45 protein-coding genes, 2 pseudogenes and 1 riboswitch (1 of these 48 running past the window's edge) are annotated in these 57,671 nt (G+C 41.0%); of the genes and pseudogenes, 23 read left to right on the forward strand and 24 right to left on the reverse strand.

The window, feature by feature from the left end; translation table 11 throughout:
* The 3 genes from O3658_RS06160 to ruvB all read right to left on the reverse strand — a co-directional run.
* The coding region (locus tag O3658_RS06160) for an accessory Sec-dependent serine-rich glycoprotein adhesin (RefSeq protein WP_371560076.1) at positions 1-5,659 on the reverse strand (5,659 nt) is incomplete at its 3' end.
* Positions 5,660-6,339: 680 nt separating this feature from the next.
* Positions 6,340-6,912, reverse strand: coding sequence for a nucleotidyltransferase family protein (locus tag O3658_RS06165; RefSeq protein WP_371560077.1), 573 nt, complete (start codon positions 6,910-6,912; stop codon positions 6,340-6,342).
* The gene (ruvB, locus tag O3658_RS06170) at positions 6,893-7,891 is read right to left on the reverse strand and encodes a Holliday junction branch migration DNA helicase RuvB (RefSeq protein ID WP_371560078.1); all 999 of its coding nucleotides are present in this window, start codon (positions 7,889-7,891) and stop codon (positions 6,893-6,895) included. The genes O3658_RS06165 and ruvB overlap by 20 nt, the downstream gene beginning before the upstream one ends.
* Before the next feature lie 126 nt (positions 7,892-8,017).
* Between ruvB and O3658_RS06175 the strand changes: the two are divergent.
* Positions 8,018-8,083, forward strand: a pseudogene (locus tag O3658_RS06175) (type I toxin-antitoxin system Fst family toxin); the annotation flags it as partial.
* Between the two features lie 1,348 nt (positions 8,084-9,431).
* On the opposite strand, the gene O3658_RS06180 reads toward O3658_RS06175, so the two are convergent.
* From O3658_RS06180 to leuS, 3 genes are all read right to left on the reverse strand, one after another.
* Positions 9,432-9,848 carry a GNAT family N-acetyltransferase gene (locus O3658_RS06180; protein ID WP_371560080.1) on the reverse strand — a complete coding sequence of 139 codons (417 nt, stop codon included), beginning with the start codon at positions 9,846-9,848 and terminating at the stop codon, positions 9,432-9,434.
* An 11-nt stretch (positions 9,849-9,859) separates the two neighbouring features.
* Entirely contained in the window at positions 9,860-10,552 is a 693-nt protein-coding gene (locus tag O3658_RS06185) for a GNAT family N-acetyltransferase (protein WP_371560082.1), read from the reverse strand.
* Between the two features lie 280 nt (positions 10,553-10,832).
* A complete protein-coding gene (gene leuS / locus O3658_RS06190) occupies positions 10,833-13,334 on the reverse strand; it encodes a leucine--tRNA ligase (protein WP_371560084.1) in 2,502 nt (833 codons plus the stop codon).
* A 149-nt stretch (positions 13,335-13,483) separates the two neighbouring features.
* Here leuS and O3658_RS06195 point away from each other — a divergent pair, with 149 nt between their 5' ends.
* The 13 genes from O3658_RS06195 (at position 13,484) to O3658_RS06255 (ending at position 28,776) form a co-directional block, all read left to right on the forward strand.
* Complete coding sequence (locus O3658_RS06195) at positions 13,484-15,133, forward strand: sensor histidine kinase (RefSeq protein WP_371560086.1); 1,650 nt, start codon at positions 13,484-13,486, stop codon at positions 15,131-15,133.
* Positions 15,126-15,896 (forward strand): response regulator, encoded by a 771-nt coding sequence (locus O3658_RS06200; protein WP_153225280.1) that lies wholly within the window; start codon positions 15,126-15,128, stop codon positions 15,894-15,896. Before O3658_RS06195 ends, O3658_RS06200 begins: the two co-directional genes overlap by 8 nt.
* 113 nt (positions 15,897-16,009) lie before the next feature.
* Positions 16,010-17,056, forward strand: coding sequence for an ABC transporter substrate-binding protein (locus O3658_RS06205; protein WP_301392152.1), 1,047 nt, complete (start codon positions 16,010-16,012; stop codon positions 17,054-17,056).
* 12 nt (positions 17,057-17,068) lie between these two features.
* Positions 17,069-18,160 (forward strand): ABC transporter ATP-binding protein, encoded by a 1,092-nt coding sequence (locus tag O3658_RS06210; RefSeq protein ID WP_371560089.1) that lies wholly within the window; start codon positions 17,069-17,071, stop codon positions 18,158-18,160.
* Complete coding sequence (locus tag O3658_RS06215; RefSeq protein ID WP_049528395.1) at positions 18,150-19,808, forward strand: iron ABC transporter permease; 1,659 nt, start codon at positions 18,150-18,152, stop codon at positions 19,806-19,808. Before O3658_RS06210 ends, O3658_RS06215 begins: the two co-directional genes overlap by 11 nt.
* A 190-nt stretch (positions 19,809-19,998) precedes the next feature.
* Positions 19,999-21,015, forward strand: a complete 1,017-nt coding sequence (locus O3658_RS06220) for an NAD(P)H-dependent glycerol-3-phosphate dehydrogenase (protein WP_371560091.1) — start codon at positions 19,999-20,001, stop codon at positions 21,013-21,015.
* Between the two features lie 21 nt (positions 21,016-21,036).
* Positions 21,037-21,936 (forward strand): UTP--glucose-1-phosphate uridylyltransferase GalU, encoded by a 900-nt coding sequence (gene galU / locus O3658_RS06225; RefSeq protein ID WP_371560093.1) that lies wholly within the window; start codon positions 21,037-21,039, stop codon positions 21,934-21,936.
* 147 nt (positions 21,937-22,083) lie between these two features.
* Positions 22,084-24,594 carry a penicillin-binding protein PBP1B gene (gene pbp1b / locus O3658_RS06230; protein WP_371560095.1) on the forward strand — a complete coding sequence of 837 codons (2,511 nt, stop codon included), beginning with the start codon at positions 22,084-22,086 and terminating at the stop codon, positions 24,592-24,594.
* 94 nt (positions 24,595-24,688) lie between these two features.
* Positions 24,689-25,600, forward strand: coding sequence for a DMT family transporter (locus O3658_RS06235; protein ID WP_371560097.1), 912 nt, complete (start codon positions 24,689-24,691; stop codon positions 25,598-25,600).
* An 84-nt stretch (positions 25,601-25,684) separates the two neighbouring features.
* The gene (gene dapD, locus O3658_RS06240; RefSeq protein ID WP_371560099.1) at positions 25,685-26,383 is read left to right on the forward strand and encodes a 2,3,4,5-tetrahydropyridine-2,6-dicarboxylate N-acetyltransferase; all 699 of its coding nucleotides are present in this window, start codon (positions 25,685-25,687) and stop codon (positions 26,381-26,383) included.
* A gap of 61 nt (positions 26,384-26,444) precedes the next feature.
* Positions 26,445-27,575, forward strand: coding sequence for an N-acetyldiaminopimelate deacetylase (locus O3658_RS06245; RefSeq protein ID WP_371560101.1), 1,131 nt, complete (start codon positions 26,445-26,447; stop codon positions 27,573-27,575).
* A 3-nt stretch (positions 27,576-27,578) separates the two neighbouring features.
* The gene (locus O3658_RS06250) at positions 27,579-28,118 is read left to right on the forward strand and encodes a 5-formyltetrahydrofolate cyclo-ligase (protein ID WP_371560103.1); all 540 of its coding nucleotides are present in this window, start codon (positions 27,579-27,581) and stop codon (positions 28,116-28,118) included.
* Positions 28,102-28,776, forward strand: coding sequence for a rhomboid family intramembrane serine protease (locus O3658_RS06255; RefSeq protein ID WP_371560105.1), 675 nt, complete (start codon positions 28,102-28,104; stop codon positions 28,774-28,776). Before O3658_RS06250 ends, O3658_RS06255 begins: the two co-directional genes overlap by 17 nt.
* Before the next feature lie 83 nt (positions 28,777-28,859).
* Here the strand turns inward: O3658_RS06255 and O3658_RS06260 are convergent, their stop codons facing one another.
* The 5 genes from O3658_RS06260 to O3658_RS06280 all read right to left on the reverse strand — a co-directional run bounded on the left by O3658_RS06260 (position 28,860) and on the right by O3658_RS06280 (position 35,206).
* The gene (locus O3658_RS06260) at positions 28,860-30,239 is read right to left on the reverse strand and encodes a glycoside hydrolase family 1 protein (RefSeq protein WP_371560107.1); all 1,380 of its coding nucleotides are present in this window, start codon (positions 30,237-30,239) and stop codon (positions 28,860-28,862) included.
* A gap of 252 nt (positions 30,240-30,491) precedes the next feature.
* A complete protein-coding gene (locus O3658_RS06265) occupies positions 30,492-32,345 on the reverse strand; it encodes a proline--tRNA ligase (protein WP_371560109.1) in 1,854 nt (617 codons plus the stop codon).
* 18 nt (positions 32,346-32,363) lie between these two features.
* Positions 32,364-33,620: an RIP metalloprotease RseP gene (rseP, locus tag O3658_RS06270; protein WP_371560110.1), complete on the reverse strand. Its 1,257-nt coding sequence runs from the start codon at positions 33,618-33,620 to the stop codon at positions 32,364-32,366.
* A 21-nt stretch (positions 33,621-33,641) separates the two neighbouring features.
* On the reverse strand, positions 33,642-34,445 hold the full coding sequence (locus O3658_RS06275) for a phosphatidate cytidylyltransferase (RefSeq protein WP_371560112.1): 804 nt from the start codon (positions 34,443-34,445) through the stop codon (positions 33,642-33,644).
* An 8-nt stretch (positions 34,446-34,453) separates the two neighbouring features.
* Positions 34,454-35,206, reverse strand: a complete 753-nt coding sequence (locus O3658_RS06280) for an isoprenyl transferase (protein ID WP_371560114.1) — start codon at positions 35,204-35,206, stop codon at positions 34,454-34,456.
* A 215-nt stretch (positions 35,207-35,421) separates the two neighbouring features.
* On the opposite strand from O3658_RS06280, the gene O3658_RS06285 reads away from it, so the two are divergent.
* The 7 genes from O3658_RS06285 to O3658_RS06315 all read left to right on the forward strand — a co-directional run bounded on the left by O3658_RS06285 (position 35,422) and on the right by O3658_RS06315 (position 43,519).
* Positions 35,422-35,817: a helix-hairpin-helix domain-containing protein gene (locus O3658_RS06285; protein ID WP_049509840.1), complete on the forward strand. Its 396-nt coding sequence runs from the start codon at positions 35,422-35,424 to the stop codon at positions 35,815-35,817.
* A gap of 337 nt (positions 35,818-36,154) precedes the next feature.
* The gene (locus tag O3658_RS06290) at positions 36,155-36,742 is read left to right on the forward strand and encodes a flavin reductase family protein (RefSeq protein WP_371560116.1); all 588 of its coding nucleotides are present in this window, start codon (positions 36,155-36,157) and stop codon (positions 36,740-36,742) included.
* On the forward strand, positions 36,720-37,283 hold the full coding sequence (locus tag O3658_RS06295) for a GNAT family N-acetyltransferase (protein WP_371560118.1): 564 nt from the start codon (positions 36,720-36,722) through the stop codon (positions 37,281-37,283). The genes O3658_RS06290 and O3658_RS06295 overlap by 23 nt, the downstream gene beginning before the upstream one ends.
* On the forward strand, positions 37,280-38,191 hold the full coding sequence (locus tag O3658_RS06300; protein ID WP_371560120.1) for a hypothetical protein: 912 nt from the start codon (positions 37,280-37,282) through the stop codon (positions 38,189-38,191). Before O3658_RS06295 ends, O3658_RS06300 begins: the two co-directional genes overlap by 4 nt.
* Positions 38,192-38,470: 279 nt before the next feature.
* Positions 38,471-39,712: a hypothetical protein gene (locus tag O3658_RS06305; protein ID WP_371560122.1), complete on the forward strand. Its 1,242-nt coding sequence runs from the start codon at positions 38,471-38,473 to the stop codon at positions 39,710-39,712.
* Between the two features lie 31 nt (positions 39,713-39,743).
* Entirely contained in the window at positions 39,744-40,745 is a 1,002-nt protein-coding gene (locus O3658_RS06310) for a virulence RhuM family protein (RefSeq protein ID WP_371560124.1), read from the forward strand.
* A 122-nt stretch (positions 40,746-40,867) separates the two neighbouring features.
* On the forward strand, positions 40,868-43,519 hold the full coding sequence (locus O3658_RS06315; protein ID WP_371560126.1) for a valine--tRNA ligase: 2,652 nt from the start codon (positions 40,868-40,870) through the stop codon (positions 43,517-43,519).
* 19 nt (positions 43,520-43,538) lie between these two features.
* Here the strand turns inward: O3658_RS06315 and O3658_RS06320 are convergent.
* The 3 genes and pseudogenes from O3658_RS06320 to O3658_RS06330 all read right to left on the reverse strand — a co-directional run bounded on the left by O3658_RS06320 (position 43,539) and on the right by O3658_RS06330 (position 45,575).
* A pseudogene (locus O3658_RS06320) lies at positions 43,539-43,958 on the reverse strand (group II intron maturase-specific domain-containing protein).
* A gap of 25 nt (positions 43,959-43,983) precedes the next feature.
* A complete protein-coding gene (locus tag O3658_RS06325; protein WP_371560128.1) occupies positions 43,984-44,670 on the reverse strand; it encodes a YoaK family protein in 687 nt (228 codons plus the stop codon).
* A gap of 212 nt (positions 44,671-44,882) precedes the next feature.
* Positions 44,883-45,575, reverse strand: coding sequence for a hypothetical protein (locus O3658_RS06330; protein WP_045762773.1), 693 nt, complete (start codon positions 45,573-45,575; stop codon positions 44,883-44,885).
* 282 nt (positions 45,576-45,857) lie between these two features.
* Here O3658_RS06330 and O3658_RS06335 point away from each other — a divergent pair, with 282 nt between their 5' ends.
* Complete coding sequence (locus O3658_RS06335) at positions 45,858-46,088, forward strand: hypothetical protein (protein ID WP_371560130.1); 231 nt, start codon at positions 45,858-45,860, stop codon at positions 46,086-46,088.
* A 209-nt stretch (positions 46,089-46,297) separates the two neighbouring features.
* On the opposite strand, the gene O3658_RS06340 is transcribed toward O3658_RS06335, so the two are convergent.
* The 10 genes from O3658_RS06340 to cls all read right to left on the reverse strand — a co-directional run bounded on the left by O3658_RS06340 (position 46,298) and on the right by cls (position 56,782).
* Positions 46,298-47,071: an NUDIX domain-containing protein gene (locus O3658_RS06340; protein ID WP_371560132.1), complete on the reverse strand. Its 774-nt coding sequence runs from the start codon at positions 47,069-47,071 to the stop codon at positions 46,298-46,300.
* A 1-nt stretch (position 47,072) separates the two neighbouring features.
* On the reverse strand, positions 47,073-47,849 hold the full coding sequence (gene pnuC, locus O3658_RS06345) for a nicotinamide riboside transporter PnuC (protein WP_371560134.1): 777 nt from the start codon (positions 47,847-47,849) through the stop codon (positions 47,073-47,075).
* Positions 47,850-47,858: 9 nt separating this feature from the next.
* Positions 47,859-48,917 carry an AAA family ATPase gene (locus tag O3658_RS06350; RefSeq protein WP_371560136.1) on the reverse strand — a complete coding sequence of 353 codons (1,059 nt, stop codon included), beginning with the start codon at positions 48,915-48,917 and terminating at the stop codon, positions 47,859-47,861.
* 247 nt (positions 48,918-49,164) lie between these two features.
* Positions 49,165-51,597 (reverse strand): ATP-dependent Clp protease ATP-binding subunit, encoded by a 2,433-nt coding sequence (locus tag O3658_RS06355; protein WP_371560138.1) that lies wholly within the window; start codon positions 51,595-51,597, stop codon positions 49,165-49,167.
* Positions 51,598-51,603: 6 nt separating this feature from the next.
* Positions 51,604-52,062 (reverse strand): CtsR family transcriptional regulator, encoded by a 459-nt coding sequence (locus tag O3658_RS06360; RefSeq protein WP_001237459.1) that lies wholly within the window; start codon positions 52,060-52,062, stop codon positions 51,604-51,606.
* A gap of 115 nt (positions 52,063-52,177) precedes the next feature.
* Positions 52,178-52,906, reverse strand: a complete 729-nt coding sequence (locus O3658_RS06365) for an ABC transporter ATP-binding protein (RefSeq protein ID WP_371560140.1) — start codon at positions 52,904-52,906, stop codon at positions 52,178-52,180.
* Positions 52,906-53,913, reverse strand: coding sequence for an ABC transporter substrate-binding protein (locus O3658_RS06370; protein ID WP_371560142.1), 1,008 nt, complete (start codon positions 53,911-53,913; stop codon positions 52,906-52,908). The genes O3658_RS06365 and O3658_RS06370 overlap by 1 nt, the downstream gene beginning before the upstream one ends.
* A 37-nt stretch (positions 53,914-53,950) precedes the next feature.
* Entirely contained in the window at positions 53,951-54,709 is a 759-nt protein-coding gene (locus O3658_RS06375; protein WP_371560144.1) for an ABC transporter permease, read from the reverse strand.
* Positions 54,672-54,962, reverse strand: a complete 291-nt coding sequence (locus O3658_RS06380; protein ID WP_371560146.1) for an MTH1187 family thiamine-binding protein — start codon at positions 54,960-54,962, stop codon at positions 54,672-54,674. The genes O3658_RS06375 and O3658_RS06380 overlap by 38 nt, the downstream gene beginning before the upstream one ends.
* Before the next feature lie 77 nt (positions 54,963-55,039).
* Positions 55,040-55,142, reverse strand: a riboswitch (TPP riboswitch).
* A 107-nt stretch (positions 55,143-55,249) separates the two neighbouring features.
* Positions 55,250-56,782, reverse strand: coding sequence for a cardiolipin synthase (cls, locus tag O3658_RS06385; RefSeq protein ID WP_371560148.1), 1,533 nt, complete (start codon positions 56,780-56,782; stop codon positions 55,250-55,252).
* A 522-nt stretch (positions 56,783-57,304) separates the two neighbouring features.
* Here cls and O3658_RS06390 point away from each other — a divergent pair.
* Positions 57,305-57,671, forward strand: part of the annotated coding region (locus tag O3658_RS06390) for a transposase (protein WP_371560150.1) (this coding region is incomplete at its 3' end). Its footprint extends 481 nt past the window's final position; 367 of its 848 annotated nt are in view.

The raw sequence follows: 57,671 nt of genomic DNA on the forward strand, positions 1-57,671 counted from the left end.
TCGCACTTGTCGATGCTGACTGGCTAGCTGATGTGCTTGCTGATTGGCTCGCACTGGTCGATGCTGACTGGCTAGCTGACGTGCTTGCTGATTGACTTGCGCTTGTTGATGCTGACTGGCTAGCCGACGTGCTTGCTGACTGACTTGCGCTTGTTGATGCTGACTGGCTAGCTGACGTGCTGGCTGATTGACTGGCGCTGGTTGATGCTGACTGGCTAGCTGACGTGCTTGCTGATTGACTGGCGCTTGTTGAAGCTGACTGGCTAGCCGACGTGCTGGCTGATTGGCTCGCACTGGTCGATGCTGACTGGCTAGCTGATGTGCTTGCTGATTGACTCGCACTTGTTGAAGCACTTTGGCTTGCAGACGTGCTGGCTGATTGGCTCGCACTGGTCGATGCTGACTGGCTAGCTGATGTGCTTGCTGATTGACTTGCGCTTGTTGAAGCTGACTCAGATGCACTGGTCATTGCACTTACTGATGCACTGGTTGAAGCAGACACTGACGCACTGGTTGACGCTGATGCTGACTTATGATCCGAATCTGACAAATCAGGAGTTACTGTGTTTTTTGTTCCGTCTTTGTAGGTAATCGTTACAGTTCCATTGCTATCAATATCGTACGATTTAATACGGAAATCTGTTGCAGGGTTAGACGTCTTCACTGCATTAAGAATCTTATCAAGGTCTTTTCGAGTCAAGGAAGTTAGATTAGAAACCTGGACAGCATCTTTTGGTTTAACACCTGGGAATTTTTCGTTCAGTTTCCCTTGTGCTACTACAGTCGTTACTCTACCCGTATTATCTGATAAGTCTGTAGCATTAGTTCCACGAGTCCATTTGTTTCCATCTTTATACTGTACATTTTCTCCATAAGTAGCAGTGTACTCTAGCACTTTTGGAGTTGTCGCCGAAGCTTCAGTGGTAATATCCTTAATTCCTAGTGCATCATCATCTGAAGAATAGCCATCTTGGAAAATACGACTGATATCAGAAGTTCCATCGTTTAATTTCAGAGTTTTAATCTTACCACTATTATCTTTAGCAGTTAAAACAACTTTAATCTTGTCGCCTGCGAAGACTTCGTAACCGCTGACTCCTGGACGAACATTATTCTTAATCGATTGTTTTTCCCATAGGCCAGTTTTATCGTTCTTAATATAAAGTTCAAAAGTTACTTCAGGTGCTACAGTTTCCTTGGTAATCGTCTTCGTCGTTGTAGCTGAAGTCAAGGTTTCAGTTCCACCACCCGGTAGACTGACTGTCTTCTCTTGCTTAACAGTTACATCACCTGTTGGAAGAAGACCGTTATTGCCATCATAAGCATCCTGCAACTCTGTCGGCTCAAATGTGACACTTGTTTCATTGTCCTTAGCAGTCTTGGTGAATGTATGACCAGCTAATGTTAATGTTACAAGAGCTCCAGGTGTGACATTGGTCACAACAATTGAACGATTTGGCAAGCCGCCAGTTTCATTGGTAGAATTAACTGAGATAACTGGCGCTTGTGGGTTTACCTTAATAGTCACGTCTACTGTTCTACTATTTCCAGGAGCTCCACTATAGGAACCTTGCGGAAGAGTGACTGTAACTTTTTTCGTATAAACCCCAGGGTTTGCCAGCATAGCATCATCAGGAGCCTGGACCCAACTAAAGGTTGTTCCTGTTGGGAAGGATACACTTTCGTTCGAATTTTTAAGTGCCTCTCCTGGATTTTTAATAATCTCTGCTAATGGAGCCTTATTCCCCACAGTTGTAACATACTCCTGTTTAGCTACAGGATCAACAACTGTATAATCAAAGCTTATCTGACTTGTCAAGGCAGGATTGCTTGTTGAAACATCTCCAAAACGTCCTTTTGGATAAGTGGCAATTAGCGTATAGGTTGTATGGTGACTGACAGGTTCCAGATTCACAACCTCTTTAGTCGTATACCATACTTCACCAAAAGTCGGGGTCCCAACATCAGTTGTTTGTTCAGCCCCTGTGTTATTTAACTTATATTTATAAGACCATTTGGTTCCTGTTGGAAGTTCATTAACATTGGTATACAAATCAGTATGTCTACCCATATTATTAGCCCAATTTCCTCCAGAAACTCTACTTAGATTATCACCTGTCGTTCCTTTAAAGGCATAAAATTGACCTGTCACACCATTGTAAGTCTTGGTTTCAACTTTCGGATAAACAGTATAGTTAACTGTTACATCATCAGTAGAGCCATCAGAATAAGTAACCCGTGCAACTGCACTTTTTGTCCCAGCAGATGTGTTGTCAATGCGACTAACCCATGAAACAGTCGTTCCTTGAGGGAGCTGTCCTCCGCCATCAAGCTGGACAAAGTTCGTAGCATCGTTTAAATCCGTTGCCGTTTCACCAGTATAGGTATAAATAGTCGATGCCTTCGCTACAGCAGTATATTTATCAGTCTGGCTTTTGATTACAAATTTGACATAACCATTGTCGGTTATACCGTTTTTTGCATGGTTACTATCAGAGGTGTTTTGGTCATCTGTTGCCATTAAATAGCGTTCAAATGATGCTAACGGTACATTTTTTGCTAGAGTGCCTGTAAGGGTAATCTTTGCATCCGCCTGATCTGTCAAATTTGTGATTGGAGTTGAACGATTGAGACCGGTATATCCTGCATAGTTTGTACCATTAGCATTGTCAGCTGTACCTTGCATTTCAAACTTCAATGAAGAAATCTTGCCAGAATCATCAGTTGCTCTAAAGGTTACATTAACTTCTTCCCCACGGTATAGATAGATTTCCTTAGTTGTAGCATTATCATAATGAATCTCCAGTTTTGGTCGTTCATTGACTGTAACATCTCGAGAAATAGTATTGCTTGTTAAATCCTTATAAATAATCTTTGCAGTTCCATCGCTTGCAACTTCAATGTCTTTGATGCGGTGAACTGTCTTATCATTCTTAGCGTAGATGGCATTCTTGACATCTGTCTTTTCGTTATCTGTTAAACTGTTTTTATTTACTACAGGTGTAAAGTCAGGATTTGTTACTTTAAGACGGTCTTTCAGTTGTCCTTGGGTGATACGAACATTGCCAGTACCATTCACTCTGTTGAAGTTGCCTACTTGGTCAGTTGCAACTGCATTCCGTTGCCAAGTATGTCCTGAGTTCCACTCCAGATTATCATTCATATGAGCGTCGACTGTGATAGTCGCAGGACTTTCTGGCGTAGCTGTGATATTTCCTGTCAAGAGCCCTACAGTTCCTGTACCATAGTTAGAACCTTCAAAGTAGTTTTCTCTCAACCCTGGTTGGTTCCCATCTGCTCTAGGTACAATCTTGAACTCTCTTAATTTACCACTATTATCAGTCGCAGTAAATTTAACGGTGAAATCATCACCTGCATAGACAATATGTTCCATCCCACGACTAGAGTCGGGACTTTGAGTAGCTGTAATCTGCTGACCACCACGTGTCACGGTTACAGCAGGTACAGGCACCTCAGTTTCCGCTCTTACGTTAGCTCGAACGACATCCACAGTGTTATCACGATAAGTAATAGTGATTTCACCCGTATTAGACACCGTTATTTCGTGATTACCTTCAGAATTTTTCTTGTAATCAGAACTGTTGAGGATAGTGGCATTTTTACTATTGTTCCTAAAGTTTTCAAGAATTTGAGCTCTCTCAGTCTCGCTCAAAGATGACGGATTGTTAACCGTAACAGTATCACCACTCACAGGATTTTGTCGCTCATTGAACCCTCTGATATTGAGAGTCATACGTGCCGTAGTTGATTGATTGTCAGTATCTGTTACAATATATTCAAGAATGTGCGCGCCAGTAGCAAACGGCTTCCATGTTCCATTGTCTCGACCAATCGTACCTCCCATATTTACCGTATAAAGCTTTGGATGATAGAGAAGCGCACCCCATTGATTATACACACCAAAATCACCAAGGACTCCCCGTTTACTCTTTGGATAATTAGGAGCACTTAAACCTGTGATGATTGTATTATTAGGTCCTTCAGCTAATGTTTTCAACCCCTTGTCATCACGCATCGACAAGTTGATTGTGGAAATAGAATCGTCATTATAATAGGTGACATCTGCAGGGAAACTAATGGTAGGTGGTTTAGATGCTGCACGGTTATAACCTGCTTCACCAGTCGTAACGGTTGAGCTCATTGAGCCACTATAATTCCCAGAAGTGTCAGCACTTGTGAACGGTTGACTACTTGTCGCCACTCGAGCATTCAAAGTAGCTGCGTTAGAACGATTGTTTACCGTCGCATACACCAATATTGTCGCTTCAAGGTTTCTATTCAAATCATGGCGCTTGTTGAATACATACTCATTACCAGAACCACCACGTTTTTCCATTGGTTGTCCATTGAAAAGAACATGAGTGATGGTTGTGTTTCTATCCACCTGCGCGATCAGACCTGCGTAATTAAGCGGACTCTGCGAATGCATTTTGATTGTCCAGACAACCTCACGATTAGAACTTGAATAACTACCTTGACCAAGTTGAGCTGTGGTGTGATTGTTTACTGCAATCGGAGAAAGGCCTCGGAGATTTTCTCCCGTTGCCATTGGTTTCCCATTACGGCTATCACGTTGGCCAGAGGTTGCACGTGAAACCGCATTGGCGATAGAGTTGCGAGCTGAAGTAGCTGTCTTGACAACTGTTCCTAGGTCAGCATTTGGATCCTTGAGAGCAGACTCAATCTCAGCAATAGCAGATTTCACCTTAAGAATGGCTGAGCTTGTATCTGGAAGGTCCACGGCTTTAGCTAGGTATTCTCCCATTTCTGCTGAAAGTGCTGCCAGTTTCTTACGGTCTTCTGCTTGCTTTTTAGCGCTCACTTCTGCAGTCGTTGTCGCAGCAAGAGTCGCTGTTGTGGTTGCTGTCAGACTCGCATTTTGACTTGTGAAGTTTTCTGCAGTTGAAAGAGAACTAGAAAGATCAGGATTGACCTCAACATTGCTAGCGTCTACTGTAGTTCTTGATACTCTGTCGTTACTGATAGTGTTTTCGCTAGAAACCCTTTGTGAACCTTCTACATGCGAAACCTCAGAGCGAGAACTGCTTGCAACAGTTGAAGCACTATCTGATGTTGAGGCAGAATCGTTCAATGAAGATGAGATACTAGCTGAAGTTGAAGATGAAACACTGGCACTAGTGCTAGCTGATGTTGAGGCACTTACGGACTCGGATGCACTTGTTGAGGCCGAAATAGAGGCACTTGTAGAAGCAGAGATTGAGACACTCTCACTAACAGAGGTAGATGTTGAAACAGAAGTTTGTTGCTCATCATCTTTATTGACCGTTCCCAAAACAACCTGATCAGAATTCACTAGATTGTCAGTACCATCCACGACTTTCTCTACAGCCAGCTGTTCATTGGCATGGACTTGCGTATGAGTGGCAACTCCACCACCAACAACGGCCCCCGCGGCAACTATCCCCTTGAGGACATCTATCCCAGTTAAAGAAGTTGAGACACGATCTTCCACAACTTCAGTTGTCACCTGAGCAGTATCAACACCACCACGAAGAACCTTGAACAAACCAAAAAGAGAGGTAGATGCTCGAAGCCAGTGTTTCCCTGACTTGATCAATTTATACCTCGTTACTCGGTCTGTTTCTCTATATCGTCCTTCCTGACGTCTAAAAAACATGATTTTTCTCCTTGAGTTCATTTTTTATAAAAAACTAAATACCAAAACATCCTTAAGATACACAGCCACGTTACATGGATATTTTCTCTTTTTTCACCCTGACAAGCAATGGTGTAGTCTTAAAAAATTTTTGATATAGAGCTCAATCTATAACACTTTATTATAGCACACTATAGGCTTCTTTGTCCAAAGATTAAGTTGAAAATAGATTAACACAAACGCCTTGAACTTTTTGTAGATTTTCCCTGATTGTAAGATTCTTTTTTGTCCAATAATCATCTGTTTACCTTTAAAAAATCAAATATTATTGTTAAAAATCAGTAGGATGAAATAAAATATAGTGGATTAAAATAAGATATGAACAGAGAAATTAGGAAAGCCAAACTAATTTCTAGAAATATCTTTAGCAGTTGTACTGTACTGTTCTAGATTCAATCTACTATATAAACAAATTAACCAGAAAGAAAAGTCAGATCAATTTCTAGCAATGTTTAAAAATCCGTAGCGTACTATTCTAGGTTCAATCTACTATATGTCGAATCATTGATCCATCAAAAAAAGCCGCCTGATTGGGCGACTTAATTTTTTATAGGGAGATTATTATGAAAAAGTTTTAGGAGTATAAGTTAAGGTCTTTTTAACTTATGAGATAAGTATACAACTCCTAACTTAAAGTTTCCTTAAGTATTTTTAACTGTAAGATTTTTCCATTTTTCTCGCCAGTTTTTCTTAGATAAACGCTTTTGATAGAGCTTCATTCGGTCTTGATTTTCTAAAAAATGAGGAGTCGGACGAACTTGAAAGTTCAAAATATCCTCCAAACCATAAGGGGTAAAGAGCTCTAAAGCTGCGTCAGCTTGCAAGCGAAGTCCTACTGCCGTACAACGCTCTGGATACTTACTCATGGCATCGCAGGAATTTCTATACGGAGGCGTATGGGGACTATGCTGATGCATATAGACCTGATTTTTCAGCTCCCACTGATACCGAGGAAAGTCCTCCCTCAACTTGTTCTCTATAACCAGCGTTTCTTCGTAACTCACATCTGGGTCAAAGAAAATCACATCCACATCCGTTTCACGATCAAAAGCTGGCTTATCTGACAAGAGATTCCAGATAAAATTTCGGACCGAACCAGCTGCTAACCAGGAATCTTTCAACTCCAAGTCACGGATAATAGTCAGAATAGCCATCATATCAGAATTTTCTCTAAAATAGTCTAAGATTTCAGTCTTATTTTTCAATGTATTCATACCCCAAATGTTCATAAGCCTTAGCTGTCGCCACCCGTCCAGAACGAGTTCGCATGATAAAGCCTTTCTGGATAAGGTAGGGCTCGTACATGTCTTCTACCGTCTCACGCTCTTCGGCGATATTTACAGAAAGAGTTCCTAGACCGACAGGACCTCCACCGTACATCTCAATCATGGTGCGGAGAATTTTCTGGTCCACATAGTCCAAGCCTTCATGGTCTACATCCAGCATGGTCAAAGCCTTATCCGTAATCACATCATCGATAACCCCATTCCCCATAATCTGGGCAAAATCTCGCACGCGCTTGAGGAGACGATTGGCGATACGAGGAGTCCCACGACTACGGAGGGCCAACTCAGAAGCTGCCTCGTGAGTAATTTCCATCTCAAAAATATCTGCCGTCCGCTCGACAATCTCTGTCAAGTCATCATGGGCATAATACTCCATGTGGCCAGTAATTCCAAAACGTGCACGAAGTGGATTTGAAAGCATCCCTGCTCGTGTCGTCGCACCAATCAAGGTAAAAGGTGGCAATTCCAGATGGACACTGCGACTACCTTCCCCCGCACCAATCATGATGTCGATGTAGAAGTCTTCCATAGCACTGTAAAGCACCTCTTCCACCGACATGGGCAAGCGATGAATCTCATCAATAAAAAGAACATCTCCTGGCTCCAAATCATTCAAAATCGCAACTAAATCACCGGCTTTTTCGATAACAGGACCAGACGTTTGCTTGAGATTGACTCCCAGTTCATTGGCAATGACAAAAGCCATGGTTGTTTTCCCGAGACCTGGAGGGCCAAACAAAAGAACATGGTCCAGCGCCTCATCACGCATTTTTGCAGCTTCAATAAAGATTTGAAGCTGATCCTTGACCTTGTCCTGACCGATATATTCACGTAAATATTGGGGACGGAGGGTACGCTCCACCAACTCCTCATCACCCATGATTTCATTATCTAAAATTCTACTCATGTTCCTATTATAGCAAAAATCCAGCCTACAAACAAAAAAGCCACCTGATTTGGTAGCTCCCGAGTTTAGACATAATATTCTACCGCACTGCTACACCGCCTACGAAAGAAGGTGAAATAGCCCATGATGGAACTAATCATTAAAACTATCATCGGACCAATTGTGGTCGGTGTCGTTCTTCGCTTATACTCAATGAAAATCAAAGAGCAAACTAGGAAGCTAGCCACAGGTTGCTCAAAGCACAGCTTTGAGGTTGCAGATGGAAGCTGACGTGGTTTGAAGAGATTTTCGAAGAGTATTAGTCGATAAATGGTTAAACAAGAACAAATAGTGTCAAAAAAGACCCCAAGCTTATTTGGTCGTGAGCTTGGGGTCTTTTCTAGCCTATGATATAGACACAATACTTAATTCCCTTTTATTATCCCATAGTTCACAAAATTTGTCAAAGTTTTACTCCCTTGTCCAATAAGACTTTCAACATTAAGAGAACCTTAGGAATTATCAAAGAAAACAAAAGATTACATCACTATCAATGAACATGGGCGCTCATCAACTCAAATTAGTCAAACCAACATTTTAATCCATTAAATGAAACGACAGACTTACACATAATGTACCACTTCTTCACATTATTTCACGAGTTCCAACCGAGCAGTTTGGGAAGGTACTAGGCCATACAAAAATCTATATGACAGATCGTTATAACCAAGTTGAGGACGAACTTGCTGAAGCGACAACAGACCTATTTCTTAGTCATATTCGCTAAAAAATCCCCGCTAAAATCTCAAAAAGTCCCCGCCAATTCCCCGACCAAAATCCGAAAAATACCGAAAAATATCGAAAAATGATTTTTAGAATAGTCCCAAAAAGCCTGAAATAGAGCCAAAAAACTCCACCTGATTTGGTGGAGTTAAGGGAGATTATTATGAAAAAGAAAAGTTTAGGATTTCTATTAAATAAAGTTAGGAGGTCTTTATTTAATAGTTACATGATACAAGAAAAGTCTTAAAGTTAACTTAAGATTTTCTAGTTTTTACTTTTGTTCAAAAATAATAAATACTAAGTAAAAATTGCTAAAAGCAAACAAGAAAAAAACCACCAAATTGGGTGACTTTATTAGGAGATTATGATGAAAAAAAGTTTTAGGATTTCTATTAAATAAAGTTAGGAGGTCTTTATTTAATAGCTAAATGATACAAGACAAGACTTAAAGTTAGCTTAAGAATTTCTAGTTTTTACTTTTGTTCAAAAATAATAAATACTAATTAAAAATTGCTAAAAGTAAACAAGAAAAAGCCACCGAATTGGGTGACTTCATTAGGGAGATTATGATGAAAAAAAGTTTAGGATTTCTATTAAATAAAGGTTACTCAATGAAAATCGAAATCAGACTAGGCAGAGTGACGCAAGCATAACTAAAGTTAGGTAAGTCGACTCTAACGAAGTATGGTGAGATTTTCGAAGAGTATTAGGAGGTCTTTATTTAATGATTACATGATACACAAGCAGACTTAAAATTAGCTTAAGTGAAAGAATTATTTTAATTTTTTCGATTCACCCAAATCATGCCCGTACACTGGAAACTAGATAAGGTTTCAAAACCTAAGAAACGATAAAAGGCTAGCGTTTTTTCAGACTCATCTGTCGCTAGTTGGATTTGGTAGGTATCTTTATAATCGGATAAAGCCTGCTTCATCAAGGTGCTGCCAATTCCTTGACGCTGATAAGTAGGCAAGACGATCAAATCCTGGACAAAAACCGAAGAAAAACCGTCTCCAATCAAGCGAACTAGACCAACGATTTTCTCACCATCACGCGCTAGATAAATGGACAGTGAATGAGTCAAAGCCTGGGCTAACATTTGAGGCTGATTGGTATAATTTGTCCAACCAACTGCCTGGTAGAGATGCAAAACGTCATCAAGTGAAACAGATGTTTCTTTTGTAATCTTAATCATAGCAAACCTTTCTAACATTCCCGCAAAGATTTAATTTGATACCCATTTTCATCAAAATTATCCGGACGCAACCACGCTTCAAAACGAGATTTAACCTTTGGCCAGTCCTTATCAATCATAGACATCCAATCCGTATCTCGAGTCCTTCCCTTGTAGATAACCGCTTGACGGAAAGTGCCTTCGTAGATAAAACCCAAACGTTCTGCTGCTTTTCTAGAAGGTAGATTTAGTGCATCACATTTCCACTCATAACGGCGATAGTTAAGCTCTTCAAAGACATAACGAGCAAGCAAATAGTGGGCTTCTGTTCCCATTCTTGTCTGTTTGAGAGCCGGCGAAAAGGTCACCGCGCCAACTTCAATCACGCGATTGGCTTGGTCAATACGCATGAGAGAAAAAGTCCCCAGCGCCTTTCCAGTAACTTTATCGATAATCACATAATAGAAGCGATCCTTGCGCTCCATCATCTGCTTTAAAGCGATGATTAATTCTTCAAGATTTTCTACTGGTGGTTGAAAGAGATAGGTCCACATGTCACGAGGGCTATCTGGACCATAAACAGCTAACAAATCTTTCGCGTGCTTTTCCACTGAAAGAGCTTCTAGAATCGTATACTGTCCTTCTATCCGTACAAGTGACGGTAAAACTCCAGGTGTATCGTCTACAGGTTCACCGATCATCTGACCATATTCATTTACTGGCATAGCTTTCTCCTTATCTTACTCTTATAAGTTTAAAGATGTGAATAGTATATCACATCTCACAGGTAATCTACAAAAAATCCTCCAGAACTTAGCTCTGAAGGATTTTTAAATTTATTTCGTTACGATATTTACGAGTTTAGTTGGCTCAAACAGTTTGGGGAACTGTTTGAGGTTGCAAATAAGCAAATAAATTGGTTATTTTACAACAATGTTAACCAATTTAGTTGGCTTCAATAGTCCAGTGGACTATTGAAGGTGGCAGATAGGGCTAATAAACTCGTTATTTTACAACGATATTAACGAGTTTATTAGGGACACTAATCACTTTCACGATTTCCTTGCCGACAATTTCTGCCTTAACTTTTTCGTCAGCTAGAGCGATTTCTTGCAATTCTTCACGTGAAAGGTCCTTCGCAACCATAAGTTTAGCACGGACTTTTCCTTTGATTTGAACGACGATTTCGACTTCGTCTTCAACCAATTTGCTTTCGTCCCATGTTGGCCAAGCCACATAAGAGATAGACTCACCTGTTGCTGCGACTGTTTGCCAGAGTTCTTCTGCCAAGTGAGGTGCAAATGGGGCAATCAATTGAATAAAGCCTTTGGCATAGTCCACATAGAGTTTGTCTTCCTTGTTAGCAGCGTTGACAAAGACCATGAGCTGGGCAATGGCTGTGTTGAATTTCATAGACTCGATTTGCTCTGTAACAGATTTAACGGTTTCGTTGTAAACCTTGTCAAGAGCGCCATTGTTTTCCGCAACGATTTCTTTACTTGTAATCAAACGGTAAACACGGTCAAGGAATTTACGGCTTCCTTCCAGACCTTCTTCAGACCAAGCGATGGAAGCATCAAGTGGTCCCATGAACATTTCATAGACACGAAGGGTATCCGCACCGTATTGTTCCACCACATCGTCTGGGTTGACAACGTTCTTGAGGGATTTGGACATCTTAGCTGGTGCTTGCTCCAACTCTTCCCCTGTTTCCACATGGAAGAATGAACCGTCACGTTTTTCAACCTTGTCAGTTGCCACAAGTGCGCCACGGTGGTCACGGTAGCTTGTTCCCAAGATCATTCCTTGGTTAAAGAGTTTTTGGAATGGCTCTTTAGTCGGTACAACACCAAGGTCATAGAGGAATTTGTGCCAGAAACGAGCGTAAAGCAAGTGAAGCACGGCGTGTTCTGCACCACCCACATAGATATCTACTGGCAACCATTGTTTGAGAAGGTCCTCATCGGCTAATTTCTCAGTGTTGTGTGGATCGATATAGCGGAGGTAGTACCAGCTTGAACCAGCCCATTGTGGCATGGTGTTTGTTTCACGACGACCCTTGACACCATCTTCACGAGTCACTTCAAGCCAGTCTGTCAAGTTGGCCAATGGGCTTTCACCAGTACCTGAAGGGCGGATGTCCTTGGTTACTGGCAAGACAAGTGGGAGTTCACTTTCTGGAACAGCTGTTGAAGTACCATCTTCCCAATGAATGATTGGGATTGGTTCACCCCAGTAACGTTGACGGCTAAAGAGCCAGTCACGAAGACGGTAGGTAACCTTTTCTTGACCAAAGCCTTTTTCTTCCAACCAAGCCACAATTTTAGCAATGGCGTCTTCTTTATTCAATCCATCTAGGAAGTCAGAATTAACATGAAGGCCATCTTCTGTGTAGGCAGCCTCTTCAACGTTTCCACCTTCCAAGACTTCTACGATTGGTAGGTCAAATTGTTTGGCAAATTCCCAGTCACGTTGGTCGTGGGCAGGTACAGCCATAACAGCACCTGTTCCGTAGCTAGCAAGGACATAGTCAGCAATCCAGATTGGAATTTCCTTGCCATTGACAGGATTGATGGCATAAGCTCCAGTCCAAACTCCTGTTTTTTCCTTGGCAAGGTCAGTACGAGCCAAGTCAGACTTGAGGCTAGCTTGGTGTTTGTAGTCAGCTACAGCCCCAGCTTGTTCAGGACTTGTGATAGCGTCTACCAAGTCATGCTCAGGAGCCAAAACAGTGAAGGTCGCACCAAAAAGGGTATCTGGACGTGTCGTAAAGACGGTGAATTCCTTGTCTGTTCCTTTCACCTTGAAAGTGACATTGGCACCAGTTGATTTCCCAATCCAGTTGCGTTGCATGTCCTTGATAGACTCTGGCCAGTCAAGGTCATCCAAGTCGTTGAGCAAGCGTTCTGCATAGGCAGTGATTTTAAGCATCCATTGGCGCATTGGTTTACGGACAACCGGATAGCCACCACGCTCAGATGTTCCATCTGGAAGCACTTCTTCGTTGGCGATAGCTGTTCCCAATTCCTCAACCCAGTTTACTGGCACTTCAGCTTCATAAGCCAAGCCTTTTTCGTAAAGCTTAGTGAAAATCCATTGCGTCCACTTGTAGTAGTTCGGATCTGTAGTATTGACTTCACGATCCCAGTCGTAAGAGAATCCAAGCGCATTGATTTGGCGTTTGAAGTTAGCAATGTTTTCCGCTGTAAATTCCGCTGGGTCATTTCCTGTATCCATAGCATATTGCTCTGCAGGCAAACCAAAAGCATCCCATCCCATTGGGTGAAGGACATTGTAGCCTTGCGCACGTTTAAAACGGCTGAGGATATCAGTCGCTGTGTAACCTTCTGGGTGTCCTACGTGCAGACCTGCTCCAGATGGGTAAGGGAACATATCAAGCGCATAAAACTTAGGTTTTGAAGCGTCTGTTCCTGTCTTAAAAGTGTGATGGTCAGCCCAGTATTTTTGCCACTTAGGCTCGATTTCTTTATGATTGTAAAAACTCATAGCGTCTCTCCAATTTTCGTGATGCTCCTATTATACCATTTTTAAGGGGATTTAGTCTCTTTCTTTTCAACTCTTTTCTCTTTTCACCTTGCCTTCCATTTTCAATACTGCTATACTTACTTTAGTATGCTCTTCATAAGAGGTAATTTATGGCCCATTCTTTTAAACATTCTCTCCAAAAAGAGATTCTTCACCGTAGTTCTTTGGCTGCTTTGGCGACCTCGTTTTTACTCCTCATTCTCCTGTTTGGTTTTTCCTATTTCCTGCAAAAGCAACAACTCACCAAGGATACCCAACAGATCGTCCAGCATGTTCGGAACATGAAACAAGCGAACTATCAATTACTGGAGACCATGAATCAAAAAATGGTTCCAGAATTTTTAGAGGGTAAACACACTGACCGAGAACTCTTTAGTCTATTTTATGAAACAAAAGCTCAACTGAAACTCAGTTCTGATTTTATTATCCTTGACGACACAGGAGAACTTCTCTTTAGTACCAATCGCAACCATCAAGAAACTATTTTAGCTCCTTATTATTTAAAATTGTTAATTCAAAATCCGATTCAAGGAACTATTACAGAAAAGGTTGCTTTGTCAATAGATAAACAACATTACGCACTCTTCATTATGCCTATCGTTCAAAATCAACGAGTTAAGGCTTATAGCATTTCTTTTGTAAATGAAAATGAATTTGTGTCCAGTATCCCTCTTATCAATTCAAAATACGCCATTACAGATACTTTTGGAAACATCTACTCTAGTAATACCAATCAATTTACTCAATCAACTCTGGAAAAATTTGATGAAAAATTACTCCAGTCTAAAACTCATTGGTACGTTGAAAATCCACTTCTGATTGAAAAACGTAAAATTGAACCGATTTTCTCAATCTACACCTTTCAATCTTTCTTTCCCATTCCGAGTTTACTAGGGCTTGCTTCTGTCTTAACACTCTGTATCTTTCTATTATACTTCTGGCAGGCAAGACGAATTGCTTATAAAATCGCGACGCACAATGCCGGCCCTATTGAAAGTCTGGTCTATCAACTACAGGAAATCCCCAAGAAAAAGGACAAGAAGCTCACTCTCCATACTGGGGATGAATTTGAACTGATTGCTGAGAAAATCACCGATATGCTCCAAGAGTTGGATGAGCTCCATCAAAAGATGTTGACCATTGAGAAGGAAAAGTGGATCTTTGAAAGAAAGATGCTGGAAGCTCAGTTTAATCCTCACTTCCTCTACAATACCTTGGAAACCATTAAAATCACGAGTATGATTGATGCTAGTATTACTCAAGAACTTATTCAAAATCTCACGCGCATCCTGCGATATAGTGTAACTGAACTAGAAAAAGAAACGACTCTTGGGCAGGACCTAGAGATTATCGAAGCTTATCTGAAAATCCATCAGATTCGATTTGAACATTTTTCTTATCAGATTAACTGTTCTGAGAATCTACATTCCCAAACTATTCCGAAACTTTTCCTATTACCCCTTGTAGAAAATGCTCTAAAATACGGAAGGCAGTATCGTATCGACCTTGCCATCTCTATCCAAATTACTCAAGAGCAGGAAGCATTGATCTTTATCGTTAAGGATAATGCTGGTGGTCTAACCAAACAAGAACGTCTACACATCTTAGAATCCTTGGACAGTCCACATACACAGCACGGTATTGTCAATAGTTACAAACGATTGAATAACTTTTTTGAAAATGTCGAATTGGATTTAGGAGTGAACCCGCAAGGTGAAACCTGGGTAAAATTTGTCACGAAAGGAAGAACGCATGTTTAAGCTAATCATTGTCGAAGATGAACACCTGATCCGAAAATGGCTTGAAATTGCCGTCGACTACTCAGCCTTGGGCATTCAAGTCGTTGGAACTGCAAGTCACGGACAAGAAGGCATGGAGTTAATTCAAAAAGAGAAACCACACATCGTCCTGACAGACATTACCATGCCCATCATGGATGCTTTTATGATGTTTGAAGCGACTCGTTCACTCTCATATGAAAAAGTGATCCTCTCTGGTTACAATGATTTCCAAAATGCAAAAAAGGCCATGCAATTCGGAGCAGTAGACTTCCTTCCAAAACCCATAAATGTCGTAGAATTAACAGAGTGTTTAGAAAAAATAACTTTGCGCCTCAAGATGGATCAACACCAAACCAATCCATTTTTACATGACTACCAAGCCTTTGTTACGTCGCTTCAAAAAATCAATCCTCAAAACCAATTGATTCAACAAATTCTCGAATTTGTCCACCAACACTACTACCTACACTTTACCATTTCTACCATTGCAGAGAATCTAGGCTATAGCGAAAGTTATCTCTACAAGGTTATCAAAGAAGACTTCCCTATCACCTTGAACGAATACATTCTTCAGTATCGTTTAAAACAAGCCGTTGAAAAGATGAGTCAACATCCTGATTCCCCTCTTAGCCAAATCGCTGAAGAAGTCGGCTTTTCAGACTATAAATATTTTGGTAAAGTTTTTAAGAAATACTTTCATATCTCTCCTAAAGAGTTAAAATCCATTGGAAGAATAGTTTAGACACTGTTCTTCTTTTTTGTAGAGAATTTTACCCCATTAGGATAGAATTTTAGGTTTTAAAAACGCTTTCATTACTTTACAATAGAGGTAACAAAACTATGGAGGTATCCATCATGAAAAAGAAATGGATGTATTATGCTGCGTGTGGACTTGCTATTTTGGGGCTTGCTGCCTGCTCTTCTGACGACGCTTCAGGAGAAAAGGCAACTGAAAATGGAGGAAGCGATACTCTAGTAGTCTACTCCCCAAACTCAGAAGGATTGATTGGAGCAACTATTCCTGCTTTTGAAGAAAAGTATGGCATCAAGGTTGAACTCATTCAAGCAGGAACAGGTGAACTCTTTAAAAAACTAGAATCTGAAAAAGAAGCCCCTGTGGCAGATATCATCTTTGGTGGTTCCTATACCCAATATGCTACCCACGGGGAACTTTTTGAAAATTACGTATCAACGGAAAACGATAATGTAATCAAAGAATATCAAAATACAACTGGCTACTCAACTCCTTATACATTGGATGGTAGTGTTTTGATCGTCAACCCTGACTTGACTAAGGGGATGAATATTGAAGGTTATAGCGACCTCATCAAACCAGAACTCAAAGGAAAAATCGCAACTGCAGACCCAGCCAACTCTTCTAGCGCCTTTGCTCAACTAACAAACATGTTACAAGCTGAGGGCGGCTATACAGACGACAAGGCTTGGACTTATGTCAAAGATCTCTTTACTTTGATTGACGGTAAAATCGGCTCAAGTTCATCTGGCGTTTACAAGGCCGTAGCAGATGGAGAAATGGCTGTTGGTCTTTCTTACGAAGACCCCGCAGTGAAACTTCTAAACGACGGAGCTAACATCAAGGTTGTTTATCCAAAAGAAGGTACTGTCTTCCTGCCTGCTAGCGCTGCTATTATTAAAAACGCTAAGAACATGGAAAACGCTAAGAAATTTATCGACTTCATCATTTCTCAAGAAGTCCAAGACACGCTTGGTACAACAACTACTAACCGACCAGTTCGTAAAAATGCTAAAACTAGCGAAAACATGAAACCAATCGAACAAATTAAAACACTAACTGAAGACTATGATTATGTCATCAAAAACAAATCAGATATCGTGAAGAAATACAACGAAGTCTTTACAGATATCCAATCTAAACAGTAAAAGAGGTTAACTATGAGTGAGATCAAGATTATTAATGCCAAGAAAATTTATCACGATGTAGCTGTTATCGAAAATCTAAGCGTGACCATTCCTAAGGGGAGCCTTTTCACTCTCCTTGGGCCTTCAGGCTGTGGGAAAACAACCTTACTTCGTATGATTGCAGGTTTCAATAGCATCGAAGGAGGAGAGTTCTACTTCGACGATACTAAAATCAACAACATGGAACCTAGCAAGCGAAACATTGGGATGGTTTTCCAAAACTATGCAATTTTCCCACATTTGACAGTGCGTGATAACGTTGCATTCGGGCTCAAGCAAAAGAAAGTTCCAAAAGATGAACTCATTGAACAAACAAATAAATACCTTGAGTTGATGCAGATTGCCCAGTATGCTGATCGTAAACCAGATAAACTTAGTGGTGGTCAGCAACAACGGGTTGCACTAGCACGTGCCTTGGCTGTTAATCCTAGCGTTCTCCTCATGGACGAACCCCTCAGTAACCTAGATGCCAAACTTCGCTTGGATATGCGTCAGGCTATTCGCGAAATTCAACACGAAGTTGGTATTACCACTGTCTACGTAACCCACGACCAAGAAGAAGCTATGGCTATTTCTGACCAAATTGCTGTTATGAAAGACGGTGTTATTCAACAAATTGGTCGTCCAAAAGAGCTCTACCACAAACCAGCAAATGAATTTGTCGCAACCTTTATTGGTAGAACAAATATAATCCCTGCTCGTTTGGAAAAGCAAGCTGACGGAGCTTACATCGTTTTTGAAGATGGTTATTCTCTTCGTATGCCAGCACTAGATCAGGTGGAAGAACAAGCTATTCATGTCAGCATTCGTCCCGAAGAATTTATCCGTGACGAAAACGGACCAATCGATGGAACAATTACTGATAGTGTCTATCTTGGACTTAATACCGAATACTTCATTGAGACAGGATTTGCTTCAAAACTTCAGGTAAGTGAAGAATCTACATTTGAAGAAGATTTGAAGAAAGGAGATCGCGTTCGTTTGCGTATCAATACTCAAAAACTCAATGTTTTCTCTGAAAATGGTTCGCGCAATCTCATAAAAGGAGTCAGCCATGGAGCGTAAAAAACTAAATATCTGGACGGCGTCTTCCTTCTTCATCTTCCTTACTTATCTTGTTTTTCTAGTCTATCCAATTGTTACGGTATTAAAACAGGCACTGGTACATGAAGGTCATTTCTCATTAGAAAATTTTGTTACTTTCTTTAGCAAATCTTACTACTCTGAAACCCTTATCAACAGTTTCAAGGTTTCTGTAACTGCAACAATCACTTCTGTCCTTGTTGGTACCTTGCTAGCTTATCTCTTTTCAATGTATGACTTCAAGGGAAAGAAGTTTTTACAGATATTAATCATCATCGCATCCATGTCAGCTCCCTTTGTAGGTGCCTATTCTTGGATTCTATTGCTGGGAAGAAACGGGGTCATCACAAAGTTTCTAACCAACACACTTCACTTGCCAGGTCTTGACATCTACGGTTTCAAAGGTATTGTGCTTGTCTTTACACTTCAACTCTTCCCTCTCGTCTTTCTTTACGTAGCTGGGACTATGAAGAGTATCGACAACTCCCTCTTGGAAGCTGCTGAAAGCATGGGATCTTTCGGTCTAAAACGAATTGTAACAGTCGTTTTACCTCTCTTAGTTCCAACCTTACTAGCAGCTGCACTCCTCGTCTTTATGAGAGCCTTCTCGGACTTTGGTACTCCGATGTTGATTGGTGAGGGATATCGTACCTTCCCAGTCTTGATCTATACACAGTTTATCAGTGAGGTAGGAGGCAACTCCGCCTTCGCATCAGCCTTAGCAATTATGGCGATTACAATCGCCCTAGTTATCTTCCTCATCCAAAAGTACGTTTCAAATCGCTACAGTTTCAGTATGAACTCGCTTCATCCAATTGAACCTAAGAAAACGACAAAAGGGAAGATGGCTGCTATTTATGTGACAGTTTATGGCATTATCTTATTCTCTGTTTTGCCTCAAGTTTACTTGATTTATACATCCTTCCTGAAAACATCTGGTATGGTTTTCGTCAAAGGATATTCACTAAACAGCTATAAGACTGCCTTTAGCCGTATGGGATCTGCTATTTTTAATACCATTCGTATCCCTCTCCTTGCCTTGGTTCTAGTTGTTGTCTTTGCGACCTTCATCTCCTACCTTGCAGTTCGCAAACGCAACCTATTTACCAACTTAATCGATAGTCTTAGTATGGTACCTTATATCGTACCAGGAACTGTACTCGGTATTGCCTTTATCTCTTCATTCAATACAGGCCTCTTCGGAAGTGGTTTCCTGATGATTACTGGAACAGCCTTCATCTTGATTATGTCCTTATCTGTCAGAAGACTTCCTTATACCATTCGTTCTTCAGTTGCAAGTTTGCAACAGATTGCTCCTAGTATTGAAGAAGCAGCAGAAAGTTTGGGAAGTAGTCGTCTCAATACCTTTACTAAAATCACAACCCCAATGATGCTTTCAGGGATCATCTCAGGAGCAATCCTTTCATGGGTAACAATGATTTCGGAACTATCTACTTCCATTCTCTTATATAACGTTAAAACTAGAACAATGACCGTAGCTATTTACACTGAAGTACTTCGTGGGAATTATGGTGTGGCCGCAGCCTTATCTACTATTCTCACTATCTTGACAGTTACTTCCTTGTTACTATTTATGAAAATTTCTAAAAATAACAGCATTACGCTCTAGTTTTTTTCCTACTAAAACAGCCAATTCCCCCTGGCTGTTTTTTATATCTCCACTTTTGATTTTCCCGAATCATCACCTTCGATAAATACAGATTCCTATCAATAGGACATATCTTAGCTAGTTATATAGATGCAAGATAGTGCTTTTTATGGTAGAATATAGGAAAGTGCTTTCTCAGAAGGAGGAAAATATGAACAAACAAACCATCGCTGTTTTAGGGCCTGGTTCTTGGGGTACCGCACTGTCACAAGTTCTTAATGACAACGGACACCAAGTACGTATCTGGGGAAATATTCCTGATCAAATTGACGAAATCAATACACAACATACTAACAAACGCTATTTTAAGGATACTGTATTAGACGAAAAAATTGTTGCCTATCATGATTTGGCAGAAGCCTTGAAGGGTGTTGATGCTGTCTTGTTTGTGGTGCCAACCAAGGTGACCAGATTGGTAGCTCAACAAGTGGCTGCTGTTTTGGATCATAAAGTGGTGGTCATGCATGCTTCAAAAGGCCTCGAACCCAATAGCCATAAACGCCTTTCAACCATCCTAGAAGAAGAAATCCCTGAAGAATTGCGTAGTGAGATTGTGGTTGTATCTGGTCCTAGCCATGCAGAAGAAACGATTGTACGTGATATTACCTTGATTACGGCTGCTTCTAAAGATTTACAGACTGCTCAATATGTTCAAAAACTCTTTAGCAACCACTACTTCCGCCTTTATACCAATACAGATGTGATCGGAGTGGAAACAGCTGGTGCTCTTAAAAATATCATTGCCGTTGGTGCAGGTGCCCTTCATGGACTTGGATTCGGGGATAATGCAAAAGCTGCTATCATCACGCGCGGTCTGGCAGAAATTACTCGTCTGGGGGTTAAACTTGGAGCAAATCCATTAACTTACAGTGGTCTTTCTGGAGTTGGGGATTTAATCGTTACCGGAACTTCTGTCCACTCACGTAACTGGCGTGCAGGAGATGCTCTTGGGCGTGGCGAAGCCTTGACAGATATTGAAGCAAATATGGGAATGGTCATTGAAGGAATTTCAACAACCAAAGCTGCTTACGAATTGGCGCAAGAACTTGGAGTTTATATGCCAATCACCCAAGCCATTTACCAAGTTATTTATGAAAATGTTAATATTAAGGATGCCGTTTCTGAACTCATGAGCAATGAGTTCAAGGCAGAGAACGAGTGGTCTTAGTCACCGTTAGAAAGGAAGCTCATGAAGCAAAAAGTTAGAAAAGCCGTTATCCCTGCTGCGGGACTTGGAACTCGTTTCCTACCTGCAACTAAAGCTTTGGCCAAAGAAATGTTGCCAATCGTAGATAAACCAACCATCCAGTTTATCGTTGAAGAAGCTCTTAAATCTGGAATTGAAGATATTCTTGTGGTAACAGGAAAGTCAAAACGCTCTATCGAAGATCATTTCGACTCAAACTTCGAGTTAGAATACAACCTCAAGGAAAAAGGAAAAACCGACCTTTTGAAGCTAGTTGATGAAACAACTGGTATGCGTCTTCACTTCATCCGTCAAACACACCCACGTGGACTCGGAGATGCCGTCTTACAAGCCAAAGCTTTCGTCGGAAACGAACCCTTTGTGGTCATGCTTGGAGATGACCTCATGGATATCACTAATGACAAAGCTGTGCCATTGACCAAGCAGCTCATGAATGATTATGAGAAGACTCATGCTTCTACTATCGCCGTAATGCCTGTCCCACACGAAGAAGTTTCTTCATACGGTGTTATCGCTCCTCAAGGAGAAGGAAATGACGGTCTTTACAGTGTTGAAACCTTCGTTGAAAAGCCAGCACCTGAAGACGCACCAAGTGATCTAGCCATTATTGGCCGTTACCTCCTCACACCAGAGATTTTCGGTATTCTTGAAAATCAAACACCAGGAGCAGGAAATGAAATCCAGCTAACAGATGCTATCGATACCCTCAACAAAACCCAACGAGTATTTGCTCGTGAGTTTAAAGGTTCTCGTTACGATGTCGGAGACAAGTTTGGATTCATGAAGACTTCCATCGAATACGCTCTTAAACACCCACAAGTCAAAGACCACTTGAAGGACTACTTGATTAATCTGGGAAAAGAACTTTCAGGAGAAAAATAACAATTTGTCAAACAGTCAGATTTAACTTAAATCTGGCTTTTTTGATGTCTAAATTTCGAACTCCAATCCCTATCCAAAGCCCTGTTTTAAGCCTAATTTCTTGCAAGAGATGCTTTTATGGTATAATAATAAAGAGTGAGGAATTCTATGAACAAACATGTAACAAGAATCAAAGAAAAAGGACTGGCCTTACTTGGGTCTCTAAAATTAACAATTTCTAAAATGAATACAAAGAAAAAGAGTGGAAAAAATTCTAAGAAGAAAAAGCAAACGCAAACACCATTCGATATCTGGACTTTATTTGCAAAAATTTTACTTGGAATAAAGGCAACTTTTAACACACTTTTCATCCTAGCTTTTATTGGCGGTCTCCTTGGAACAGGGGTTGCCTTGGGGTATGCTGTTTCTCTCTTTGATCAAGTTAGTGTCCCTCAAACGGAGGATTTGATCAAGCAGGTCAATAATATTTCATCCATCTCTGAAATCCGCTATGCAGATGGTTCCATGATTAGCGCTATCGAAAGCGATCTACTGCGCACATCTGTATCATCAGATGCCATCTCAGAGAATCTCAAGCAAGCTATCGTTGCAACCGAGGATGAACACTTTGCAGAGCACAACGGTGTCGTTCCTAAAGCTGTCATTCGTGCCAGTCTAGGAAAATTCATCGGACTTGGTTCTTCCAGTGGAGGATCTACCCTAACACAACAGCTCATCAAACAACAAGTAGTTGGTGATGCTCCTACGCTTGCCCGTAAAGCCAGTGAAATCGTTGACGCCTTGGCCTTAGAAAGAGCCATGAGCAAGGACGAAATCCTAACCACCTATCTCAACGTCGCTCCTTTTGGTCGTAACAATAAAGGTCAAAATATCGCAGGGGCTCAACAAGCTGCCAAAGGGATTTTTGGAGTGGATGCAAGTAAACTGACCATCCCTCAAGCGGCTTTCCTAGCAGGTTTACCACAAAGCCCTATTTCCTACTCACCTTACGAGTCTACTGGTGAGATGAAGAGCGAAGAAGATATTGAACTCGGTATTAAGCGCTCCAAAGATGTTCTCTACAATATGTATCGAACAGGAGTCCTCAGCCAGGAAGACTATGAAACCTACAAGTCTTATGACATTAAGCAAGATTTCTTGCCAGCAGAAAATGCCAGCGTAACTTCTAAAGGCTTCCTCTACTTCACTGCACTCGATGAAGCGACGAACCTCATGTATGATTATCTAATCAAAAAAGATAACGTCTCTGCACCAGAACTAAAGAACGAATCTATCCAGAAATCTTATCGTGAATTAGCCAAAAAAGAAATTCAAAACGGCGGCTATAGTATTACAACTACTATTGATAAGGCTATTCACACGGCCATGCAAGATGCGGTAGCAAATTACGGCTACCTGCTAGATGATAGTTCAGAGCAACCTGAAGTTGGGAATGTCTTGATGGACAATCAAACTGGGGCGATTTTAGGTTTTGTAGGTGGGCGAGATTATCAGACCAATCAAAACAATCACGCCTTCGATACCAAACGTTCCCCTGCCTCCACTACCAAGCCACTCTTGGCCTACGGTATTGCTATTGACCAAGGGCTCATGGGAAGCGCTAGTATCTTATCAAACTATCCAACCAATTTTTCCAACGGGAATCCTATCATGCACGTTAATAACCCAGGTACAGCAATGATAGACCTTAAAGAAGCTCTGAATTATTCTTGGAACATTCCAGCCTACTGGACCTATCAGCTACTTCTTCAAAAAGGGGTTGATGTTCGTTCCTACATGGAAAAGATGGGCTATGAAATCCCTGAATACGGCATCGAAAGTCTACCTATGGGGGGAGGAATCGATGTCACTGTAGCCCAACATACAAATGGCTACCAAACCTTGGCTAACAATGGTGTTTACCATAAGAAATACATGATTTCAAAAATCGAGAAGACCAGCGGCGAGGTTATCTATGAGCACAAAGACGAACCTGTACAAGTCTACTCTAAAGCAACAGCAACGATTATGCAAAGTCTACTGAGAGAGGTTATTTCATCCCGTGTTACTACAACATTCCAAAATAATCTTACTGCTCTCAGTCCAAGTTTAGCAAATGCCGACTGGATCGGAAAAACTGGCACAACCAATGAAAATGGTGATATGTGGCTCATGCTTTCCACTCCAAAACTAACTCTGGGGGGCTGGATCGGGCATGACGATAATAGATCATTAGAAAAATTAGCTGGGTACACCCGTAACGCTAACTACATGGCTCATCTGGTAAATGCCATTCAACAAGCAGCCCCTTCTGTTTGGGGGACAGAACGATTCAACCTTGATTCAAGTGTCACTTCATCTCAAGTCCTCAAATCAACTGGTCAAAAGCCAGGAAAGGTGACTATCAATGGGAAAGAAATTAATCTGAGCGGAGAAACGGTGACTAGCTACTGGGCAAACCAAGCTGGTGCTCCAACTACTAGCTACAAATTTGCTATTGGTGGAAGCGATTCTGACTACCAAAATGCTTGGAACACCATTTTAGGAAGTCTGCCTAAAGCATCTTCTTCCTCATCAAATAATAGCAGTAACAATAATCGTAATAATACTTCTAATAGTAACGGGAACAGTAATAGTAGCTCTAGTTCCAATAGCAGAAGCAGCAATCAACAGCGCTAACTAAACAGCACAATCATTGAGAGTGGGAAAGAAAATTTCTGAAAGAAATGATTTTTCTCCACTCTCTTTTTTCATTTCATGGTACAATAGCAACATGAATAAATATCAAAAGAATATTTTTAAGGGAACCATTTATTCTCTCCTATCTGGCCTGATCTGGGGGATCTGCGGAATTTTAGGAGAGTACTTTTTTTCACATTATCAAGTATCTTCAGGGTGGATTACTTCTATGCGTCTACTCGTCGCAGGTAGTTTCGTAATCGTCTTATCTAGTCTTAAACTCCGGTCCCAACTCTTCGAGATCTGGAAAAATCGAAACAATTACCTGCCTTTTCTGGCCTATGCCATCTTAGGGATTTTTTCTGTTCAGTTTTTCTTCTATCTCTGTGTCGAGTATTCCAACGCTACCACTGCCACCATCCTCCAATTTATCAGTCCTGTCTTTATACTTCTATATAATCGCATCATCTACAAGAAAAAAGCTTCTAAAAAAGCAATCTTCTATGTTCTGACTGCTATGCTTGGGGTCTTTTTGATGGCTACCAAAGGCGATTTGTCTAAGCTATCCATCACTCCTCTTGCTTTACTGACAGGACTTCTCAGTGCCTTAGGTGTCATGTTCAATGTTATCTTACCCCAACGCTTTGCTAAACAATACGGTTTTGTGCCAACTGTTGGTTGGGGAATGATTATCGCTGGACTTTTTAGTAATTTTCTCTACCCTGTTTATAAGATTAGCTTCCAGGTTGATGCCATCAGTATCTGTATTTGTTTGACCATTGCCTTTTTGGGAACAGCCTTTGCCTTTTTCCTATCTATGAAGGCTGTCTCGCTCGTTTCTCCCTTGGTGGTGTCGGTCGTTAGCGCAAGCGAACCTCTATCCTCTGCTATCCTCAGTGTCCTTTTCCTTGGCATGGTTCTGGATGGTTTCTTGGTACTAGCCATGATTTTGATTATCGTTCCTATGGTTTTCTTGTCCATCGAAGAATCTAAATCCAAGAATTAAACACCTTCCTTTAACACTTAAGGCTTCAATTTTGAAGCCTTTTTTGGTAGAATAGTAAGCATTACAAAGAGTGAGGAGACACCTATGACTGCTACAAAAATGAATGCACAAGAAATTATCCAATTTATCGCAAATGCTGAGAAAAAGACTAGTGTGAAAGTGACCTTTGAGGGGCAACTTGCCGGAACTATCCCTGCTTCTGTTATCAAGCTTGGGAATGTTCTTTTTGGAGACTGGAAAGATATCGCTCCACTTCTCGAAGGACTTACAGAAAACAAGGACTATGTTGTTGAACAAGACGCTCGCAACTCGGCTGTACCTCTCCTTGATAAACGTGATATCAATGCTCGTATCGAGCCAGGCGCTATCATCCGTGACCAAGTTGAGATTGGTGACAATGCTGTTATCATGATGGGTGCTGTTATCAATATCGGTGCAGAAATTGGATCTGGCACTATGATTGATATGGGAGCTATCCTTGGCGGACGCGCTATTGTCGGTAAAAATAGCCACGTTGGTGCAGGTGCTGTTCTTGCAGGCGTTATCGAGCCAGCTAGTGCTGAACCTGTCCGTGTCGGTGACAATGTTCTCATCGGTGCTAACGCTGTAGTTATCGAAGGTGTTCAAATCGGTAGTGGTTCTGTTGTTGCAGCAGGCGCTATCGTCACTCAAGATGTTCCTGAAAATGTTGTGGTAGCAGGTGTCCCAGCTCGTGTTATCAAGGAAATCGATAGCCAAACCCAACAAAAAACAGCGCTAGAGGATGCGCTTCGCACCTTGTAATTAGTAACAGAGGCGGAAATATTTCCAGCCTCTTTCTCGTATCAATAGAAGGAAATTAACTATGTTAGATTTGATTCAAACTCGACGCGATCTTCACCAAATTCCTGAGATTGGTTTAGAAGAATTCAAGACTCACGCTTATTTACTCAATGTTATTGAAACATTAACAGCTGGTAAGGATTTTGTTCAGATTCGTACCTGGCGAACAGGTATTTTAGTTTACTTGCAAGGAAGTCAGCCAGAACGTACCATTGGTTGGCGAACAGACATCGACGGACTCCCGATTGTTGAACAAACAGGTCTTCCTTTTGCCTCTCAGCACCCAGAACGCATGCATGCTTGTGGACATGATTTTCACATGACCATTGCCCTGGGAAGTCTCGAACGTGCTTTAGAAAACCAACCAAAAAACAATCTCCTCTTTCTCTTCCAACCTGCAGAAGAAAACGAAGCAGGTGGTATGCTCATGTATGAAGATGATGCTTTTGGCGACTGGTTGCCTGACCAATTCTATGGACTTCATGTTCGTCCAGACTTAAAAGTTGGACAAATTGCGACCAATACCCATACACTCTTTGCAGGAACATGTGAAGTTAAGATTCGCTTTAAGGGTAAAGGCGGTCACGCTGCCTTTCCACATGAAGCCAACGACGCTCTGGTTGCAGCTAGCTATTTTGTGACCCAAGTTCAGTCGGTTGTCAGCCGTAATGTCGATCCTATCGAGGGAGCTGTTGTCACTTTCGGTGTTTTTCAAGCTGGTACAACCAATAATGTCATCGCTGATACAGTCTTCTTACATGGAACAATTCGAGCTCTTACACACAATATGAGTCTCTTGGTTCAAAAACGTGTCAAAGCTATCGCAGAAGGTGTGGCAGCTGCCTTTGATATGGAAGTGGAAGTTGAACTCAAGCAGGGAGGTTATTTGCCTGTCGAAAACAACCCTGAACTAGCCCGTGAATTGATGACCTTCTTTGATGAAAAAGAGGGCATTGAACTAATCGATATTGAACCTGCCATGACAGGAGAAGACTTTGGGTATCTTCTTTCAAAGGTTCCTGGCGTCATGTTCTGGCTAGGTATTGATAGTCCCTACGCCCTTCACCATCCAAAGATGAGTCCTAAAGAAGAAGCTCTAGCTATCGGTGTCGAAGCTGTATCAAGCTTCTTAGCAAAGAAAGTTGCGGAGTAAACTATGAAAAAAAGCTTACGCAAGCAGGTCTTACAAGAACTCAAGTCTCTATCTAAGGAAGAAAAGCAGAGCATGAACGATTGGCTCACAGAGCAGTTCTTTCAACATCCTTTTTATAAGGAAGCAAAAACTATTGCCACTTACCTATCTTTTCCTCATGAATTTCAGACAGCTAAACTTATCGAACAAGCTCAGAAAGATGGAAAGACGATTCTCATTCCCAAAACTTATCCACATGGGAAAATGGACTTTGTTCTATATGAACCAGAGAAACTCGAACGAAATTCTTTTGGACTTCTTGAACCCAAAGGAAACTTCTCAATCATTGAACCCTCTCTGATTGACTTGATTCATGTTCCTGGTGTGGCTTTCAATCCTTCTGGCTATCGGGTTGGCTACGGAGGAGGCTATTACGACCGCTACTTGGAGCATTTCTCGGGCCATACCATTAGTACGCTTTATCCATGCCAGATTCAGGATTTCCATCCTGATCCACATGATATTCCCGTTGAGGAGGTACTCATCTATGAAAGAAATTTTTGATCGTCGTTATCCTGTCACGAGCTTCTTTCTTCTCGTGACCACCCTGGTTTTTATACTCATGTTTCTAACCAGTGGTTTCAATTACACAAGTGCAGCTACCTTGTATCGGTTTGGAGCTGTTTATCCTCCTGCTATCAAGGCCATGCCTGAACAAATTTGGCGCCTATTCTCAGCAACCTTTGTCCACATTGGCTTGGAGCACTTTTTAGTCAATATGCTATCCCTTTACTTCTTGGGACGTCAGATGGAGCAAATCTTTGGCTCCAAACAGTTTTTCTTTATCTACCTTCTATCAGGTATGATGGGAAATCTCTTTGTCCTCGTTTTTAGTCCCAATGCCATTACCGCGGGTGCTTCAACTGCCCTCTATGGCATGTTCGCTTCTATTGTCGTTCTTCGTTATGCCTCACGCAACCCCTATCTTCAACAGCTCGGTCAATCCTACCTCTCCCTCTTGGTCATCAACCTAGTAGGAAGTATTTTAATGCCTGGCATCAGCCTTGCTGGGCATGTCGGTGGAGCTGTCGGCGGTGCATTACTAGCTGTCGTCTTCCCAGTTCTAGGCGAACGAAAGATTTACAGCCCAGGCCAACGTGGTCTAGCAACCCTAGCCTTCATTGCTTTATCAGCCTTGATGCTTTTTATCGGACTATTATAAGAACAAGAAAAACCATTGGAAGCTCTCAAATTGAGAAGTTCATTTCCAATGGTTTTTTCTTAATCTAATTGGTTATTTTACTCTTAAAACCCATTATTGTCACTGAGTTCTTTGAACCAGTGGCCTGATTTTTTCAGGCGGCGCTCTTGTGTTCCCAAGTCAAGCTCAACCAAACCATAGCGGTTTTTGTAGCTGTTGAGCCATGACCAGCAATCGATAAAGGTCCAGATCAAGTAGCCTGTACAGTTGGCACCGTCTTCGATAGCGCGATGAAGCTCACGAAGGTGACCTTTGACAAAGTCGATACGGTAGTCATCCTGAATCATACCATTTTCACGGAATTTGTCTTCACCTTCAACACCCATCCCATTCTCAGTCAGCATCCACTCAATATTACCGTAGTTTTCCTTGATGTTTTGGGCAATGTCATAAATCCCTTGCTCGTAGATTTCCCAACCACGGTGCGGATTGATCTTACGACCAGGCATGACATAAGGCTCATAGAAATGTTCTGGCAAAAGCGGGCTATCAGGATGCTTAGCAAAACGCGGCGCCATAACACGCAAAGGTTGGTAGTAGTTGACTCCTAGGAAGTCAACCGTATGATCGCGAATGAGTTCTAACTCTTCGGCTGTGTATTCTGGTAACAAGTCATGCTCAGACAAAATTTCCACTAACTCTTCTGGATAAGCTCCTAAAACAGACGGATCTAGGAAAGATTGTGCCTGGAAGAGGTCAGCAATGCGAGCAGCTTTCACGTCTGCAGGATGTTGGCTACGTGGATAGGCTGGTGTCAAGTTGAGGATAATCCCAATCTTAGAACTAGGCAAGACTTCATGACAGGCCTTAACTGCAAGAGTGCTCGCCAGTTGTGTATGATAGGCAACCTTAACCGCTGCTTTGGCATCCACCTTATGTGGATAATGGGCATCATAAAAATAGCCAAACTCTACAGGAACGATAGGCTCATTGAAGGTAATCCATTGGTCCACAAGGTCACCGTAGGTCTCAAAACAGAAACGAGCATAGTCTTCATAAGCTTTAATAGTTGCTTTATTTTCCCAACCATCCCCATCTTCTTGAAGGGCGAAAGGCAGGTCAAAGTGATAAAGATTGACTAAAAGACGTATCCCCTTGGCTTTGATAGCTTCAAAAACCTGACGGTAGAAAGCCACCCCTTGAGGATTGATTTCTCCACGCCCCTGTGGGAAAATACGAGACCACTGGATAGAAGTTCGAAAGGCTGTATGACCTGTTTCTGACAAGAGTTCAATGTCCTTCTCCCAATTTTCATAGAAGGTCGACGTTTTGTCAGGGCCAATCCCATTATAGTAGCGATTTGGCTCTACTTGGTACCAATAATCCCAGAGATTATCTCCCTTGCCGTCACCAGGCACTCGCCCCTCTGTCTGTGGTCCAGAAGTTGAGGAACCCCAGACAAAATCCTTTGGAAATTTTAGCATAGTACTACCTCTTTTTACGCTTTTAATGTTTATACTCTTCGAAAATCAAATTCAAACCGCGTCAACGTCGCCTTGCCGTATATGTGTTACTGACTTCGTCAGTTCTATCCACAACCTCAAAACGGTGTTTTGAGCAACCTGCGGCTAGTTTGCTCTTTGATTTTCATTGAGTCTTACTTTCTCTCATTATACAGAAAAAACAAGGCAAAAACTAGTTACATTTTTGTCTTGTTTTTCTTCTGATTATAGATTTTATTTATTTGTTAGGATTTCAAGAGTTTCAAGCAAGTTATCTGCGTGAACTTCGATCGTATCCCCTGTCGCCTTGATCTTCACTTCTACGATACCATCAGCTGCTTTCTTACCAACAGTGATACGGATTGGAAGACCAATCAAGTCGCTATCACTGAATTTAACACCGACACGTTCGTTACGGTCATCTGTCAAGACTTCGTAGCCTTTGTTGACTAAGGCTTCTTCGATGCGATTAGTCAATTCAAGACTTGCTTCATCCTTGACATTAACTGGAATCAAGTGTACATCAAATGGTGCCAATTCTTTAGGGAAGTTGATTCCCCAAGCGTAACGGTATTCACCCTTTGGAGTTTTGTTAACAAAGAGGCGAGCGTGTTGCTCCATAACTGCTGAAAGGAGACGGCTGACACCGATACCGTAGCATCCCATGATGATTGGCACAGCACGACCGTTTTCATCCAAGACATCTGCCCCCATACTTGCTGAGTAACGAGTACCCAGTTTAAAGATGTGACCGATTTCGATACCACGCGCAAAGTTAAGAATACCTTGTCCGTCTGGAGAAATTTCACCTTCACGAACTTCACGGATATCCACATACTCAGCAGTGAAGTCACGACCTGGATTCACACCAGTCAAGTGGTAGCCATCTGCGTTGGCACCAACAACAGCATTGCGGCTATCTTGTACCTTGCGGTCTGCGATAATCTTGACAATTTCTGGAAGATCTACTGGGCCAAGTGAACCAAAGTCAGCTCCCAACAATTCTTTCACTTCTGCCTCAGTTGCAGGTTCCAAGAAATCTGCTCCAAGGTAGTTTTTCAATTTGACTTCGTTGAGCTGGTCATTGCCAACAAGCAGGGCCACAACTGGCTCCTCATCTGCGATATAAACCAAGGTCTTGATTGTTTGCTCTTCAGAGACATTCAAGAAGGCTGCGACTTCATCAATCGATTTGACACCTGGTGTTTCCACGCGAGCCACTTCATCTTCAGTTACAACACGATTGCTTGGTTTATACTCGTTGGTAGCCATTTCCAAGTTAGCTGCATAGCTTGATTCACTTGAGTAGGCAATGGTATCTTCACCAGAAACCATCCATTTCAGCAATTCTGCCTTGATTTCTTCTTGCACTTCTGCAGGAATCTCGTCAAATGATGCGACAGACTTGTCTAAAACAACCCAACGGTCAAGGTCTGTACGAGCAGGTGTGATGGCCATAAACTCTTGGCTATCCTTACCACCCATGGCTCCACCGTCACCGATGATTGCTTTGAAGTCCAAACCACTACGAGTGAAGATACGCTCATAGGCTGCCTTGTACTCATCATAAGTTACATCCAAGCTATCGTAGTTAGCATGGAAGCTATAACCATCTTTCATGATGAATTCACGCGTACGAAGAAGTCCATTACGTGGACGTTTTTCATCACGGTACTTAGGCTGGATTTGATACAAGTTCAGTGGTAATTGCTTATAAGACTTGACAGAATCACGGACAATAGCTGTGAAAGTTTCTTCGTGAGTTGGGCCCAAGATAAAGTCTGACTTCTCACGATTTTTCAATTTGTACAAGTCTTCACCGTAGGTTTCATAACGGCCAGATTCACGCCAAAGGTCAGCACTGAGAAGGGCTGGAGCCAACATCTCAACCGCACCAATCTTGTCAAACTCTTGACGCATGATCTTCTTAGCTTTTTCGATAACACGGTTAGCAAGTGGTAGGTATGAATAAACACCTGCTGATACTTGACGAACATAACCAGCACGCAACATAAGAGTGTGACTGATAACTTGAGCATCGCTTGGCATTTCGCGAAGCGTTGGGATAAGCATTTTACTTTGTTTCATAATGACTCCTCTATTTTCTTAAAAGAAGGTACGCATGATGTCGTTCCAAGTCACGGCGAGCATCAAAACGACCATAATGACAACTCCGACCAGAGTGACATAGGTTTCAATTTCTTGTTTTAGTGGTTTGCGGCGAATAGCTTCTAGGATGTTAAGCACGATTTTTCCACCGTCGAGCGCAGGGATTGGAATCAGATTGAAAATCCCGATATTGATGGAAATCATAGCCAAGAAGAACAAGACATTCTCAAGACCATTTTTAGCAGCATCACTACTTGCCTTAAAGATGGCAACGGGACCGCCTAGTTTATTCAAATCTGGTTGGAATATCAAGCTTTTCAAAGCATTGAGAATTCGCAAGGCTGAATCAGCTGCAGTTGTAAATCCACCCATAAACATAGACCAGATATCTGATTTGAGTCTCGGCTGGACACCCAAGATATAACGCCCTTGGCTTTCCTCAGGGGTCACACTCACTTGTTTTTCAGTGCCATTTTCAGAAACCGTCACATCCAAAACGGGCGCTGTTTTGTCCTTGGTTTCTGCATCAACCGCCTGGATCAGATCTGACCAGTTTGAAATCTCATAACTTCCGACCTTAGTAATTTGGGCCGTATTCTCAACTCCAACCTTAGCCAAAGCGCTATCTGGAATAATACTGAAATTGTTCGTTTGCGTATCACGAACGCCACCTTGCATGAAAATCAAAATCCAGAAGACGATAACTCCTAGGATAAAGTTATTCATAGGACCAGCAAAGTTGGTAATCAATTTCCCCCAGACAGTCGCATTTTGATATTGGACGTCTAATGGAGCGATACGGACTTCCGTTCCATCAGTTTCCACAATGGTTGCATCATGATCAACTGAGAAAGTCTTTTCCTCTTCCAAGATCAAGCCTCTAATAAAGAGTTTATCCTCAAAATCAAACTGAGTGACCTGCATGGGTAAAGCAGTCTGGTCAACCTTTTTCCCAGAGAGATTGATACGCTTAACCTTGCCATCCGCTGCCAATGTTAGACTTGCAGGGGTTCCAGTCTTAATCTCTGTCGTATCTTCACCCCAACCTGCCATACGAACGTAACCACCCAGTGGCAGGAGACGAATAGTATAAGCAGTCCCATCTTTTCCGATATGGGCAAAGATTTTGGGACCCATCCCGATGGCAAACTCACGAACCAAAATCCCGGACTTCTTAGCAAAGTAAAAATGCCCGAACTCATGAACCACCACGATAATCCCAAAAACTAGGATAAATGTTAGTAATCCTATCATTTAATTTCTATTTACCTTTCCTTAAAATAAGCCAAAGAGGTGCATAATCGGGAATACAGCTAGCATACAATCAAAACGGTCCAGTACCCCACCATGGCCTGGGATAAACTTACCTGAGTCTTTGACACCAAAGTGACGTTTCATAGCACTTTCGATCAAGTCCCCCAACTGACCAGCTATACTAAAGAAAATAGCAAAGACCATCATTTTGTAAATCCCATAAGGTAAAGCAACGGTACTATCAACTAGCATAAAGATCAAAGTCACTAGCATAGCAGCCAAGATACCTCCCATAGCACCCTCTATGGTCTTGTTAGGGGAAACTCTCGGAGCCAGCTTTCTCTTACCAAACTTCATTCCTACCAGATAGGCTCCACTATCGGTTGCCCAGACCATACAAAGTCCCAAAAGCGCCTTATCCAAACCTGCAATACGAGCATCGACCAAAGTATTAAAACCAAAGCCAACATAAAAACTCATGGCAATCGGAAAAACAGCATCCTCAATGGTATAGTTCTTACTAAAAACCGTTGCTCCTAACAAGATGAGAATCACGACACTATAAGCAACAACGTTTCCATCCACGGGCAAAAACTTCAGGTAGTTTTCCAAAGGAATAGTCAGAAAAAAGGTTGCTAGTAAAGTCAAGAGCCCTTCAGGCGTCATGGTATTTAACCCTTTCATACGAAGCAACTCATGAACTCCCAACATAGCCACAATCCCCATGGCAATCTGGAGCCATAAGCCACCAATCGCCAAGATTGGGATAAAGATAGCTAAGGCCAAGACAGCAAAAAGGGTTCTCTTTTGTAAATCCTGTATCATAATATCTCCTAAACTCCTCCAAAACGACGGTTGCGACGATTGTACTCGATGATAGCTTCTTTCAAGGCTTCCTCATCAAAGTCAGGCCACAAGACATCCGTGAAATAGAGCTCGCTATAAGCAGCCTGCCATGGCAAGAAATTACTCAAACGAAGTTCTCCACTAGTCCGAATAATCAAGTCAGGATCACGCAAGACTTTTGGCAAATGACCCGTAAAAAGGTACTCCCCAATCAATTCCTCTGTGATATCACCAGGATTGATCTTTGCATCTAAAACATCCTGTGCAATCAACTTGACCGCTTGTGTAATCTCAGCTCGTCCACCATAATTAAGGGCGAAATTAAGAATCAAGCCTGTGTTTAACTTGGTCAACTCCTCTGCCTTTTTCAAGGCATCAAAAGTTTGTTTCGGCAAACGATCAGTCTCCCCAATCATTTGAATCTTCATGTTCTTCTGATGCAATTCAGGAACAAACTTATCATAGAATTCAACTGGCAGGTTCATGATAAATTTGACTTCCTGATCTGGACGGGTCCAGTTTTCAGTTGAAAAGGCATAGACTGTCAAGGCTTTGACGCCCATATCACTAGCAGCAATAGCTACCTTTCTCAAAGCATCCATCCCAGCCTTATGGCCAAAGACTCGTGGCTGCATCCGTTTTTTAGCCCAACGGCCATTCCCATCCATGATCACACCGATGTGGTCTGGCACCATTGTGGGGGGTTCTGTTGCTTTATCTTTTTTTAAAAATCCAAACATGATTGTATTCCTATTCAAAAATCTATCGTTTCATTATACCATATTTTTCACTTTTCTTCTATTATCGCCTATCATTCTACGGTAAAATTTCCCATATATCTCCTATATTTCCAGTATATCAAGCCTTGCAATTCCTAAAGAAAGTTGATACAATAAAACCATAGAGATTCGATCCTTGTTCAGCCACAGGGATTTTTTATTGAAAGGATTTTATCATGTCAAAGACACTCCAACGTAAAAAACAATTAAGAAACAGCCTCCGTCGCTCAGGTGCATTTTCAAACACTGTAAACAAGGTTGTCGAAGAAACAAAAAAAGTTGTAAAACATGCTGAAAAAGCAGCAAGCGATGCAGGTAAAGCTGTCTCTAAAAAGGTTGAAAAAACTGTAGAAGCAACCAAAGAGCAAGCTCAAAAAGTTGCTACTTCTGTAGAAGATTTCGCAGCCAACCTAGGTGGACTTTCAGTAGATCGCGCTAAAACTTTCTACGATGAAGGAATCAAATCTGCAGCTGACTTCAAAAACTGGACAGAAAAAGAACTCCTTGCCTTGAAAGGAATCGGTCCGGCTACTATTAAGAAATTGAAAGAAAATGGTATCAAGTTCAAGTAATTTTTCTTGTGCCTTGCATTTCCGAAAAAATCTTGCTACAATAGAGCCAATAGAGGTGTTTTGAATCCCACATTTTACAGAAAGTGGCGGTGCTGAGAAGTCCACAAATGTGTCAAAACTGGTTGCTAATGGATGAAATCTAAAAATGAAATATAAATCTTTTTGTTTCCTTTTAGGACTAGGTAGCGAGTTGCAAACCTAATCAAAGAGAAACAAAAAGACGAGAGTTGCGGGCTTTGCCCGAAATTGGGTGGTACCGCGGATAAACATGTTCGTCCCTGTCAGATTGATGACAGGGGCGATTTTTATTTTGCACCCCTAGCCAAAGGAGGTTGTCATGAAACAATCTTTTAAAACAAGTAAGCTCTACTATGGTTTTCCTATCTTCATCTTGGGCTATCAGGACCAGAACTTTGGGCACAATATCACGACCTGTAGCTCCTCTTATAGCCTGGGAGATTGGCTGGTCATCGGTGTTGGCGCTGAGGAAAATGCGACTGACCAGATTAAGCATTATCAACAGTTCACTGTCAACATCCCTGACGAAAACCTCATGCTTGAGATGGAACAGGCTGGCTTCATTAGCCATCGGGGGAAATTGAAACACCTAGGCCTTGACTATGAGATTTCTGAACGAACTCAGGCTCCTATTTTGGAGGCTTGTCCAGTCGTTTTGGATTGCCAGGTTGATCGGATTATCGAGGAAGATGGCATCTGCCATATCTTTGCCAAGATTCTAGATCGACTAGCTGATCCAGAGCTCTTGGATGACAAGGGACATTTTAAAAATGACCACTTTGCGCCGACTTACTTTATGGGGGACGGCCATCAGCGCGTTTACCGTTATCTAGATGACCGAGTCGATCCCATGGGAAGCTTTATTAAGAAAGCGAGGCAGAAGAATGACAAGAGCAACATTACCTGAACGAATCGAAACTGAGCGACTGGTCTTGCGAGTCCGAACAATGGCGGATGTAGAGGATATCTTTGACTATGCTAGTCGTCCAGAAGTCTCTTACCCAGCAGGTTTTCCACCTGTCAAGACCTTGGAAGATGAGATTTATTACCTAGAACATATCCTTCCCGAGCGCAATCAAAAGGATAATCTCCCAGCAGGCTATGGAATTGTGATTAAAGGGACCGATACAATCATTGGTTCTGTCGATTTCCCCCATCGCTACGAAGATGATGTGCTAGAGATTGGCTATACCTTGCACCCAGATTATTGGGGCCGCGGTTATGTTCCTGAAGCGGCGCGTGCCTCGATTGATTTAGCTTTTAAAGAATTGAACCTACACAAGATTGAGCTGACTTGTTTTGGTTACAATACCCAAAGTCAACGAGTTGCTGATAAACTTGGCTTTACTCTTGAAGCTCGTATCCGAGACCGCAAAGATGCCCAAGGCAATCGCTGCGATGATTTGAGATACGGCTTGCTGAGGAGTGAGTGGGAGGCGGTGAAATGAAAAAAATTGTTACAGACTTATTTAATAATATTTTTGGATGGCATTTACTATCATTTGCTGTAATAATATTTATTTCCTCTCGGCTTCAAGATGCTAATTTTTTTATTATAAAATACCTATTACTGTTATCTATGGTAATATTATCTATTTCATACTTTACTTTATCAAATTATTATCAGTTAGATAGAAAAAATGAAAAAAATAAACTTGCATTAGCTATAAGGAGTATTGTCTTTAGATTCTTATGGATTGTAATACTCGCTTGGATACAAATATTACTTTCATCTTTTAATATAAGTTTAGATGATCAGTTTAAGGAGATTTGCTCTCTTTTGTTGGCTTACTCATTAATTTTTTCACTCTTAGCAATAATGATTGGGATAAAAGTACGAACTCTTCTAGTTCTTATGATAGTTTTTCTTCCAATCTTATTATTACTGGGAGCATTTGATATAAAATGGTGGGCTCTAGTCACTGGTTTCATAACATTGTGGAATTTTATTAATTCAGAGGACTTTCTCATGTATCTAAGAGGTGGGAAAAAAATAGAAAATGTTCCAAAAGAGTTAAAATATAAGTGGTCAATTAATAAATTTGTTATTTATATTTTCACATTTTTATTTTACTTTTCACTTATAATATCGTCATTCTTCGAAAAGAAAAGTCCATGTTCTTTTGAAGATTATTTAAGCAACGGGGCAACAAGAGTATATTCAATGTTATTTCTTGTAGTATCAGTGATAATATTATTTAGTATACTCTTTGGCTATTATTATCTATTGAATCATAAGAAAGAAGAAGGAAGAGTAGCCAAATTTTTATTAAATATAGGTAAAAAAATGGGATTAAACAAGTTTAATAATACTATACAATTATATGTAAAAGCAAAAAATGGAGAACTAAAGTGAAACAACTTCCACCTAAATACACTCCATCCTATGTTGAGGCTGGTCGTTAACAAAACAACTTTAAGAAGACGTTCTCAAGACTCAAGAAGTTCAAAAGTCTCAATCTTTTTCGTTCGTGATTCCCACCACCCAATGTAACTGGAAAAACTCCACCTTGCTTACGCTTAGGGCACAACCTTCAAAATCAACGAATCGCTGAGAAAGTGGTTTTTCCCATTAATGCTTGTATCTGGCAGTTGAGATAGGACTTATTGAAGAATGAGTTAGAGGAGAAAATAGATGGCTAAAAAGAAAAATAGAAAAAAAGAATTAAAACGCCAGCAAAAGTTGGATATCAAAGTTATTTCTGAAGAAGAGGCTGCTTGGACAGAAATCATGGCCAAAAATCCAACTTTTGTAGAACGTCGGACCATTCAAAATTTCGATGAACTACATACAGCAGTGATGCAATATGCTGATGAACACGGAGAGTATCCAGATGTTCAGCTAATTAATTACCAACTGAAAAATAGGACTTTTGATTGGAATCAGGATCATGCTTTATTTAGAGAAGCTATGCATACTCCGAATACACAGAAGCGAAATAAACTGTTAAAGCAAGTTTTAAAAATCAATCCAGATTATTTTGCTGCTGATTTTCATTTATTCTTATCAGAAGTTGAAGATTTTGATTTGTCAACTTTTAAAAAAGTATTGGATTTTGAAGTTCTAGTTTTAGAAAAATGGAAAATGAATGGATACAATAGTTGGAATTATTTTGAAGCACGCCCTATCCTGTCTGCTCTCATGTTTCTGATTGAATATTATATGACGGAGAACTTAAATTCTAAGGCTATAGAATTGATTAATCTATATTTGAGTAAGCGACCAGAACGTTTTCCTCCTAATTTTGTTTTCTGTATGCTTTCCTTGTATCATATTACTGGTCAGGAACTAAAGGTTGAACGTTTCTATCGTGAAGAATTAAATAAAGGGAAACGGGACGATACCATTCTTATTCATGCCATCATCTCTGCTTTTTCTCAAGGGAAAATTGAGGAAGCAAGTCAGCTATTTGCAAAATTAGTGGAAATCAATGATGAAGCTGTTGAGTTCTTTATAGAGGAAGATTGGCAATTCAAAGTTATAGATATCGAAGACCAAGAATGTTATTGCCCAAATTCAATTGAATCGCTACAAGCTAGTTTGTATCCTCTATTTGATTATTTACTAGAAAATATTATTTTAACAAAATTTCTAACAAACGAAGCCAAGAAGTTCCGTCGTAAACCAGTATTTTCGAATCATTCCAGTGTGATAAGAAATTTATCCAAGGTAAATGACTGGTACTCCTTTATGAGCGAGGAAACAATGAAGGGAATCCGGATGAATCTTGTTCACATCTTTGTTGAAAATGGGATTCGTAGGTCTACAGATTTCAAAAAATGGACCGAAAAAGAAGTTCTCGCTTTGAAGGGAATTGGTCCCGTAACCGTTAAAAAGCTGAAAGAAAACGGTATAAAGTTTAAGAACGAGAAGTAATTGTTTATGGAAGGGGGGAGGTGGAATTACCTTGAATGAAATTTCTAATTTCATCCTGTATACTACACCAAATGGCGACGTTCAGCTAGATATTCTTTTACAAGATGAAAATCTTTGGTTGACTCAAAAAAGTCTTGCGGAGCTCTTTGGAGTTGAACGAAGTGTCATTACAAAGCACTTGAAAAACATTTATGATAGTGGTGAGTTGGATAAGGTGTCAACTTGTGCAAAATTTGCACAGGTTCAACAAGAGGGAAATAGAACTGTCCGACGTGAACTTGAATATTACAATCTGGATGCTATCATTTCAGTCGGCTATCGTGTAAATTCCAGTAAGGCTACTCAATTTAGAATTTGGGCAACCAAGACTTTGAAAGAATTTATCATCAAAGGTTTTGTTTTAGATGATGAACGCTTGAAACAAGGACAGACTGTTTTCGGACAAGATTATTTCCGTGAACTTTTAGAACGAATTCGCTCTATTCGTTCTAGCGAACGCCGAATCTACCAGCAAATTACGGATATCTTTGCTGAGTGTGCTATAGATTATGATCGAAACTCAGATATTACTAAAAACTTCTATGCTATGGTACAAAATAAATTTCATTATGCAATTACTGGAAGTACTGCTGCAGAAATTATCTATCAGCAAGCCGATGCTAGTAAAGAAAAAATGGGATTAACTACTTGGAAGAATGCACCTGATGGACGAGTGCTCAAATCAGATGTAACGGTAGCCAAAAATTATTTGCAAGAAAAAGAAATTCGACAACTAGAGCGAACTGTTACAGCCTACTTTGATTATATTGAAGGTTTGATTGAGCGTCGTAACACTTTTACAATGCGAGGATTGGCAGATAGTATTGATCGTTTTCTATCTTTTAATGAATATGAAATCTTAGAAGGAAAAGGAAGTATTTCCAAGAAACAAGCAGACTCAAAAGCCACCCAAGAGTATGAAAAATTTAACCGCACTCAAAAAATTATATCAGACTTTGATAAACATATTATGAAGATAATGAGAGAAAGTTAATGTAAAATTTTTCACCGTTTCTTTGCTTATAGAAGATAGTGAGAAAACAAGATGAATTGAATCAAAGTCTATCTCCTACATACTAATTTTATTTAAAAATATTAACTAGAAAGGACACACATATGTCTAAAGAACTTTCACCTAAATACAATCCAGCCGAAGTTGAGGCTGGTCGTTACCAAAAATGGCTTGATGCCGATGTTTTCAAGCCTTCAGGCGATAAAAAGGCTAAGCCTTATTCAATCGTCATTCCACCACCAAACGTAACTGGGAAACTCCACCTTGGTCACGCTTGGGATACAACTTTGCAGGATATCATCATCCGTCAAAAACGCATGCAAGGTTTCGACACGCTTTGGCTTCCTGGTATGGACCACGCTGGGATTGCCACTCAAGCTAAGGTTGAGGAGCGCTTGCGTGGCGAGGGCATCAGCCGTTACGACCTTGGTCGTGAAAAATTCCTTGACAAAGTCTGGGAATGGAAAGACGAATATGCCACTACTATCAAGGAACAATGGGGCAAGATGGGTCTCTCTGTAGACTACTCTCGCGAACGTTTCACGCTTGACGAAGGTTTATCAAAAGCCGTTCGTAAGGTCTTTGTGGACCTTTATAAAAAAGGCTGGATCTACCGTGGTGAATTTATCATCAACTGGGACCCAGCAGCTCGCACAGCCCTTTCCGATATCGAGGTTTTCCACAAGGACGTCGAAGGCGCCTTCTACCACATGAACTACATGTTAGAAGACGGTTCGCATGCCCTTGAAGTTGCGACAACTCGTCCAGAGACCATGTTTGGGGACGTTGCGGTTGCGGTCAATCCAGAAGACCCACGCTACAAGGACTTGATTGGTAAAAACGTCATCCTTCCAATCGCTAATAAATTGATTCCAATCGTTGGAGATGAACACGCAGATCCTGAGTTTGGTACTGGTGTCGTGAAAATCACACCTGCCCACGATCCAAACGACTTCTTGGTTGGTCAACGCCATAACTTGCCACAAGTTAACGTCATGAACGATGACGGGACTATGAATGACTTGGCCTTCGAATTTGCAGGTATGGATCGTTTCGAAGCTCGTAAGGCAGTCGTGGCTAAGTTAGAAGAAATCGGTGCCCTCGTTAAAATCGAAAAACGTGTCCACAGTGTTGGTCACTCAGAACGTACAGGTGTTGTGGTTGAGCCACGCTTGTCTACACAATGGTTCGTTAAGATGGACCAATTGGCTAAGAATGCCATTGCCAACCAAGATACAGATGATAAGGTAGAATTCTACCCACCTCGTTTCAACGATACCTTCCTCCAATGGATGGAAAATGTCCACGACTGGGTAATCTCTCGTCAGCTCTGGTGGGGTCACCAAATCCCTGCTTGGTACAATGCTGAGGGTGAAATGTACGTCGGTGAAGAAGCTCCAGAAGGTGACGGATGGACTCAGGACGAAGACGTTTTGGATACGTGGTTCAGTTCTGCCCTTTGGCCATTCTCAACTATGGGCTGGCCTGATGTCGACTCAGAAGACTTCAAACGTTACTTCCCAACTTCAACCTTGGTAACAGGTTACGACATCATCTTCTTCTGGGTGTCTCGTATGATCTTCCAGTCATTGGAATTCACTGGCCGTCAACCATTCCAAAACGTTCTGATCCACGGTCTTATCCGTGATGAGCAAGGACGTAAGATGTCTAAATCTCTCGGTAACGGGATTGATCCGATGGATGTCATCGAGAAATACGGTGCCGATGCCCTTCGTTGGTTCCTTTCAAACGGATCTGCACCAGGGCAAGACGTGCGCTTCTCTTACGAAAAAATGGATGCATCTTGGAACTTCATTAACAAAATCTGGAACATCTCTCGCTACATCCTTATGAACAATGAAGGCTTGACTCTTGAGCAAGCAACTGCCAATGTCGAAAAAGTTGTCAACAAGGAAGCTGGAAATGTCACTGACCGCTGGATCCTCCACAACCTCAACGAAACAATCGGAAAAGTTACTGAAAACTTTGACAAGTTTGAGTTTGGTGTTGCTGGCCACATCCTCTACAACTTCATCTGGGATGAGTTTGCAGACTGGTACATTGAGTTGACTAAGGAAGTCCTTTATAGCGATAACGAAGAAGAGAAAGTCATCACACGTTCTGTTCTCCTTTATACTTTGGACAAGATCCTTCGTCTCCTTCACCCAATCATGCCATTCGTGACAGAGGAAATCTTTGGACAAATCTCAGAAGGCTCTATCGTGACAGCGGAATACCCAACTGTTAACCCAGCCTTTGAGGACCTTGCGGCTCACACAGGTGTGGAAAGCCTTAAAGACTTAATCCGTGCTGTTCGTAATGCGCGTGCGGAAGTAAACGTAGCACCAAGCAAGCCAATCACCATCCTTGTGAAGACCAGTGATAGCGACTTAGAAGCCTTCTTTAACAGCAATGTCAACTACATCAAACGCTTCACAAATCCAGAACACTTGGAAATCGCATCAACCATCCCTGCACCTGAACTCGCAATGTCAAGCGTCATCACAGGAGCAGAAATCTACTTGCCACTGGCTGACCTCCTCAATGTCGAAGAAGAACTCGCTCGTCTCGACAAGGAACTCGCTAAATGGCAAAAAGAACTGGATATGGTCGGTAAGAAGCTCTCTAACGAACGCTTCGTAGCCAATGCCAAACCAGAAGTCGTCCAAAAAGAACGCGACAAACAAGCCGACTACCAAGCTAAATACGACGCGACCGTAGCACGTATTGATGAGATGAAGAAGTTGGCGAAATAAAATCGAGTAGCGGCTAAGACTAACCCCACTCACACCATGGTACATGCCGTTCAAGGTAGTAAACCAAGTAAGAAACCAGTCCACGTTTTCGAGGACTGGTTTTGATATATCACGTTTAAGTACCGGCCTCTGAGCCCTAATTGATAGTGTTCACCCCAGCCAGATCCTTATCTGCTATCCTTTTAGGAATTCCTAACTTAAGTAGGCCCGACAGTCGTTTAGATTTCTTCTTCCATTGCTTCCATATAATCACTCGTAGACGAGTACGCAAGCGCTCATCTATGCTGGTGACTATGCGCTTCATATTTCCCAATGAGAAATAGTTTATCCATCCCCAAATGGACAAATTCAGTTGCTCAAGAGTTACCGGTAGCGGAGAGCCCACGGAGGACTTCCACCTCAGATGTACGACATGTCCATCGTACCAAAAACGGCAAATCCCTCAAATTGAGATTTGCCATTTTTTATATATTTTCATCTTGCAAATCGAGTTGCTTCACTCTAGCAATATAGTATGCCATAATCAAAAACAAATTGAAGCTGACAATCCAGATAGACCATTCATGGAGAAAATGCATAGATACAGCCAAACTAATTGCCCCCAAAACGAAACTCCCTACAACAATACCATAGTTCAAGGCTTGACGACGATATTCTTGAACATCTCCTTTTCCTCTAACGATGCGATACAAAGCAGTCAACATCTTTCGGTAATTTCCAGAGGTCATAAAAATGACATAGGGATGATCTTCAATCAAACTACCCGTAAATGTTAGCATCATCATGCCTGTTCCAAAAGCAATAAAAGGAACTTCTAATAGAGGAAAGCGGGAAAAGAAGGGAAGAACAAGGGTCCCGATAAATAAGGGAAGTAGCATCTTAACCCGCCAATAGGCTGTTTTGCGATATTCTTTCACGTGTAAGGCAAAAAGAAATCCTAGGGAAAAGAATATAATAGAACAGAATCTCAACATAGTATTGATGACATGTGAATCGTGCCAATCTGATATTAGCAGGAGAATGTTCCCTGTCTGTGTTGCCACCAAACTATGGTACTGGATGTGACAGAATACATCCAAAGAACCACCGATAAAACCAAGGAACACTCCCATGAGTCGTGTGTTTTGAGGTAAAATTAATTTATCTGGCATTGATTCATCACTCGTTTCCCTTTGATTTTTTCATTATACCACTTTCTCTGAAAGAAACTAAGTGAAAAACGGTCAGTTCAGGTAGACATGATTACATATATTCCTAAGTTAGTCTCATCTCTGAAGTTCATTTATGACGTCTTATCAACTTCAAATGCTGTAGGTACTCATCAACTAAACTATTTTTAAACAAATTATGTCAGTACTGAAGTCTATGGCTTAATCAAAGTAACACTTGAAACAGTACCATCTGCACCTGTTGTAATTTGGATGACTTTTCCACCACCTACTTCAGCATTGTATTTCCCATCATCAAGGGTATAAGAATAGCTTTGAATAGAGTAGTTTTCTTTCTTGCCATCAGCAGATTCTACTGTAAATTGACCACCTGATGAAACAGTGATAGTTTCACCATTCGCACCCTTCCAATTTCCAGCCGCAGCCGAAAAATCTTTGTCCACCATAGTCAAGACACCTTTATAACGTTTGTTATGTTCTGCCTGCTTGTCTTGAAGTTTGCGATCAGTTGCTGGATCATAAGCTGACTGATTCTGTTTTGCTTGTGTTCCTTGTTGATTGGATGGGGCTTGAGAAGGGGTTTGCTTAGCAGAAGGTTCTTGATTTTGTTTTGTTTCTGGTGCTGGTGTTGCTTGCGATTGATTAGCAGTAGTTGTTGACTGATCAGAAGATGATGATTTAGCTTTTTCTGATGAAGTTGAACTTGAGGACTTCTGAGTTTTGTTCTCTTTACTTGAAGAACTGGCCTTAGAACTAGAAGATGCTTGTGTTGTCTTGCTAGAACTATCACTTGTGGTATTTTCTTTCTTATTACCACAAGCCCCCAATAGCAATGTTGAAGCGAGTACAGTTGCGGCCATTAATTTGATAGAAGTTTTATTTTTCATCTTATGCTCCTTTGTAACATTTTTGAAATGTTAAGAAATATTTTTGTAACATTATTGTAATATTTGTTTTTAAATCTGTCAACTATTTATCTAAAATTTTTTAGAATTATTTTTTAGTACATTTATTTCCTTATCCCTCCTATATCTTTTATTCGTAAAGAATTAAAAAAAACAGGAAAATTTTTCCTACTAAAAATACTATATTTTACAAGCGTAATCGCTTGCATTTTTTTCTTGAAGGGCTATAATAAAATTGAAATAGGATATTGGAGGTGTAGGTCTATGTCAAGCAAATATTACAAATATCTTCCTTGGATGATTTTAGGTGCTTTCTCTTCTTATGGGGGTGCTACTCATTACGCTCAAACAACATTTGATTTGTTCTACTTAACCACAATCTTCATGATTGTTTATGTGGCTCTAATGTACTTACACGAACACTATTTAAAATATAAATACAAAGATTTATTCATTCGTTTTATGAGTAATCCTAAAAAAGATGAACATCTTTAAAAAAAATAATAACAAAAAGAGGCTGGGAAGAATCCCGACCTCGATTTTTTATGAATCATAAACCTTTGACACGATAGCTGACTTGGCTTGTGACACAAACTTTATTTTCTCTATTCTCAAACTTGAACCCAGCCATCGTTTGTTAAAACTTCTCAGGACTGAGACTAGGAAATCGAGACTTGATCTATCGATTTCTGTCCCCAATCTTTTTATTTTAATCGATAGGTTTTTCTTGGTTTCTTTTTAGGCACTCGTTTGAGCCCGACTTCTTCTACATATTCTCCGTATTTTACGAGAAAGTTATTGCTGACGATTGGTCGTCCTGGGTTGATGAGATTGACCAATTCGGTCCCTTCATAGACAGTGAACTCCTCCTCTAGCAGATAGAGGAAGGTCGGATTCCAGTCAAGACGCCCTTGGATTCGTTTAATAGACTCTTGGATAATGGCATAATGGTCAAAGGCGAAGGCGTGCTCCTCCAACTCTAGTCCCTCTAGGAAGCACTTGCCCGTCTGAAAATCAACATCGACAAAAACCACATCCTTGGCATCATCTCCAGCTTGAACGAGTTCGAGTGCTCGACTAGGTAGATACACCAAGTGGGCGATAGTAACCGTCCAGCCCCGCGGATCACGGCCTGGTGTAGACACTGTCATCAACTGCTCGATTTTTTCCAAAGGAAGGTCGAGGTTAACCTCTTCTCGCACCTCACGCTGGCAAGCATGCCTTGCATCTTCACTCTTATCCATAAAACCACCGACCAAAGCCAAACAGTTTTGATAAGGATGGGCCTTACGACGGATTAGCAAGAGTTTGATTTTCCCTTCCACAAAGCAATAAGCTACCATATCCACCGTCACGCTTGGTTTTTCATACTGAGGAAGATCCTGTTTGCAGTACCAGTCTAAAAATTCCTTCTCAGTCGCATGAATTTCAAAATATTCTCTTTCTGTCATTCCATCCGGGATTATCCTTTCAGTCATCTTATCCCTCCTTGACAGCTTTTGTCCATTGGTACCAACCGACTAAACTATTGATGGTATAAACCCAGTACATACCTTGGATATGGATATTTTCACCCCACCAGAGGTAAATACTAAAGAGATTGGTTGCAATCCAGAAAATCCATTGCTCACGGTAAAGACGTGTCATCAAGAGCTGACCAACACCATTGGTCGCATCGGTAACACTGTCACGGAAAGGACGAGCACTATGGATACTTTGGTAGGCAAAGCCCATGCCAATCCAGATGATAGCAGTCAAAGCCAAATATTTGAGCCAATCAATCATACCAAGTTTCTTAGCTTCAAAGTGAGACTCCTCTGGTTTTCCTTGCTCATTGATACGATTAGACAACCAAGTATAGAGGCCAATAGGCTGCATGACAAAGAAATAAACTGTTGTCAAAACTTCTCCGTAGAAAGTAGCATTCATAGCTAGGACCAAATAGATAGCAGAGTTAATAGCTCCAAAAAGGTAGTTGCTTGCCCGACCTTCAGCTACCAAGATAACGCAGACAATCCCTGTCCAAGAGGCCAAGAGACCAACCCAGTCATGACTTTCCGTGTTTTGTGTAAACTCCAGAATAAGAGGGACACTTGATAAAGCAATCAAATAAAGCCACTGGAAAAGACTGCGTCCCACAAAGAGGTCTTTCCAAAGCAAACGCATAACTCCTGCAAAACCAATTTTACGAGCTTCTGCGTGAACATTTTTAAAGTTTGCGATAAATCGAGTGATTTTTTTAGTTATTTTTTTCATTTTCTTCTCCTAATCTGCTTGGTAAATGGCATCGATAGCTACTTTTGCTGCTTCATAATTTCCTAGATAATCATCAGCTAGATAAACATGAGGGATAGTAGCTAGATATTGCTCCCTCATCATATCCAAATGCTGAGAAAAACTATGACGGATATGGTCTTCTGCCATGGTCATGTCTCGAAAACCATCATTAACATAAGAGCCAACAGGTTGCACAAAGAGGATTAAATCCCACTTTTCCTTGGCTAAGATGGAAACGAATAGATTATCAAAGGTCTCTACGGACAAGTCCCCCTGCTCTTCAGTTTCCATGTAGTAATCGTAGTAGCCCTTGGTTACCAATGAGTTGGTGTCTGCAATGACTAAGCCTCGATTGGCATTGCTATCGATTAACTTGGAAGTTTGGTCATATTGCCCCAAAAGAAGGTAATAATAATCTTTTGGGGTAAGCTCATCATCGCGGACATTATTTTTTATCTGATACTCACGAGCATATTCCAGACTGACTGGCGCATCATAGAAGCGAGCTAAATCCTTGGCTAGAGTTGTTTTACCATTACTAGCACTTCCCATAATCAACACTTTTTTCGTAAACTGACGGCGGAAAGGTTGAGCGATATATTTCCAATATTTACTTGGGTTTTCTCGAATCATGGTAGCCGAAATTCCAAATTTTCTTTCCTGTAGAACAGTCTCAAAACCACGTTTTGACAATTCTTGTTGGTATTCGGACTCTCCTACAAAAAAGATAAGCTCCTGTCCAGTCTGGTCATAGGAAATGGCCTGTAACATCTGATCCAACCACTCCTGCCAGCCCATTGGATAACGTGGAATATTGGTTTCGTCAAGTTTACAAACAGAGGTCAACTCATCATCTCGAAAAGCTTCACGAATATAGCGAAATCTCTTTTGTAGTGTAAGTCCCACCTGTTCACCACGATCTCCCTTATAACCTGAAACTACCACCCATACAGCATCACATTGACGTTTTGCTCTTTGGATTAAATCAATATGCCCTTGATGTAAGGGAGCAAAGGTGCCAAAAACCACCGCTATACTCTTTTTCATATCTGTTCAACCTTTTTATAAATTTTTATATTTTATATCATACTCTGTCTTCTTCTGTTTGTCAATGCTTTTTTATTATTTTTTATAAAAACATTGCTGCATGATAAGAATTTTTTACTTGATATGCAAAACCGGATCAGGAGAATTCTGTTTTGAAATCCTTAAAATAAATGCACAATCCAAGTAGCTATTTGGGCAACAACTTTTCAAAAAAGAGGCTGAAACAATCTGTTTCAACCTCACATTTTTAAACAATCTCAAATTTTAATTGACCAGCTTTAACACCAATTTTCAGAGTCTTGCCAGCTTCCAATTCACCTTTAAGGAGAAGCTCTGCTAGTTTGTCTTCTACTTCTGTTTGCAGAGTTCTGCGCAGTGGACGAGCCCCCATCTCTGGATCATAGCCTTGCTGAGCTAGAAGTTTAAGGGCAGATGCTTGGAGTTTCAAGTCAATTCCTTTTTCTGCTAGGCTTGCAATCAATGGTTTGACCATAATCTTAACTACTTCCTGCATATCTTGACTTGACAAGCTATGGAAGACTACCTTCTCATCAATACGGTTGATAAACTCTGGACGATAAGCCTTTTTCAGCTCCTCAAACATACGTTTTTCCATATTTTCTTGGTCAAAACGAATATCCTTAGCTCCAAATCCAACTGTTTTATCATCACGAAGGGCTGTTGCACCAAGGTTTGACGTCATGATAATAATGGTATTTGAGAAATCAACCTTGCGACCTTTACTATCTGTCAGAACCCCGTCGTCCAAGACTTGTAAGAGGACATTAAAGATGTCTGGGTGCGCCTTTTCTACTTCGTCAAAGAGAAGTACTGAGTACGGTTTATTGCGAACCTTCTCGGTCAACTCTCCACCTTCTTCGTAACCTACATAACCTGGAGGAGCTCCGTTAAGACGGCTGGCTGCGAATTTCTCCATATACTCACTCATATCAAAGCGGATAAGAGCTGATTCGTCATCAAAGAGGACTTCTGCCAAGGCCTTGGCCAACTCGGTCTTACCAACACCTGTCGGTCCTAGGAACATAAAGGATCCAATTGGACGTTTATGACTACGAATACCAGATTGGTTACGGCGAATAGCACGACTGATACTAGATACAGCCTGTTCCTGTCCGATCACACGTTTATGCAGTTCAGCTTCAAGGTTGAGATACTTCTTGGCATCCGTTTGTGTCAATTTTTGCACAGGAATTCCTGATAAGCGACTCAAGGTAGTCAAAATATCAGATTCTTCTACTACATCTTTATAAACAGGTACTTCCTGCTCTTTTGCAATGAGTTGAGCTGCTTGCTTCCATTTTCTATCCATCAAGGCCTTATCAGCTGGTGTTAAACCTGACTCTTCTTGTTTAGCGTGTTTCGATTTATTTTGCACTGTTGCTGCCGCTTCATCCAAAAGATCGATTGCTGAGTCTGGCAAATGACGACTCGTCAAATAACGATGTGCCATTTTGACAGCTGTTTCGACTGCATCGTCTGTAATTTGGACATGGTGGTGTTTCTCATAGGTTGCTTTCAAGCCCTGCAAAATAGCCATACTATCTGCTAAACTTGGCTCCTCAATCATCACCTTTGCAAAGCGACGAGAAAGGGCTGCGTCTTTTTCGATGTGCTTTTGATACTCTTCCTGAGTAGTCGCACCGACAGTTCTCAGAGTTCCACGCGCCAAGGCAGGTTTTAGGATATTGGCCGCATCCAAGGTCGAATCAATCCCACTTCCTGAACCCATAATGGTATGAAGCTCATCGATAAAGAGGATGACCTTGCCATCTTCCTCGATATCTTTGATGATATTGTTCATACGTTCTTCAAAGTCTCCACGGAAACGAGTTCCCGCAACCACATTCATCAAATCAAGCTCTAAAACTCGCATTTTAGCCATCTCAGTTGGTACATCTCCGTTGGCAATACGTTGCGCAAGGCCAAGTGCCAACGCTGTTTTACCCACACCTGCATCTCCAACTAAAACTGGATTGTTTTTAGTTTTACGGCTCAAGATTTGAATCATACGAGAGATTTCTTGGTCACGCCCGATGACTGGTTCCAATTTACCTGAGCGAGCTTGCTCTGTAAGATCATGCGTATAATCTTCCAAACCTCCACTTGGTGTCTGAGGCATGCCCATCATATTAGCCATAGAATTTTGCTTGTCCGCTACCGTACGATGGCGTTGACGAAGGGCCTTCAAATCATCTCTAGTCCAACCAGCACGCGCTTCAAGACTACGACGAAGTCCAGCAATCTTGACCTGATCCTTCTGATCTTCGTAAGAAAATCCCGCTTTTTCTAGAATACGAGTAGCCAAGGCATTGCCATCATGTAAGATAGCATAAAGCACGTGCTCTGTTCCTAAAATCTTGGCATGCACCACAGAAGCTACATGCTCTGCTTCCAACAACAATACCTTCAAACGGTGTGAAAAAGGCAACTCCTGATAATTTTCCTTATCGCTATACTTTGTTTCAGTCAGCTCTACAGCAACTTCCTCCAGACGATCAATCTCATAGGGAAATTCATTTAAAGTCGCCCCAGCTACACTGTAACTATGATTGGCCATAGCAATCAATAGGTGCCAAGACTCTAGGTATTCTGCCCCAAAATGACTTGCGACCAGAAAGGCACTGTCTATACATTCTTTCAATGCTTTTGAATATTTCATTTAGTTCTATTTTCCTTTTCTATCTACCTCTTGTAATAACTGCCGGAGCATATTGGCACGGATAAGATTGGCATCCTCACCTAAAACCCGGTCTGTCGCCATCGCTAGTAATAGATTCATCTCCTGACGAGTCACTAAATCCTGTTCAAACAAGAGTCTTAAAACATCTTCAAAGATAACTAGGCTGACTTCTTCGCCCACCGAATACAGTAAATCGCGGAGCATTTCATGGTGGTTTGAGAATTCAATCCGTCCTATACGAATGTAGCCACCACCACCACGCTTACTTTCAACCAAGTATCCCCTGCTTTCTGTAAAACGAGTCTTAATCACATAGTTAATCTGACTAGGAACAACCTGGAAAGTATCTGCCAACTGACTCCGTTGCAACTCCACAATACCAGATTGATCTAAAATTGCCTTGATGTAGGCCTCAATATGATCTGATGTATTTTTAAGTCTCATAACAAACCCACCTCTCTTTAAACCTTGACTATCTTTGACTATTATACCGAAATTTTTTCATTTTTAAAAGAAAAAGGGGCTGGTAATGAATAATCCTCACCAACTCCCTATCTTTCTAATTATTTAAGCCTAATTCTGCCAAGATTTGACGTTTGTAGGCAATCTTTTGGACTTCCTTGTCCTCGTCTTCAGACCAATCTAGTTTAATTTCAGCAACAATCTGCCCCGGGCGATTTTTCAAGATATAAATCCGATCACTAAGGTTAAGGGCTTCCCCGATACTATGCGTAATGATGAGTGTCGTCAGGCCTAGCTGTTTATGAATATCAAGATACCAGGTATGAAGTTCCATTTTGGTCATCTCATCCAAGGCACTAAAGGCCTCATCTAAAAGAAAGAGCTTGTGCCCAAAAAGGTAAGTGCGGAGTAAGGCCACACGCTGGCGCATTCCACCACTAAGCTCATGAGGATACTTATCCCGTACAGCCGTCAACTGAAAGGTAGCAAGGATTTCGTCTGCACGGGCAATGGCTTCCTCCTTATCGACCTTTTGAATCAAGAGGGGCAGGATGATATTGCCAAGAACGGTCTTGTGTTCCAAAAGTAGATCCTTTTGTAGCATATAACTCACGCGCCCCTTGGGATTTTCCTCTCCGTCAAGTACAATTCGCCCTGACTGGACTTCTAAAATGCCTGCAATCAGGTTAAAGAGGGTAGTCTTTCCTACACCACTAGGTCCCAGGATAGAGACCACTTCACCTGAAGTCACTTGCAGGTTAATATCCTCTAAGATCTTTTCATCATCGTAGGCATAGCTTACGTGTTCTAGTCTAATTTCTGTCATTATTTTACAAATTCGTTGGTAAATCCTTTATCAGTCAAGTCTTCCTTGAGGATTCCATTTTCCTTATCCCATTTGTAGAAGGTATTCCAACGGTCAGCATCAAATTGTCCCCATTTGTCCTTGTCGCTTGCGTATTCTTTTGACAAGTATTTCTGAGATTCGATAACAAAGTCACGTTTATCCTTAAGCTCTGGAGCATTCTTGATGAGGATATCTGCAGCTTCTTCTGGGTGCTCCATAGCGTATTGGTAGCCTTTTTTGATGGCTTGGATGACTTTGCGAGCTTCTTCCTTGTTGTCTTTCAGATAGTCGTTGTTAGCGATGATAACAGGTGAGTAGTAGTCAAACTCTTTTACATAGTCTTTCAAATACATAAAGTTTGCATCCACACCTTGAGATTTGGCAAGGATTCCATCCCAACCGTAGTAAATCCAGGCAGCATCAAAAACGCCATTGGCAATCGGAGTGATAGAGTTTGAGTCGTTGTTTGGTACTTTTTCGACCTTCTCAAAGTCTCCGCCTTGAGATTCTACCAAGGTTTTCAGCATAGCAAGCTCAGTTGGATCATTCCAGGTTCCGTATTTCTTACCAACCAAGTCTTTTGGACTGTTGATATTGTCAGACTTACGAGAGATAATTCCTGATGTATTATGTTCTACAATCGCTGCAACGGCAGTAATACCTGCACCTTTTTCTAACTTCTTAGCCATGTAATCTTGGAAATACACTGCAAATGGTGCCTTACCATTGATAACCAAGTCAGAAGAACTTTCTTCTGGTGGCAATTTCAAATCAACATCCACTCCAGCTTCCTTGAAATACCCTTTTTCTTTGGCTACATAAAGTCCTGTATGGTTGGTATTTGGTGTCCAATCTAGGATAAAGTCAATTTTTTTGAGTTCTGCTTCTTTGTTATCCTTAGAAGCAGTTCCTTGGCCACAAGCCACAAGCACGACAGCCACAAGAGCTGTTACAATCGTTAAAAACACTTTCCATGTTTTCTTCATTTTTATTTCCTCTTTTCTTTTTCCAAAACGCTCTATTTTAAGTACGTTTCCATTTAATCACATATTTTTCACTAATATCAACCAACTTCATACCCAAAAGGCTGATCAGCGATACCAGAATAATAATCGCAAACATGGTATCATACTGAAACAGTTTCTTGGACTGAATCATGTAGACACCTAGTCCTTCAAAGCCTCCCAACCACTCGGATACCACTGTTGTGATAAAGGCGTAGGAGACACTGACCCTCAAACCTGCATAAAAGTAAGGCAGGCTGACCGGGATTTTAAAATGCCACAGGATTTGCCAAGGATTGGCTCGCATCAGACTAAACAAGGTCAGCATATCCTTGTCACAATGCCTAAAACCATCCAAAATGCTGACGATGATAGGGAAGGTTGTCGTCAAGATAATCAAGACAATCTTGGGCAAGATTCCGTAACCTAGCCACAAGACCAGTATAGGGGCTATGGCAATGGTTGGTATGGTCTGGACAACTACCATCATGGGGTAAATTAAATCATTTAGCCAGCCCAGACTATCCATAAGGACAGCCATGATACAGGCTATCAAGACTCCCAACACTAGACCTAACAAGGCTACTTTCAAGGTTGCCCAGCTATGGTACCAGAGAAATTCTCTATCACGAACAAAAGAATGGAGGATTTCAAGTGGTGTCGGCAAGATAAACTTTGGTAGGAGTTTTAACAATCCCGCTAACTGCCAAAGAGACAAGATACCCAAAAATCCTAGCATACTAATTTGCCGTCTCATTATACTTTTCAAGTTTCTCATCGATACTTAAAATCTCTCCTATATTTATTTTCACATTGGCAAAAACATTGTCTGCCTCTTGACCCGCTACTTCTAGTGCTTCTTTGAGAATGCGCATGAGTTGATCAAAATCTCCCTCTAAAACTGTTTCAAAGGGTGTCACCACCATGGACACTCCTTGAGCCTGCAGATAAGCAATGACTTGATCAATAAGGGCTATGCGGTCAATCCCTTGTGACAGGGGTAAGACTTGTAAAGCAATGCTTGCTTTCATTAAAACCTCCTTCTAAGTTACAGTTTTTCTTTGTAAAAAAAGAAAAAACCTCTTTCATATATGAAAAAGGTGCAAAATTAGGCCAAGTATTCGTTCCCTACGCTGGCATTACCCAGATCAGGTGCGGTCGAAGTTTAACACTTCCTCTCAGACTGTACACAGACTCCCATATATTATATGGACATATGATAACGCAAAATAAACAAGATGTCAAGGAAACTGCTTACAGAAAAAGAGACGGCAAAACTTCTCTTTCTCTAATTATACAGATGAACTAGCTCTTTCGATTAAAGCATAGGGGCGAATAACTGAGCTACTTCTTTGATTAATGTTTGATACCAGGTAGGCTTGATTGTTCCAGAAAAAATTTCTTGCGACTCTTCAAAAATTTCTTCAAAGTCCTTACGAATATCTACAATCGATGGTGTTTCATATAATAAAACTGCATTTTCATAGTGGTGAACTAAGCTTCGATAATCAAGATTTATGGTTCCAACAACCGCAAATCGATCATCAACAATCATTTGCTTACTATGGATAAAACCAGGAGTATACTCGTAGATACGTACACCAGCAGACAAAAGATCAGGATAAGAACCTCGAGTTACTAACTGTATGAGCTTTTTATCTGGGATAAATGGAGTTATAATTCTCACATCTACGCCTCGCATAGCAGCATTTTTGATATCCTCTGTCAAATCATAATCAATAATGAGATAAGGCGTGGTGATATAGACAAAATCTTCCGCTTGATTAATCAGGTTTTGATAGACGATTTTACCCACCTTCATTCTATAGATAGGCTTGGGTCCACTTCCATATGGGATACATAGACCGCTACCTGGTCGTGTCTGATTTTCCAAATGATACTGATCAAAATCACTGATTTCTCCACGGTTGATATACCAGTTCATTAGAAATAGTCTTGTAAAGGCTTGAGTCGCCGGACCATCGATCCGAATTCCACTATCCTTCCAATGTCCAAAACGTTCAATCTGATTGATGTATTCGTCTGCAAGATTAATGCCACCAGTATAGGAAATCTGCCCATCAATGACTAATATTTTTCGGTGGTCACGGTTATTATAGGCCACCGTCATACGAGGAATCACCTTATTAAACTTATGAGCATCGATCCCTTTAGACCGCAAATGAACCGTATAATCTCCCGGCAAGGTCACCATACAACCAATATCGTCGTAGAGCATCTTGACCTCAACTCCCTGAGCTGCCTTTTCTTCCAGAATCTCAAGCATGCTATCCCACATCAATCCCTCTTCGACAATGTAGTATTCTAGAAAAATAAATTTTTTAGCTCTCTTTAGATCCTCCAGCATCTGTTGCCACATTTTCTCACCATTTGCAAAGAATTGTGAGTCTGTCTGATCATAAACTTCTGCATTACTGTCCATATGCAATAAGGCATTGATAATCCCGTAGGCAGATTTATCAGTTTTCTGTATGTCTTGATGAAGACTATGTTCGCGCTTTTCATGAGATGTGATAGAACGAAGTTCCTGTAATTGTTTAAATTCCTTTTTTGATAACCGACGCTCACCAAACATGATATAAAGCAAGGGGCCAAAAACAGGGACAAAAGTGACAATCAACCACGTCACCTTGCTTTCAGGAGACATAGAACGATTGACAATGGCTAAAACAGTCGCCACGCTGACAAGAAATACAAGAGCAACCCAAACAAGTGGAGCAATCTGGCTCATGTAAAGAATGACTGCAAAAACTACAAATAATTCTATCAGAATAATCGCAATGCTAAAACCATACTTGGACATCAATAGTCGAAATTTTCTAGTCCCCATAACTCCCTCTCAATTTCTAAATAAACTCCAAAGCAACTAGCTGAAAGCGCTTGTTACCTTCTAGTATACTTACTTTCATAAAACTTAGCAAGTCTTTTCTGTTTAGGCCGATAGTTCTACCTATAAAATCATTTAAAAAAGTCTGCGACAAAATAGTTCTCAGCCACAAAAAAGCTAGATATTCCCAATTGTGGAACTCTAGCTTTTTATAGTGGCTCTATAATATTTGTAGTGGGTAAATCCCCTATAGATATTATGGAGCCTATTTTGTTGTAGAAAACATACTAAGATTAGTAGTGAGAAAATCTCCGACGGGAGAGAGTACTCACTACTTTTTCTTTATGTTAAAGTAGAGGTGTCTTGTAAAGTCGTAGGGCTCTTTGGCGCTAGACGTCGCTTGACAAACTGGAAAGACACCTGTTTTAGGTGGAATTTGATCAAAGTATGTGGGACGCTAGACGTCGCGTATTGAAAATAAAATCACTAAAACACGGAATTATTCAAGACAAAAGAGGTAATATCATGCGTACAGTATTTGGGATTGATGTGAGTAAGGCAAGTTCTGAGGTGGCAATTTTAGTCAACGGTGAAAAGATTCATGGATACACTATGCTCAATGACGCCATTGGCTTCAATCGTCTTTTGAATGACTTGAAAACTGTTCATAACCCTGAGATTATATTTGAAGCTACTGGTGTCTATTCTCGGCGTCTTCGAGCCTTTCTTGAGGAATACGGCTACGCTTATACACAGCTGAATCCTCTGGAAGCTAAGAAGCAACTGGACAGTCTGCGAGTTCGTAAAACAGACAAAATTGACGCTGAAAAGTTGGCTCATTCTCAGTTTATACTCAATCGTAAACCAACTTATGCGCAGGAAGAAGTTTATC

Origin of the sequence: Streptococcus sp. 27098_8_69 (assembly GCF_041432445.1) — a bacterium.
Taxonomy (GTDB): Bacteria; Bacillota; Bacilli; order Lactobacillales; family Streptococcaceae; genus Streptococcus.

Excerpts from the sequence above, each read along its gene's own strand:
- O3658_RS06165 (WP_371560077.1), bottom strand. The coding sequence starts at position 6,912 with ATGAATACATTGAAAAATAAGACTGAAATCTTAGACTATTTTAGAGAA.
- ruvB (WP_371560078.1), bottom strand. The coding sequence starts at position 7,891 with ATGAGTAGAATTTTAGATAATGAAATCATGGGTGATGAGGAGTTGGTG.
- O3658_RS06180 (WP_371560080.1), bottom strand. The coding sequence starts at position 9,848 with ATGATTAAGATTACAAAAGAAACATCTGTTTCACTTGATGACGTTTTG.
- O3658_RS06185 (WP_371560082.1), bottom strand. The coding sequence starts at position 10,552 with ATGCCAGTAAATGAATATGGTCAGATGATCGGTGAACCTGTAGACGAT.
- leuS (WP_371560084.1), bottom strand. The coding sequence starts at position 13,334 with ATGAGTTTTTACAATCATAAAGAAATCGAGCCTAAGTGGCAAAAATAC.
- O3658_RS06195 (WP_371560086.1), top strand. The coding sequence starts at position 13,484 with ATGGCCCATTCTTTTAAACATTCTCTCCAAAAAGAGATTCTTCACCGT.
- O3658_RS06200 (WP_153225280.1), top strand. The coding sequence starts at position 15,126 with ATGTTTAAGCTAATCATTGTCGAAGATGAACACCTGATCCGAAAATGG.
- O3658_RS06205 (WP_301392152.1), top strand. The coding sequence starts at position 16,010 with ATGAAAAAGAAATGGATGTATTATGCTGCGTGTGGACTTGCTATTTTG.
- O3658_RS06210 (WP_371560089.1), top strand. The coding sequence starts at position 17,069 with ATGAGTGAGATCAAGATTATTAATGCCAAGAAAATTTATCACGATGTA.
- O3658_RS06215 (WP_049528395.1), top strand. The coding sequence starts at position 18,150 with ATGGAGCGTAAAAAACTAAATATCTGGACGGCGTCTTCCTTCTTCATC.
- O3658_RS06220 (WP_371560091.1), top strand. The coding sequence starts at position 19,999 with ATGAACAAACAAACCATCGCTGTTTTAGGGCCTGGTTCTTGGGGTACC.
- galU (WP_371560093.1), top strand. The coding sequence starts at position 21,037 with ATGAAGCAAAAAGTTAGAAAAGCCGTTATCCCTGCTGCGGGACTTGGA.
- pbp1b (WP_371560095.1), top strand. The coding sequence starts at position 22,084 with ATGAACAAACATGTAACAAGAATCAAAGAAAAAGGACTGGCCTTACTT.
- O3658_RS06235 (WP_371560097.1), top strand. The coding sequence starts at position 24,689 with ATGAATAAATATCAAAAGAATATTTTTAAGGGAACCATTTATTCTCTC.
- dapD (WP_371560099.1), top strand. The coding sequence starts at position 25,685 with ATGACTGCTACAAAAATGAATGCACAAGAAATTATCCAATTTATCGCA.
- O3658_RS06245 (WP_371560101.1), top strand. The coding sequence starts at position 26,445 with ATGTTAGATTTGATTCAAACTCGACGCGATCTTCACCAAATTCCTGAG.
- O3658_RS06250 (WP_371560103.1), top strand. The coding sequence starts at position 27,579 with ATGAAAAAAAGCTTACGCAAGCAGGTCTTACAAGAACTCAAGTCTCTA.
- O3658_RS06255 (WP_371560105.1), top strand. The coding sequence starts at position 28,102 with ATGAAAGAAATTTTTGATCGTCGTTATCCTGTCACGAGCTTCTTTCTT.
- O3658_RS06260 (WP_371560107.1), bottom strand. The coding sequence starts at position 30,239 with ATGCTAAAATTTCCAAAGGATTTTGTCTGGGGTTCCTCAACTTCTGGA.
- O3658_RS06265 (WP_371560109.1), bottom strand. The coding sequence starts at position 32,345 with ATGAAACAAAGTAAAATGCTTATCCCAACGCTTCGCGAAATGCCAAGC.
- rseP (WP_371560110.1), bottom strand. The coding sequence starts at position 33,620 with ATGATAGGATTACTAACATTTATCCTAGTTTTTGGGATTATCGTGGTG.
- O3658_RS06275 (WP_371560112.1), bottom strand. The coding sequence starts at position 34,445 with ATGATACAGGATTTACAAAAGAGAACCCTTTTTGCTGTCTTGGCCTTA.
- O3658_RS06280 (WP_371560114.1), bottom strand. The coding sequence starts at position 35,206 with ATGTTTGGATTTTTAAAAAAAGATAAAGCAACAGAACCCCCCACAATG.
- O3658_RS06285 (WP_049509840.1), top strand. The coding sequence starts at position 35,422 with ATGTCAAAGACACTCCAACGTAAAAAACAATTAAGAAACAGCCTCCGT.
- O3658_RS06290 (WP_371560116.1), top strand. The coding sequence starts at position 36,155 with ATGAAACAATCTTTTAAAACAAGTAAGCTCTACTATGGTTTTCCTATC.
- O3658_RS06295 (WP_371560118.1), top strand. The coding sequence starts at position 36,720 with ATGACAAGAGCAACATTACCTGAACGAATCGAAACTGAGCGACTGGTC.
- O3658_RS06300 (WP_371560120.1), top strand. The coding sequence starts at position 37,280 with ATGAAAAAAATTGTTACAGACTTATTTAATAATATTTTTGGATGGCAT.
- O3658_RS06305 (WP_371560122.1), top strand. The coding sequence starts at position 38,471 with ATGGCTAAAAAGAAAAATAGAAAAAAAGAATTAAAACGCCAGCAAAAG.
- O3658_RS06315 (WP_371560126.1), top strand. The coding sequence starts at position 40,868 with ATGTCTAAAGAACTTTCACCTAAATACAATCCAGCCGAAGTTGAGGCT.
- O3658_RS06325 (WP_371560128.1), bottom strand. The coding sequence starts at position 44,670 with ATGCCAGATAAATTAATTTTACCTCAAAACACACGACTCATGGGAGTG.
- O3658_RS06330 (WP_045762773.1), bottom strand. The coding sequence starts at position 45,575 with ATGAAAAATAAAACTTCTATCAAATTAATGGCCGCAACTGTACTCGCT.
- O3658_RS06335 (WP_371560130.1), top strand. The coding sequence starts at position 45,858 with ATGTCAAGCAAATATTACAAATATCTTCCTTGGATGATTTTAGGTGCT.
- O3658_RS06340 (WP_371560132.1), bottom strand. The coding sequence starts at position 47,071 with ATGACTGAAAGGATAATCCCGGATGGAATGACAGAAAGAGAATATTTT.
- pnuC (WP_371560134.1), bottom strand. The coding sequence starts at position 47,849 with ATGAAAAAAATAACTAAAAAAATCACTCGATTTATCGCAAACTTTAAA.
- O3658_RS06350 (WP_371560136.1), bottom strand. The coding sequence starts at position 48,917 with ATGAAAAAGAGTATAGCGGTGGTTTTTGGCACCTTTGCTCCCTTACAT.
- O3658_RS06355 (WP_371560138.1), bottom strand. The coding sequence starts at position 51,597 with ATGAAATATTCAAAAGCATTGAAAGAATGTATAGACAGTGCCTTTCTG.
- O3658_RS06360 (WP_001237459.1), bottom strand. The coding sequence starts at position 52,062 with ATGAGACTTAAAAATACATCAGATCATATTGAGGCCTACATCAAGGCA.
- O3658_RS06365 (WP_371560140.1), bottom strand. The coding sequence starts at position 52,906 with ATGACAGAAATTAGACTAGAACACGTAAGCTATGCCTACGATGATGAA.
- O3658_RS06370 (WP_371560142.1), bottom strand. The coding sequence starts at position 53,913 with ATGAAGAAAACATGGAAAGTGTTTTTAACGATTGTAACAGCTCTTGTG.
- O3658_RS06375 (WP_371560144.1), bottom strand. The coding sequence starts at position 54,709 with ATGAGAAACTTGAAAAGTATAATGAGACGGCAAATTAGTATGCTAGGA.
- O3658_RS06380 (WP_371560146.1), bottom strand. The coding sequence starts at position 54,962 with ATGAAAGCAAGCATTGCTTTACAAGTCTTACCCCTGTCACAAGGGATT.
- cls (WP_371560148.1), bottom strand. The coding sequence starts at position 56,782 with ATGGGGACTAGAAAATTTCGACTATTGATGTCCAAGTATGGTTTTAGC.